Raw genomic sequence first — 45,848 nt, 5'->3', positions numbered from 1 at the left:
GAGCGCCGCTGCCAGTCCCGCACGCTGACGTCGTTGGCGCCGGTGTAGCCCGCGATGGACCGCCCCGCCAAATCCCGGTCTGCGCTGGTGAGTTCGGCCCCGACGACCACGGCGAGCTCCGCCTCCCAGTCCACGTCGAGGCCCTTGGGGAGGACCAGGTCGTCCTCAGGGCCGGTCAGCGTGTCGGCGTACTTCGCGAAGAGCGTGGGGTGGAGCGGCAGCTCGCGGCCCATCTCGGCGATGTGGTCGGCGTAGTTGAGGCCACAGCAGACCACCTTCCGGGGGGACGGCAGCGGCAACACCGGTACGGCGCCTGGCAGTTCGGCCCCGGCGAGGCCCGCGACACCGTCAAGCGCGGTGGCGGCCAGCAGCGCGGACAGGTCGTCGGCCGGCAGCGCCCGCCAGCGATCGCCGTCGAGGACGGCGGCCGTCGTACGGCCGTCGTGGGCCACGGTGGCGAGCTTCATCGGAGTTCTCCCTGGGATTTCGGAGCAGCGATATAGCGAGATTTTCACGATCGTCGAAAACAGTCAATAGATGAGTTACGCTGCCTGCACCCACCCAGTCCCAGGAGGTACGCGCAATGACTCCGATCCCGGTGAACCCGCCCTCGCTCCCCGTACCGAGCGGCTACTCGCACGGCACCCTGAGCGACAACACGCTCTACCTGGGCGGGCAGACGGCGCTCGACGCGGACATGCGGATCGTCCCCGGCGGCATCGTCGCGCAGTTCCGGCAGGCGTTCGGCAACGTCCTCACCACGCTGCGCGCCGCCGGCGGGATCCCCGAGGACCTGGTGAGCATCACGCTCTTCCTCACCGACATCCCCGACTACCAGGCACACGGCAAGGAGATCGGGAAGGTCTGGCGCGAACTCGCGGGCCCGGTCTTCCCGGCGATGGCCGGCATCGGCACGGCAGCCCTATGGCAGCCGGAGGCGATGATCGAGATCCTCGGCGTCGCCGTGATCCCGGATGAGCGGCTCATCCGCCCGGAGAGCTGAGACGACCGGCGTCAGGGACCGGCCCCGACGCCCGTGGGTCGGCCCATCGCAGGGGCGGACATGATGAACGTCGCCTATGGCATCGCCGAGCGGCCGCGCCGGGCCGCGTCCCGCACAGAGTACGGCCCGGCGGCCCGTCTCGGGCATGGCACCGGGTGGGACTGGAGTCGCCGACCGCCCCTGTCCCACCCGCACCCGGTCTCCGGCGCGCACGCCGACTGCCGGGGGTCAGGGCCGCCCGGCCTCGACGATCTTCTCGGCGAGCAGGGTCGGGTTGCTGAGCATTACCTCGTGGCTGCCCGGCATCTGGACCAGCCGGTACATCCCGAGGCGGCTGGACATGCGAGGGTGCCAGCCCCACTCCCCGGGCGGAAGGGCGATGTCCTCGGTGCCGTTGAGGTAGGACCTCGGCGTCTGAAGTGCGTAGAACCGGGTCAGGTCGAGCTTGTCCACGAACGGCTGGAACGGCTCCGACGACAGCCGCTCGTACGTGCTCTTGGCGGTGTCGAGGTCGACGTCCTGGATGAACGCCTCCCGCCAGATCGGGAACGGCAGCGTCACGGTGTTGTCGTCGGAGTCCGCCGCCAGTTGCTCGAACAGGGTGCGGTAGTGCGGGGGAACCTCGTCGAGCAGGCTGTTGCCGGGCTGGGGCACGAACGCGTTCCAGAAGATCAGCCTGCTGATCAGCTCGGGGATCTCCTCCGCGACGCGGGCGATCACGGTGCCGCCGAAGGAGTGGCCGAGGAGGACGACGTCGCTGAGGTTCTCGCCCGTGATGAAGTCGACGATCGAGGCCACGCAGTCGTCGTGGTCCACTGCCTTGCCGACGCCCTTTCCGTGCCCCGCGATCGTGGGGCCGTAGGCGGTGTGCCCCAGCTCCTCGAGCCTGTCGATCACCAGCTTCCACAGTGGGCCGTCGTGCCAAGATCCGTGAACCAGGACGAAGGTGGTCATGGCAGCTCCTCTCCTCGTGCGCGAACTCGTCGGACCTGCGGTCCCTCAGAGCGGTCGCGCTGTAGCGTTGCGCCACTGTGGATCGGCTGAGCCTGACGCTCCAGCCCGAATCCGCGGACACTGGCCTTGGGGCGCAGGTGAGGCGAGATGCGGATGACCCCGCGAGCGCAGACACTCCTCGATACACGAGACCTCGATGAGGCGTCGACGTGCGTCGGCGCCAGCTACTGCCCGCACGAGCTCACCGTGACCGGCCACCTGGTGCAGTTCCACGCCGTACAGACGGAGGCTCTGCTTGGCGAGGTCGCCGTCCATCAGCTGTCCTATGGCTCCGCGGTCCAGGTCGAACCGGTCCCGCTCGGGAACTGGGTCCTGGTCTCCGCACCACTGCGCGGCGCCCTGACGATCAGGTCGGGGCGCGCGGAACGGACGCTGGCCGTGGGTGATTCTGTGGCCATCGACTCGTACCGCCCGTTCTCCCTGAGTTGGGAGTCCGGCTGCCGGCTGCAGACGATCAGGCTGCCCCGTCACCTTGTACAAGAGGCCGGAGAGTCTGCCGGAGTGGCCGCCGGCGGCGCCGTCAGACTCGGACTGGGCGGACCAATAACTCCGACAGCTGCCCGAAGCTGGCAGGCCGTCGCCGCGCTGGTCCGGCAGGAGGCGACCGAAGGGGGCGAGTTCACCCGCTCCCCGCTTCTGACGGCACAGCTCACCCGGATGCTGGCCACCGCGCTCGTGGGCACCTATCCGGTGGTCGACGCCGACGAAGGAGGCCGACCCGGCAACGTGCTGCCGCGAGGACTGCGCAGGGCACTGGAACTGGTGGAACGGGAACCCGAGACCGACCTCTCGGTGGCCGTGCTGGCCGCGGCTGCCTCCCTGAGCCCTCGCGCTCTCCAGGAGGGGTTCCGGAAGCATCTGGACTTGACCCCGACGGAGTTCGTTCGCAGCGTCCGGATGGCCCGCGCCCACGAGGCGCTTGCCCAGGCCGACCCGCACAGCGGCAAGAACGTGGCGCAGATCGCCTACCAATGGGGTTTCGGCAACCTGGGCCGTTTCGCCCGCGACTACCAGCGCCGCTACGGGCAGTTGCCGTCCACGACTCTGCGGACCTGAGCCGACCTCGCCGCTACCGTCTTGGCCGCCCCCTGAGCGCGCGCAGAAAATCTAGTTCTGGGTTCTGAGACTTGACCTCGCAGGCCAGTACGTCGCTTACCCGCACTTTGTTCTTCTGCGCGCCCCAACGACCTCGTGCACGGTTGGCTGTGGCTCGGTGCCCAGGTAGCTCGTCGAACTGTGCATGACGGGCTGGGGTGCGTGAGTTGATCGTGGCGGAGTACCGGGTTGCCGGGCTGTCGCCGGATGCGATCGTTGAACTCATCGCCGAAGGGGGGCCGTTGTGGCACGAGCACCTCGAAGTCCGACAGGCTCTGCAGCACCACCGTCGCGGCCAGGACCTGCGGCGGCAGACTCGGACGCCCGTTGGATGAGGGATACATGTCGGCGACATCGACGGCAGGAGCTGCGCCTCCCCGCGCTCGGCCAGGAACGCGAACACGCTCCCGGCTGGGATCAACTCCCGGCAGGTGACCCACAGATCCGGTCCGGCCATCTTCCCGGCCCGTTCCCCCTGCATGCCTACAGTTTTTCAGTGATCTTCTAGGTCGGCCCAACAGATCGTCCCACCGGGGAAGTCCAGCCGACCGTGGCAGACCGAGAGCGCCTCGACGATCAGGTTCCCGCGTCCGTGTTCATGGTCCAACCATTCGTCGGGCCTATGAGCGGGCGCAGGGCCGTGGTCGGTCACCTCAATACGGATGCCTGGCCGGTCGTCGATCTCCGTCAGGGACAGCTTCAGCGTTGCCGGGGCAAGAGCGTGAATGATCGCGTTGGTGGCCAGTTCGGAGATGACGAGCAGGGCATCCTCGGCAGTCCCCGGCGCTGTTCTCCACTCTCCCAGTACGGCGGCGGCACGGCGGCGGACCATGCCGATGGCCTCACGCATTTGCGGGAAGTGGAACGTGCGGCTGTCTGAGACTTCTTCTGGGCAGGCCCAACGCGGCTGGCGTCCGCCCAGCTCCTCGGCCAGACAGGGCTTCCAACCCACACGCCAGGGCTGCCGCTCCAGCCCCTCTATCCGCCCTGCGCGGAACCTATCCGCATTGCGACGGCCTATGCCGTTTCGTCCCACGGAGAGCACCCCTCGCCCTCGGGACGGCTGGGGCGCCTGCCGTGGCCTCGGCATTGCGTGATGCCGCTCTTGTGATCACGCAATGGACGGTGAGTTCAACAGCGCGTGGAGAACCGGTGGTTGCGCGGAGACGTCCTGTGCCGCCGGTGAAGTTCATCCCATACGCCGGAGGTGGGCGTCTTTCGACTGCTGGAAGGGGGTCAGTGGGGTGTCGCGACCTAGGAACATCACGATCACGGTGGCCGCGGTCGTGCTGACCGCGTCGACGCCGTTCTTCTGGCTGCTGGACACCCCTGACACTGGCGAGATGGCCCAAACGTCACCCCCCCCGGACGGTGACCCCCGCGTCGGTCCTGGGACTGCGGACGCGCCACCAGAGCCAGCGGTAGCCGCCACAGACCCTGGTGATGCCATCGCCCGCGACGGCTTCACAGCGGTAACCGGCTACGCCGGCCCCGGTCCAAGGACCTCCGGGCCGGTACAGGTGAGCCATACAGGCGCTGCTACCGCCGGAGAGGGCGAGCCGGCCAATACCGGGTACCTGGCGATCGGCAGCTTCACCCCGGCACCCGCGCCCCTCTGGCGGCTGCGGTGAGCAGGCGACCGAGCCGGGACCCGGTTCTCCAAGACACCGTCAGCTCGCGGCGTGCTGATGCGTCGGGTAGGTCAGGTAACCGGCGTCGCCGCCCGCGTAGAGGGTGGACTCGTCGATCGGGGCGATCGGCGCTCCGGTGCGCAGACGCTCGACGAGGTCGGGGTTGGCGAGGAACGCTCGGCCGAAACTGATCAGATCGGCCCCGAGGCCGAGCCAGTGGTCCGCGGCGACGCGGTCGGTCTGCTTCGGCCCCATCGGCATGACCGGGTTGACGATGAACGCACCGGGCCATGCGCGACGCAGCGCGATCAGAGTCGGGTCGCCCGCCGTGGCCTGGAAGTGCACGTAGGCGAGCTCGAGCCGAGCGAGCTCGGTCAGCAGCGCTGTGTACAGCTCGAGCACCTCGGTCTCCTGCACGCCCCAGAATGTGCCACCTGGCGAAAGACGGATGCCGGTGCGGGCCGCGCCGACCGCGTCGACGGTTGCGGCGGCGGCTTCGACGGCGAAGCGGATCCGGCCGGCAACGGAGCCGCCATAGCCGTCGGTGCGCACGTTGGCGTTCGAGGAGAGGAACTGCGAGATCAGATAGCCGCTGGCGCCGTGCAGCTCCACCCCGTCGAAGCCCGCCTCGACCGCGCGCCGCGCGGCCTGCGCGTAGGACTCGGCGTGCTCGGGCACCTCGTGGGTCTCCAGTGCGCGCGGCGTCGGCGCCGGCTGCGGACCGGTCGGGGTGAACACCTCGCCGACGGCCGGCACAGCCGAGGGGCCGACCGGCGGCAGGCCGGTGGTGTCCGGGTGTGAGACGCGTCCGCCGTGCATCAGCTGCGCGAAGATGCGGCCGCCGTTGGTGTGCACGGCTTCGGTCACCTGCCGCCACGAAGCGGTCTGCCCGTCCGTGTGCAGCCCGGGGGTGCCCGGGTTGGACTGGCCGATCAGGCTCGGCTGCACCCCCTCGGTCACCAGTAGCCCGGCCGTGGCGCGCTGGGCGTAGTAGGTGGCCATGGACGGCGTGGCCTGGCCGTCCGCGGTGGCGCGCACCCGCGTCATGGGTGCCATCACCATGCGGTTGGGCAGGGTCAGCTCGCCGAGGCGGTAGCTGCTGAGCAGCGTCGTCATGAGGGCCTCCTTCGTGATCGGTTCCCGTGTCCGGGCGCGGGAGTTACGCTAAAACCTCACATCAATGTCAGAGGCAAGTCGTGTGGCGCAGGTCACGCGGGCGGGTCAGTGGCACGGTGAGGAGTGGCGGACATGCGCATCGGAGAGCTCGCGCGGCGCAGCGGCGTCAGTGCCCGGTCACTGCGCTACTACGAGGAGCAGGGCCTGATCGCGAGCGAGCGCAGCCCACGCGGGCAACGCCACTACCAGGAGGAGGACGTCGAGCGGGTCCTGTTCCTGCAGCGTCTCTTCACCGCGGGACTCTCCAGCCGCGCCATCCTGGAGCTGCTGCCCTGCGTGGATGCGCCGAGCTTCGACAACTCCCAGGCCGCGCTTGAGCGAATGGCACAGGAACGCGAGAAGCTCTCGTCCCGCATCGCCGACCTCGTCAACACCCGCGACGCGCTGGACACGGCGATGGCCCGGGCCGCACGGGGCCCAGCAGGTGCAGGTTCAGCGACGGACCCGCGTATCCGTCGCCTGGTCCTGTCGTATCTTGCCGAGTCCGGAGCCACGGGCCTGCCCGCGTCGGGCGATGCGGGGAGTGATGCCGCGCTCTCGCGGCAGGCGCCGGTGCCTGTCGAGGTCGTAGCCTCGGCCGGCGAACAGGCGCCTGGGTAGCCCCGCGGCGTCTACGCAATGGTCGAGGCTCGCGAGCGATGACGAGCACGAGATCCTCGCGGATCTCGCGCGTTGAACCCTGTGGCCTGGCCTGCGTGACACTCTCGATCGGGTGTCAGACCTTGTCGGTCGAGACCTCCTACGGGTTCTCGGTGGTTGTGCTGACGGTGTCGAATCGCATCGTTGTGGGCCTGTCCTCGGTGTAGCGCTCCCACTTGGGCAGCTGGGCGTGGTTGGGGTCTCCGGTGCGGATGAAGGAGATCCAGGCCTGGTGCATCGCCGTGCACAGGCCGTCGCGGGCCGGTGATTCGATGCCTTCGACCAGGGGTGCGTGCGACCAGTTGTCGAAGTTGTCGAACACGAACGGCAGTTCCAGGCCGTGCGGGGCGGCGAGACGGCCGTCGTATGCGGGGGTCGGGTAGTCGAAGCGGTAGACCCACACCGGCCGCCCGCGGGCGGCCCGCGTCTCGGCCACCTCGATGGCCGGCGCGACGATCCTTTCGTCGGAAAGCAGGTCCATGAGGACCTGTAGGGGTGTGGCGCCCGGGCGTCGGGCCTCGTAGGCGGCGTAGACCTCGGCGGCCTTGTCGCCGAAGGACTCGGCCGCGCGGGCCAGGACCTGCTCCCGGGTCGTGTCGGCGTACATCGGGAAGACAGCCAGGAGGTTGGCTTCCTCCCTGGTCCACCCGATCAGGATGTCGATGTCGAGTGCGGCGCCGTCAAGGACCAGGTCCACCGCATCGCGAGCCATGGTCACGCCGTCGAGCACCGGTTTGATCGGCACCGGCAAGTGGCCCCACTTGTTGGCGCGTTCGAACACCTCGGGCCACGCCTCGATCAGGCGTGTCCAGGGGACCTGGCGCAGTTCGTCGAGGTCCTTGACGCCGACGACGTCCAGATACGTGGCGGTGATCTGCTGGGATTCGGCGCGGTCCGGGAGATGGAAACCGAAGGGCGTGCTTTGGAGGATGGCGCGGTGGAAGAGGGTGTTGGCCTGCGGGTGCCCGGCGAGCGCGACCGCGGAGTAGGCACCACCGGATTGTCCGCCGATGGTGATGTTGGCGGGGTCTCCGCCGAAGGCGGCGATGTTGTCCCGGACCCATTGCAGGGCCGCGACGTGGTCGGTGAGCCAGTAGTTGCCGGGTTCCGTGTCCGAACCGCCGTGCTCGGACCCGAAATAGAGGAAACCCAGTGCCCCGAGGCGGTAGTTGATCGTTACCACGACCAGGTCGCCGTCGCGTGCGAAGGTGTCGCCGGAGTAGAAGGGCACGGTGGCGGATCCCGAGACGAACCCGCCGCCGTGGATCCAGATCAGGACCGGCCGCGCGGCGCTGTCGGCAGCCGGCGTCCAGATGTTGAGGGTGAGACAGTCCTCGTCGAAGGGCGGGAAACCATGACCGCCGAGTACGGGGTCTCCGCCTTCCACGTAGGGCTGAGGTGCGCTCGGCCCGGCAACTGTGGCGTCCAGGACGTCCGCCCATCCCGGGTGCGGCTGAGCGGGGCGCCAGCGAAGGTCGCCGACCGGGGCAGCGGCGAAGGGCACGCCCTTGAAGACAGCGAGCCCGTCCTGGTGCGCGCCTCGCACCAGGCCGCCTGTCGTGGCGACCTGAATGCCTGCTGTCGACTCATTCATGATGCTTCCCTTCTCGATGTTCTTCGTGCCGATGCGCCGGCTGTCGGAGGAACGGGCGTTCCGTCCGGTGGTCGTCCCCAGGGGTGGTGTCGAGGTGTGCGGTCGCCCCGGCCGCCTGTCGCCAGGGTCAGCCGGTGGACTTCGGGCTGTGTACGAAGCGGCCGCCGACGAGGGTGTGGGTGGGGTTCAGATCGCGCAGGCATCGAGGCCGTTCGGATCGGGCGACAGGGCGGCAATGCGGTCCCCACGCACCGCCAGCGACCGCTGGGGAGGCTGGTTCGATACCAGCGTGTGCACCGCCGCAGCCCGGATCAGCAGATCGGCACCGTGATCAGTCATTGCCACCTCCCGCTCTCAACGCGGCCATCCCTCAGCCTTCGTGGCTTCGCGAGAGCACCGTCTTACGGGCCTTCGGCCGACTTGCACATGTAGAGCAGGGCAAGACGCAGGAAACATGTCACAGATGCGCTCTGTGATGCAGATCATGGGACACGCCCCTGGATGCGACCGACCGCCGGATCGCGGGCTTCCTTCACCTGGGCGAGAGCGGTCAGGCCGTATGGCTCCCGCTTGGTTGGAGCACAGCCATCGGGCCATCGGCCGACCTGGCGCTACGGGTCAGCACAGTGTGCTGCTCAGGTCGGGTGTCAGGGTCGACCGGTCAGGCACCCGTTTTCGACGGTGCCGCCCGGCGGATGAGGCCGGTGCGTTTGGCGGTCGCGAGCAGCGGGGTGATCTCGACGGCGACGATCTGGCTCAGGGCGCCGATGGTGGTGGTGAGGAAGGTGTAGAGGGCGTCGAGGTCGGTTGCGGCAAGGGTGATCAGCAGGTTGGCGGGTCCGGTCGTGGCCGCGGTGAACCGGACTTGGGGGTGGGTGCTGAGGGTCTGGGCGGTCTCCTGCAGTGCACCGGGCTGCACGGAGATCCACAGCAAGGCTTCGGCATGGATACCGAGCAGGGCGAGGTCCACCTCGGTGGCCAGGCGCACGACGAGGCCGCGTACAAGTGCGTCGAGACGTCGGCGGGCGGTGAGGGCGGTTGTGCCGGCGCGGTGGGCGAGGTCGGTGTAGGTGGCGCGGCCGTCCTCGGTGAGGGCTGTGATCAGTGCGGTGTCTACGGCGAGTGGTGCGGGTGGGGCGATGAGCGGGGCGGGGGCCAGGCGGGCGGATTCCTCGGGGGTGAGCAGGCCGGCGGTCCAGCGGAACGCGTTGGGGAAGACGCGCAGCAGGGTTTGGGCGGTCCAGGAGTTCACGGCGTCGGTGGCGGGCAGGTCGCGCAGCAGAAGCGTGTTGCGGGCCTCGGGTCCGTCGAGGAAGAAGACGGCGGAGATCTCATCGCCTCCGCCGAGGATGTCGACCCAGGTGGTGTCGCTGCGGTGGGCGAGAGCTTCGGCCACGTGCCGGATCTTGTTGGGACGGCAGTGGATGCGCAGTGAGATGGGGATGACACCGGGGATGTGGGTGGGGTTGCGGACCACGGTGGCGCGCAGAGTGCCGTCGGCGAACAGGGGAGCGACCCGGCGTACGACAGTGCGCTCCGACAGTTCCAGGCAGTGGGCGATCTCGCGCCAGGAGGCACGGGGCGACGCGAGCAGGACAGCCACGATACGGCGGTCCGTTTCGTCGAGTTCATGTCGCATGATCTGCATCATATGGCTCACCTGTGTCGACTTTCCTATATCTGACCTCCATGTATGTGGGTGGATCTGGCAGGAGCCCGTATGACAGTCCTGTCGCCAGGGCTGTGGGCATGCCGGGCGGCCTCATCCGTTCGATGACACAGGAGAAGTGATGAGCTGGTTCTCCTCGCCGCGGGCCAACGGTCACGCTGAACCTTGGGGCGTCCGCATCAACGGCGGACGCCGAACATCACGGACGGTAACCGCACTTCCGGGCCGGAACGCCGAAGCGGGGCGCAGCAAATGCTGCGCCCCGCTTCTCGTAGGCGTCCAAGTAGCGTGCCCACTACCCGGCCGGGACGACCCGGGCGCTTCGGTTGAGGAGTGCGTCGATGGCACCGCGCCCCTTTCCGCCGGCCTCGGGAATGAAGCCACCGGGCGAGCGTGACCACGGACTCGCCCGTTTCCAGAATGACCGAAGCGTAGGTGTGCCGCAGCACATGGAAGCCGTCCTTGCGAGTCGCCTTCCAGCGTTCCGCCGCATTCCGCGCCGGGATGACACCGGCCGCGGCCAGAGCGGGCTTCCACACCTCGACATTGAAGATGTTCGCCCGGATGGCGTTGCCGTAGGGCAGCTCCACCTCCACGGCAGGGTACTCAAGGAAGTACTCGGCCAGCGCCGAGGCAATCGAGGGAGACATGTCGACGACGCGCGTCTTGCCGCCCTTCGGGAGTGTGAAGTACAAGCGCCCATGTAGGAGCTGTGCCTGTCGGCGGATACACAGCGCCCCTCGGGCGAAGTCGACATCCTCCGGTGGCAGCCCGAAGACCTCCCCCGTAGCGGGCCGTGCGTGCCCGCTTGCCGGTGACAGGATCCTTCTTGAGTTCGCGGTAGTTGTGCTCAATGTCCCGGTGTACTGCGACTGCTCGGTCACCGGTTCGAACGGCCACCGGCAGGTCACCTTCCTTCTCCCGCCCTTCGTCGCCGACGATCACCGCCGTGTTCGACGGGGCAGCGCGGCGACCGTCTCGTGGACGGTCTGCCTGGCGAACGGTGGGCGGCGTCTGCAAGGTCTATGCGATTGCGACGTGGGTGCCGAAGGCCCGGGCGTGGTAGGTGAGCGGGTCACCGCCGGCCGTTTCGGCCGACATGACGTTGCCCAGGACGATGACGTGGTCTCCCCCGTCGACGAAATCGGCGACCTCGCAGGCGAGCCAGCCGGGTGCCCCGAGCAGACGCGGGATGTCTCGGTCCGCTTCCCAGAGCACGCCGGCGAACTTCTCGGCACCTCCCTTGCGTGCAAAGGCCAGCGCCGACGCCGTTTGCGCGTGCCCCAGCACGTTGACGCCGAATCGCAGCGACGACCTGAGCAACCCGAGCAGTTGCGAACGACGGTCGAGAGCGACCATGACCATGGGGGGCTGCATCGACAACGACGTGAAGGCACTGACCGTGGTGCCGTGCGGCCGTCCGCCGTCCATCGCAGTGACCACGGTCACTGGTGTGGGCACACCGGCCATCACCTCACGGAAAGCAGCCATCAGCAGCTCATTCTCTTGTTCGATCATCACGCCTCCCTGGGCAGCACGGCGGTGCAACGCATGCTTGATGTACAACGTGTGCCGCTACTGGCACACGGTTCTTCCACGCTGTTTCGTTCGCAGCCCACGCCGGGCTGGAACCCCTGACACGTCGGCACGGTGGAGACGGAACGCCTGGGATGAGGCGCCCGGATTTCGGCTACGACGGTGCCGATCGCTGTTCGACCCGACCTACTCGTTCGCTGTGCGCGCCGTGGCGGGGGTTGTGTCACCGATGTTGCCCGCCGCCGTGGATCGGCCCGGACCGTAGGCCGTCCCTTGTCGTGGCACCTCGACCACTTCAAAAGAGCACCGCTCGGTTCGACCGGTGGCAACCCGAAGGCGGTGTCGTGACACGCCGTCACCGGGACGTCGAGGACCCGAGAGGTCTTGCCCTTCCATCGATGCATTGCTGTGCCTGATCTTCGTTGTCCGGACCCGTTGCCTCAGCCGTCGTGGATGTGCGGTGCGCCGCAATGCGAGCGGCTGCCTGACCGGCCCCCTGCCGACAACTCCGACGGCAAAGCGTGGACCCGGGTACGAAACCCAACCGGCTGAATACCCGCTGAGTCAGCGCTTCGTCGGGGCAGCTCAGCCGGCATTCAGCGCCAGGATCAGCTTTCCTGTGTTCGCCCCGGTGAACAGAGCTCGAAGCAGGCTCGGAAAGTCCCGGACACTGCCTTCCACCACGTGCTCGGCCGACGTCAGCCTGCCCTCCGCGAGCCACTGCGCGAGCTGCTTGGTCCCCTCGGCATAGCGGTGCTCGTAGTCGAACACGACCATGCCGGTCATCGACGCCCGGTTCACCAGCAGCGACATGTAGTTCGCCGGGCCCTTCATGCGCCGGTCGTTGTACTGGGAGACGGCGCCGGAGATGACGACCCGTGCTCCGTGAGCGAGCCGGGTCAGAACGGCGTCGAGGATCGGGCCACCCACATTGTCGAAGTACACGTCGACGCCGCCAGGGGCGTGCTCTCGCAGGGCTTTCCGCACGTCGTCGTTCTTGTAGTCGATGGCCGCGTCGAAGCCGATTGTCTCGACCAAGGTCCGGCACTTGTCAGGGCCGCCTGCGATGCCGATGGCCCGACAGCCCGCGATCTTGGCGATCTGGCCCACCATGCTGCCCACGGCGCCCGCCGCGCCGGAAACCACGACGGTGTCGCCTTTCTTCATCCTGGCGACGTCGAAGAGACCGAAGTAGGCGGTGAGACCGGTGATGCCGAGTGCACCGAGGTACGTCGTCCTCGGTGCGATCGACGTGTCGATCCTGTGGGCGCCCGAGCCGTCGGACAGGGCGTATTCCTGGACGCCGAAGTTGCCATAGAGCTCGTCGCCGACGCTGTGTTCAGGGTGCCGGGACGCAACGACCGTCCCGGTCCCGCCGGCCCTCATGACGGAGCCGAGATCCACGGGCGGCACGTAGGACGCCCCCGCGTTCATCCAGCTCCGCATCGCCGGGTCGATGGAGATGAGATCGACCTTGACGACGAACCGACCGTCGCCCGGCGTGGGGATCTCGCTGGTGGTGACGGTGAAGTCGGAGTCCTTGACCTCGCCTTCCGGGCGAGCTGCGAGCACTACCTGCTGGTTGACGTCGTCCATCGTGTCCTTCCGTTCTGTGTCGTCTGTCTTGGTGCGTCGAGCAAGGTCGCTGTGTCAAAGGCGCTCGGGGGCGCTCGGGCTCAAGTGCCGTCAGCCTCCCGGTCAGCGCCTCGGCGTCACCCTCCCGGTGCCGTTCGGTTGAGCCGGCTGTGGGCGAACCGGCCGAACTCTGCCAATGCTTCGGCCGCGTCCGGCGAGAACCGGAACAACGGGAAGGCGTGCACCTCGTCGTCATACAGTCGAAGCGTGGCGTTCCCGCCGGTGGCCACCACGCGCTCCACGAGCCGAGTCGCGTCGTCCACGAGCGCCTCGTTCGCCGCGGCATGCACCAGCAGCGGAGGCGTTCCGCGGAACTCACCGAATGCCGGTGAAGCGTACGGGTCTTGCGGGTCACGCCCCTGCAGGTAACAGGCGGACATGTCGGTGAGGAGATCGCGGCTGACCGCCGCATCGGTGCCCTCGCGCTCGTCGATGCTCGGCGAACCAAGGGACAGGTCAGCCAAGGGCGACATCGCGTGGACCCCGGCCGCAGGAGCAAGCCCTTCGTCGCGAGCCCGAAGGGCGGCGCACGCGGCAAGAGCACCGCCGGCGGAGTCACCAGCCAAGATGATCTTGGTTTCATGCCCGGTTCGCTCAACCAGCCAGCGGAGAGCGCACATGACGTCATCGAGGGCGGACGGGTAAGGATTCTCGGGCGCCAGGCGGTAATCGACCGCCAGTGCCTGACCGTTGACCGCATCGGCCAGCCGGGCCGCGAGATCGATCCCGGCTGCCGCCGCCCCTCCGATGTACCCGCCGCCGTGGAGGTAGAGAACGACTACCGGGTTTGCGGGGTGCCGGTCCTGCGGCCGCACCCACAGGGCCGGCACCCCGCCCGCGTCGACATGCTCGGTGCGCACGCCGGGGGCCGGGCTGCAGACCGTTGTCAGCATCCGCTCGTACGCTCGGCGCAATCCCTTCCAGCCGGCGGCGTGGTCAACGGGCGTGAAAGCGCCGACCTCGGCATCGCCCGCCGCTCCGTACAGGTCTGCCACTTCGGGTGGCTGCATCGGGCTCTCCCTCCGCCTTGACGACGACCGGACGGCACGACAGTATAGGAATCGAACTAGTAAAGCAATTGAACTACCTGAAGGGAGGGCCCCTTGACCAGCACACTTCCCGCGACCGAACCGAAGCAGGAAAGCCTCAAGCAGGCCGCGGATCGCATCCGCCTCCAGGCGCAGGCATCGGCCGCCGACAACGAGCGGAACCGCCGACTGACGCCGGAACTGGTTGATGCGCTCCGGGATTCCGGACTGATGCGCTGCGGAGCGACCAAGGCTCTCGGTGCCGCGCAGGCTTCGCCCGCCGTCTCACTCGAATGCGCCGAGACCATCGCGCGCGGCGACGCCGCCACCGGCTGGTGCGTCTCGATCGCCCTCACCAGCAGCCTGCTCGCGGCGTACCTGCCGGCACAGGGCGCGGCCGAGACCCTGGGTCACCCGGGCTCGATCGCGGCGGGAGTGTGGGCACCGCGGGCGAAGGCCCGCCCCGTCGACGGAGGCGTGATCGTCTCCGGCCGCTGGTCCTTCTGCAGCGGAATCACGCACGCGAACTACTTCTTCGGCGGCTGCGTCCTGGACGACGGTCGCGGCGACAAGGACGGCGCCCCGACGCTGCGCGCGGTCGGGATCCCCACCGCGGAGCTGCGGATCGTCGACACGTGGCACACGTCCGGTCTGCGCGGGACGGGCAGCCATGACGCCGTGGCCGAGGACGTGTTCGTTCCCGCTCACCGAGTGCTGTCGCTCGCGGACGGTCCGCTGACCGACGCCCCGCTGTACCGGTTCCCGATCTACGGATACTTCGCTCTGTCCATCGCCGCCGCCACGCTGGGCAATGCGCGCGGGTCGATCGACGACCTGCTGGATCTCGCGGGCCACAAGGTCGCCACCGGCTCACGCAGGACGCTGGCCGAGAAGTCGACGACGCAGGCCGCCGTGGCGCAGGCGGAGGCCGCCTTGCGCGCTGCACGGGCCTTCTTCTACTCCGTCATCGACGACGCCTGGCAGGCAGCGAGCACCGGCGAGACGGTCGGGCTCGCTCATCGCACCGGGTTGCGTCTGGCAGCGGCCCACGCCGCTCGCACATCGGCGAAGGTCGTTCACGCCATGTACGACCTCGGCGGCGGATCGGCGATCTACGACGACTCGCCGTTGCAGCGCCGGTTCCGGGACGCAACCACGGCCACCGCTCACCTGCAGGTGAGCCCGGCCATGTGGGAGACGACGGGCCGCATCCTGCTCGACCTCCCCACGAACGTGGCCCAGCTGTGAATCAGCGATCACTCGGCGTGGTGCTCCCGTACTGGCTGGGCAGGCCCGATCTGGAAGCTCTCGGGATCGCCCGCCAGGCGAGTGCCTGCGGGTTCGAGCGGTTGTGGCTCGGCGAGATGGCCACATTCGACGCGTTCGCTCTGGCCACCGCCGTCGCCGACACCACCTCGATCCCTCGGCTCACCGTCGGCCCGCTCGCCGTCGGCGTCCGCTCCCCCGTCGCCATCGCCATGGGCGCCGCCAGCGTCGCGACCTTGACGAACAGACGTGTGGATGTGGCATTGGGGGCGTCCAGCCCGCACATCGTCTCCGCCTGGCACGACCGCAGCTGGAAGGGCAACGCGCAGCGGACCAGGGAATCGGTCACCGTGCTGCGTGACCTCTTCAACGGTAACCGGGCCGCGTTCTCCGGCCAGCACATTCGAACCAAGGGCTTCAAACTCCGCCAGCCACAACCAGGCTGCACGATCAGCGTCGCGGCGTTCGGGCCGCGCATGATGCAGGTCGCCGCGGAGAGCGCGGACGAGGTGGTTCTGAACCTGGTGGCGCCGGCAGCCATCGCCCAGGCTCGCGCGTCGATCGACGCCTTCGCCCAAGCCTGCGGGCGGCCCGCACCACGGCTCGCGGTGTGGGTCACCTGTGCCGTCGAACCGGGCCCGGCCGCTTACCACCAGCTCGCCTCGCAGCTGGCCGTCTACCTCCGTCCGCCGGGCTACGGCGAGATGTTCACCGAGCTGGGCTTCGGCGACCTCGTCCGTAAGGCGCGTGCCTCCGACAGCCGCCATGCGCTCGTGGAAGACATCCCCCCCGAGCTCCCGGCAGCCGTGGGTGCGATCGGGTCCGGACCTGAGGTGCTGCGGCGTATCAAGGCCTACTTCGACGCCGGCGCCGACCACATCGGGCTCGTCCCCTCGACAGCCGAAGACGCCGAGGGCGCCGCGACCCTGGCTTTCATCACGGATCACGCCCGCTCCCTCCTCTCGGTGGACGATCGAGGCGAAATGGCTTGGTGACGATGACGCGATACCATCGCTCGGTGACGGACAACGCTGAGGCCGGGGCCACGGAACGGCGCACCGACGACTCGGTCACGCGGACTCTCAACCTGGTCGGCGAGCGATGGACGATGCTGATCCTCCGCCAAGCCTTCTTCGGTGTGCGCCGTTACGGACAGTTCGCCCAGAGCCTCGGCATCCCACGCCCCACACTGTCGAACCGGCTCGGCAAACTGGTCGACGGCGGACTGCTGACCCGGGAGCGGTACGCAGGCGGGCCGATCCGCAACGACTACGAATACCGCCTGACCCAGGCCGGCCTCGATCTCTTCCCGGCGATCATGATTCTGATGCAATGGGGCGACACCTACCTCACGGACGGCACGGCGGACACCGAGCGCACATCGCTCACCTGGACACACGAGGTGTGCGGATCGCACACACACCCAGCGCTGGCCTGCGACCAATGCGGAGAGCCAGTCACCGCACGAAACGTCCACCTCGGCAGCTGATCCTCAGGCCGGCATGGGTGCGTCCCCATGAACGCAACCACCGGTTCATGGGGACCGAGGCGACCGCCGCCACTACCGAGCACGTCGGAATGCCGTTCGAGGGCTTCAAGGCCGCCGTTTGCTGCCGCCGCGTCGCAGCCCCGGTCGCCCAACAGCCGGCCGTTCCCGACGGCGTCGTGGTCGCCATGTCCGTCGCCGTCGGCGCGGGCGCCCCTTCGTCTCCGGCCGCGTGCCGTACGTCGTCGGCGGGCCGAAGGCCTGAACCGGCACGGGAAAGGAACAGACAATGAAGGTCTTCCAGAGCATCGAGGAACCGGAGAGCGACGTCAGGCCCGTCTGTGTGGTCGAGACCGTCAGGATGTCGACACCGTGATGAACGCGACCACTGGTGGCAGCGACCTGCCCGGCCTGGACCTGGCGCGGCTCGACAAGTGGTTTTCCTCGTCGGTGCCCGGAGCCGGCGGGGACCTCAGCGCCCGGCACGTCTCCGGCGGCAGGTCCAACCTCACCTACGAGGTGAGCGACGGCGCGGCGACCTGGATAGTCCGGCGATCGCCGCTGGGACACGTGCTCGCGACGGCCCACGACATGGCGCGGGAGTACCGCGTGATGTCTGCACTACGGGCCACCGACGTTCCGGTGCCGACGACGTATGAACTGTGCCAGGACGAGGACGTGCTGGGCGCACCGTTCTACGTGATGGAGCGGGTCGCCGGCACGCCCTACAGGCACGCGGCCGAACTCGAACACCTCGGCCCGCGCACAGCGACCGCGACCTGTCCCACTTCGGGTTCTACCTCGGGCTCGCGTCGTTCAAGTTGGCCGCGATCCTCGAGGGCGTGCACTACCGCCAACTGCACGGCCAGACCGTGGGCCCGGGCTTCGAGCACGTCGGCGAGGCCGTCCACCCCCTGCTCGACGCCGGGCTCACCGCCTTAGGGAGCGCCGCTGATGGCCTGTCACTAAAGATGCGCAGACCCAGAAACTGCACGTCGGCCTCCTGGTCCATTTCTACAGCCACATCTACCTGGCCGAGCAGGGCTTCCACAGACAGCTCGGACGGCCCAAGGCCAAGTGGGCTTGAGAGTCGGCACTCCGGCGTGCCCGGCGGCTTGCTTCGGCCCGCAGCCGGGGGCCGCGGAACCTCCTTCCTCTCCTGCCGGGCTGATTTCGTCGGCACCGTCAGAGACGGCATCGCCGACACCGATGTCATCCGGTGTGGTGCACCGGCCGCAAGTCAAGCGGATCGCCCGTGGCAAGGAAGGCGTCGACGTCACTCACTGCCGATCCCGTGTTCGCGGCCTGGACAGAGTCGCTCATCGAGAAGAAACGCCGGGACCACGGCGACCGGTTGATGCTGCCGCAGGACGTTTCCTGCCCGCTGATCGTCGACATGCCGCGCCGGCTCATCGAAGCCGTCGATTCCTCCCACGACCGATCATCCATCGAAAGCGAAACCATGATGTCCTTCAACCTCGCCACCATGCTGCGTGAGTCCACCGCGGCCGGCCCGGACAAGCCCCTGATGCACTTCGGCGACCAGTCCTTCAGTTACGCCCAGGTTGACGAGATCTCGGGGCAGGTCGCCGCCGGACTGCTCGGACTTGGCCTGGAGCCGGGTGACAAGGTGGCGGTGCAGCTGCCGAACCTTCCGCAGTTCCTGTTCAGCTACTTCGGGATCCTCAAGGCGGGCCTGGTCATGGTGCCACTGAACCCGCTGCTCACAACCCACGAGGTCGCCTACCACCTGGCGGACAGTGACGCCAAGCTGTTGATCACCTTCGAGCAGTTCGCCGAGTCGGCCTTCCGCGGTGCCCAAGAGACCGGCGCGGTGCCGACGTACATCGTCAACCTCCCGGGCAGTCATGTACCGCGCCCCACGGGCACGCGGCGATTCGACGAGCTCTGCGCGGCCGGCGACTCGCGGGAGATCCACCCGACGAGCGCCGACGACACCGCGGTGCTGCTGTACACAAGCGGCACCACCGGCAAGCCGAAGGGCGCGGAGTTGACACACTTTCAGCTCTACATGAACTGCACGGTGTCCGGGGAACTGTTCGGATTCTCCCCCGACGACGTCGTCGTGGGGGTATTGCCGCTGTTCCACGTCTTCGGGCTCTCCTGCGTCCTGAACATCACTGTGCGCTTTCGTTGCAGCATGGCGCTGATCCCGCGCTTCGGCGCCGAGGCAGCAGCGGACGCGATCGAGAGGCACCGCTGCACGGTCTTCTCCGGAGTTCCGACGATGTTCGTCGCCCTGCTGCAGCTGGACACCACCGGCCGGGACCTGTCGAGCCTGCGGGCCGTCAACTCGGGCGGCGCGTCGTTGCCCGGTGAGGTGATCCGGGCGTTCGAGGAGAAGTTCCCGGGAACGGCCATCCTCGAGGGCTACGGCCTGTCGGAGACGGCGAGCACCGCTACGTTCAACATCGATGCACGACAACGCAAGGTGCTCTCGATTGGCAAGCCGATCTGGGGGGTGGAGATTCGAGTCGTGGACGAGGACGACAAGGAGCTCCCACCGGGCGAGGAGCACGTCGGAGAGATCGTAATCCGCGGGCACAACGTCATGAAGGGCTACTACAAGAAGCCCAAGGCCACGGCGGAGGTGCTCCGCAACGGCTGGCTCCACACCGGAGACCTGGCCTACCGGGATGAGGACGGCTACCTGTTCATCATCGACCGCTTGAAGGATCTGATCATCCGAGGGGGATACAACGTGTACCCCCGCGAGGTCGAGGAGGTGCTCTACGCCCATCCAGCCGTGGCCGAGACGGCGGTCGTCGGTCGGCCGGACGAGCGGCTCGGCGAGGAAGTGGTTGCGTACGTCACGCTCAAGCCCGACGCGGCCGCAGAGTCAGACGAACTGATCGCCCACTGCAAGGAGTGGCTCGCCGCCTACAAGTACCCCCGCGAGGTCTGGATCCTCGCAGAGCTGCCCAAGGGGCCGACGGGGAAGATCCTCAAACGAGAACTGCGCAGCTGAGCCTTGCCTGGAAGGCAAACCCCGACAGGGGACGGCAACGAACGACCAGACGATGCGCACCTGGGGATACAACGCACACGGTGAGCTCGGCGACGGCGGCACCGGACTGGGGACCTACCGGTGGGTGGTCGAGCGCACCTTCGACTGGCCGCACTGCTTCCGCCGTCTACGTATCCGCTGGGAACGAAGAGCCGACATCCACGAAGCGTTCCTCAAACTCGCCTGCTGCCTCATCACCCGCCGACAACTCGACTCATTGTGTTGGCCGTTGTTGGAGGTCGTCTCAACTGGCTTGATCATTAAGCTCGCTGTCGTGATTGCGTGGGTGGGACGTCTGGTTCCGGACGGGCTCAGTTCGTGGCCACGACGGGCTGTACCCGGCGGCAACTTCCGCCGGTCTTCGGTCCGTCCGGGCCGACCGCGCACCGCCGGCTCACCGAGTGGAGCCGGGCCAGGATGTGGGGCAAGCTCCACCGCCTGGTCCTGGACGAACTCGGCGCCCGCGGGGAGTCGGACTGGTCGCGGTCTCAATCGGGATCTCCGCCGCGAACACTCACGACAGCCAGGACCTCGAACCCCTCGTGTGCGGCATCCCGCCCATCCGCTCCCGCCGCGGACCGCGTCGACGACGCCCCGCCAAACTCCATGGCGACAAGGGATACGACCACGTGCGGCAGTGGCCGCGTTCCCGGAACATCACCCCGTACATCGCCCGCAAAGGCATCGAGCCCTCCCAGTGCCTGGGCCGCCACCGCTGGACCGTGGAGAGGACGGTGGCCTGGCTTGTCGGCTGCCGTCGTCTGCACCGGCGCTACGAGCGCAAGGCTGAACACTTCCTCGCCTTCGTCGGTATCGCCAGGTCGCCGGCATCATGCACGGCTCCACCGAACTGACCGGGGACCTCGACCTGCTCTGGGACGGCACCCCCGACGAGGCGCACGCCTTGCGCGACGCCCTGGCCCTGTGCGGCTGCACCGAACTGCCCGATCTCGACCGCTCGCAGGTGGGGTACCGGGTCACCGATGCCGGCGGAGACCTGTGCACTCCCGCCCTGCCCTGGGGTGCCATGGATGTCACCCCCTGCCTGACCTCGGCCGCCACTGATCGACACCGAGACCTTCGAACTCGCCCAGGCCGTACGAGCAGCCAAGGGCGCCGATCACACGACACGCGAGCGACGGCGGCACACCAGTCCCCGATACGTCCTGCGGACGTTACTGCACTGCGGACTGTGCGGCCGACGCATGCAGGCGCACTGCAGCCACGACGTCCTCTACTACCGCTGCCGCTTCCCCAGCGAGTACGGGCTGGCCGACAAGGTCTCCCACCCACGCAACGTCTACGTCGCCGAACGAGACCTGATCGCCCCGCTCGACACCTGGCTCACGCGTGCCTTCGCCCCGCACCGGCTGGAGGACACGGTCGCGCGGATGTACGCGGCCCAGCGGCCCGACCCTGCGGTCCCAACGGAGGAGGAGAAGGCAGCTCAAGTGGTCGCCGAGTGCGACACGAAGATCACCCGCTACGGAGAGGCTCTCGAAGCCGGCACAGACCCGGCACTCGTCGGCCGATGGATCACCGAAACCCAGGCCCTCCGCTCCCGAGCGATCGCCAAGAGCCGAGAAGCCACCCATGAGGACCGGCTCACCAAGGAGGACATCCGCTCGATGATCACATCGCTAGGCAGCATCCGCGACGTACTCGCCGACGCCGAAGCCCAGGACAAGGCCGACGTCTACCAGAGCCTCGGCCTCAAGCTGACCTACGACCCCTCGTTCCAGACGATGCCGGCGAACGGGTTCTGGTGGTCATGGGCGAAGCCGATCGCGTACCCGATCTCGTGCAGCGCGGTGGCCTTGCCGTACGGCGTGGTCAGGTCCCAGCCGAACGTCATGGTCGGCTCGGTCGTGGCGATGCCCAGATTGTCCCGGCCGACGTACGACGCAGACCCCTCACTCTCCCGGAAGAGGACGCGGACCTCGGAGTCGCCAGGATCGGCCACCTCCTGGAACTCCAGTCCGACCCCCAGCGCCTTCCGGGCCTGGAAGGCGCGCCGGACCTCGTCCAGCTGCTCCGGACCTCCGATGTCACCGCCCTGGTCGAGGAAGGCGTAGTGCAGGACCGTGCCGTTGATCCACTTGGCGCGGACCAGGAGTATGGCCCTCGACCGGTTCGGGTTGAGGTCCGGGCGCAACACGGGCTGGGTCTGCGGTGGTTGGGCGCAGTAGCGGGGCACGGTTGTCCCGCTCTCGGTCGGCGCGTGCATGGTGCCTCCTTCAGACGCGTGTCTTCCACCGCGAAGACGAGCGCGTACCCAGCCGTCGGCCGGTGATCGGGCGAAGAAGGAGGTCGGCGGCGTGATACTCATCGCCACCACGGTGTTACACGGCTCTTGGTGGAATGCCCGATCCGATAATTCCAGCATCTTTCCGGGCGAGTCATTCCGCAAGTGTTGAATAGCTAAACACCGTAGGAAACAGGCCCGTTGAACCATGAAACACCGTCTTCTCGTGCCCGCCGCACTGTCCCCGTACTGTCCGGGCCCGTCACCCGCGGCATCCGCGCGTCCTTCTCCCGTCCAGCTCGCCGTCGTCACGAGCGACCGGGTCGTGCTGCGCTCCCGTCGCGGCACGGACATGACGCCGGCGTTCCCTGATATCCGGGCGGCAGCGGTCGACCAGTTGCCGGTGGGCACCGCCCTGGACGGCGTTATGTGACCTGTGGGGTGTCTCAGCCCCAAGGTGTCTCAGGCGGCGCAGCTCCCGTAGACGAGACGTGACGGGCGTCGCGGCCACGTGCCGCAGCGGCCGCTCAGAGGTGGCCGTCCAGGAACTTCCGTACCTCGGCGATGGTCATGGGCCCCGTGCCGTGCGCCACCGGCTCTCCCTCCTTCAGCAGGACGTAGGACGGGGCTCCGGTGATCCCGTATCGCTCGGTTGCGGCCGGACAACGCGTGATGTCGGCGCGGACGGCCGTCAGGCGGCCCGTGTAGTCGTCGGCGATGCCATCCACGACGAGGTCCATCACCCGGCAGGGCTCGATCGCCTTGGGCCATGTCCCGGTGAAGTATGCGAGGACCGGAACTCGGCTCATCCCGAGGATGAAATCGAACTCCGCGTCCTCACGGGGTCGGTGAACCCGCTTCGTCATGGATACTCCTGACCTCACGTTCCGTCATTCCATCCCCATCATCCCTCGCGCGGTGTGCCAGACCGGCCCGGTCGGTCGTCCGGTTGACCTGTCGGAAGGGAGGCACGGGGCCGTCGCAGAACCACGGTGGTCCCCGGCGGGAGCGGCCCGGCCCCCGCCCCTGGTGACCCGGCCTGGCCGCCCCGCCGGTCACCCAGCTGCAGCCCGACGGGCTTCCCGAGGCCTTGTCCGGTCTTCACATCAACCCTCGGTCTCAGCCGGCTGATACCGATCTTCCCGGGCCGCATGAGCCAGCTGACGGCACCGAGAACGAGGCACGGTTCCTGGACCGCTCGCGGACGCGGTCGTGGACGGTCGAAGTACGCGTCAGCTGACCCGAAGACCGACCGCCAGCGTCAGTTCAAGGACCCGGTGTGGCGATGCGAGATCCGGAAACAGCTCCCGCAGCTGCGACATCCGGTACCGGACCGTCTGGGGATGGACGAACAACGCCGCCGCCACCTCGTCCCGCCTGCCCTGGTGCAGCAGCCACGCCCGCAACGTCTCCTCCAGCCGCCGTGTGGTGGCGACAGGCAAGGTCCGCAACGGTGCGAGGGCTCGGGCACGCAGGTCTGCGAACGCGGCCGCGTCGGCGCTCAGCACCAGCTCGGGCAGGTGGTCCTCGGTGTCGCGAATATCAGAGGAGAGGGAGCGCGCGCGTGCGGCTCGTGCGTACGAGGCGGACGCACGAGCCCATGGCCGGGCCGGGCCGACCACGGCGGTGCGGTCGGTGAGCTGCCGCAAGAGATGTGATCGGTCGGCATCGGGGACGAGCAGCACACCGGTGGCGTCCGGCAGATCGTCGAGGACGAGGGTGCTCGGGTCGAGCGTGCGGTAGGCAGGCCGGGCCTGGGCGGCGGGCAGCAGGACCGCGGTCAGCGAAACCGGAGGCTGCCACCCGGCCCGTTGAACGGAGGCCAGCAGCACATCCGGGCTCGCGCCGGCGAGGAGGTCGCGGGCCAGGTGTTCCAGGTGGCGCTCCTGGGCCCTGCCCCGGGCGGCCAGTTCGTCGGCGTGGCCCGCGGCGCTCGCGGCGGAGAGCTCGTCGATGTAGGCGAAGGTCAGCTCGGCGAACTTGGCGACCTCGGCGGCGGGCAGACCTGCGGGTACGGCACCCGCCGCCAGGCATCGCCAGGCCACGCGGGCGCCGACGCGGTAGGCGCTGAGCAGGGCGTCCATCGAACGGCCGTCCCGGACCTCGCCGCGGCCCAGCTCGTAGGCTGCGTCACCGGCGTCGCCGCCTGTGGCGTTCCCGCTCGCGAGGTCCAGGTAGTGCCCCAGGGCGGTGCGGACGGCTCGGCGGATGGTGCCGCCCATACGGCCCGAAAGGGCGTTGGCGTAGGGAGGGACCTCGTCGATGATCGCCTGGACGACCTCGTCGGCGGTGGTCTTCAGCGCGGCCCGAAGTGCGGTGACCGTCGTCTCATCCAGGGCCAGTTCGCTGGCCCTCTGGATTGCATGGCTCACGTTTTTGTTCCCTGCGAACAATTCAGCCGGTCAGATTTACGTCCTGCGGTCAGGACTTTACGCCCTGCGGCGCAGCAAGCTGGAGCCATGACGAGTGCAGCGCTCCGCAGTAGGGCGTGGAAACTGCTGGAGATGGTCACGACGCCGCTGCTGCCGTCGGACTACCTCGACCTGGTCAGCCCGCTGCGTGCGGGCGCTGACCTGCGTGGGCGCATCGAGGCCGTGCACCCCGAGACGGGTGACGCCGCGACCATCGTGATCAGGCCGGGACGGGGGTGGCGCGGCCACACAGCCGGTCAGTACGTGCGGCTCGGGGTCGACGTCGACGGGGTGCGCCTGTGGCGTGCCTACTCCATCACCTCGCCGACAAACCGTCAGGACGGCCGCGTCACGATCACCGTGAAGGCGATCCCGGACGGCAAGGTCAGCAACCACCTGGTCCGCAGGGCGAAACCGGGCACGCTGATCCAGCTCGACCAGCCGACCGGTGACTTCGTGCTGCCGCGGGCCAAGCCCGCCAAGGTGCTCTACCTGACGGCCGGCAGCGGCATCACGCCCGTGATGGGCATGCTGCGCGACTCCGAGTTCGACGACGTCGTCATGGTCCACTGCGCGCCGCAGCCGCAAGACGTGATCTTCCGCAACGAACTGCACGACCTGGTCGCGGCCAAGAAGCTGCGGCTCACCGAGGTGCACACCGACACGGACGGCATGCTCGACATCGCCCGTCTCGACGAACTCGTGCCCGACTGGGCCGAGCGCGAGACCTGGGCCTGCGGGCCCGCGGGCCTGCTCGACGCCGCCGAAGAGCACTGGACCGAGCACGGCGTACAAGAGCGCCTGCACACCGAACGCTTCCGCCCCGGCATCGTCGTCGCCGGCGACGGCGGCGAGGTCACGTTCAGCGCCACCGGCAAGACCGTCGACGCGGACGGCGCCACGCCGTTGCTGGACATCGGCGAGGAGGCCGGCGTGCTCATGCCCTCCGGGTGCCGCATGGGCATCTGCTTCGGCTGCATCACGCCGCTCAAGGCGGGCGCCGTCCGCGACCTGCGCACCGGCGAGATCACCGCGGCCGAGCCGGGCGTCCTCATCCAGACCTGCGTGTCCGCCGCAGCGGGCCCCTGCGACATCGAACGGTAGGAGCACCTTGACCGCCATCGACCCCACCGCCCACCTGACCGCGGAGCAGATCGAGGAGCTCGGCCGCGAGCTGGACGCGATCCGCGACGAGGTGATCGCCGGCCGCGGCGAGAAGGACGCCGTCTACATCCGTAAGGTCATCTCGGCGCAGCGCAAGCTCGAGCTGGTCAGCAGGGGCGTGCTGCTGTTCTCGTTCTTCCCGCCCGCGTGGCTGCTCGGCACCGCCGGTCTGTCCGTGGCGAAGATCATGGACAACATGGAGATCGGGCACAACATCCTGCACGGCCAGTGGGACTGGATGCGCGACCCGAAGATCCACTCCACCAGCTGGGAATGGGATCACGTCTCGCCGGCCGAGCAGTGGAAGCACTCGCACAACGAGCTGCACCACACGTACACCAACGTGATCGGCAAGGACAACGACCTCGGCTACGGCATCATGCGCGTCGACGAGGACCAGAAGTGGCACCCGTTCCACCTCGGCCAGCCGCTGTGGAACTTCATCAACGCCTGCTTCTTCGAGTACGGCATCGCCGCCTACGACCTGGAGCTCGGCAAGAACCTGCACAAGCGCCGCCGCAAGAACCCGGAGTTCCGCGCGCGGGCCAGGGCCGTGGGCCGCAAGATCCGCAAGCAGGTGCTCAAGGACTACGTGATCCACCCGCTGCTGTCGGGCCCGTCGTTCCTCACCACGCTCGCCGCCACGTTCACCGCGAACCTGGTCCGCAACATCTGGTCCCACTCGGTGATCATGTGCGGGCATTTCCCCGAGGGCGTGCAGGTCTTCGAGCGCCGGTCGATCAAGGGCGAGACGCGCGGCCAGTGGTACCTGCGCCAGATGATGGGCTCGGCGAACATCAGCGGCAGCAGGGCCATGCACTTCATGACCGGCAACCTGTCGCACCAGATCGAGCACCACCTGTTCCCGGACCTGCCGAGCAACCGGTACGCCGAGGTCGCGGTGAAGGTGCGCGCGCTGTTCGAAAAGTACGAGCTGGAGTACGTCACCGGGCCGCTGCCCAAGCAGGTGTTCTCCGCGTGGCGCAAGGTCTTCCGGCTCTCGCTGCCGAACAAGAAGCCCAAGGTCAAGACGCCGGAGCGCGAGCAGGAGCTCGTCGCGGCCTGATTCCCGGTATTGGTTCAGATCTTTCGGCCGTACCGGCGGCACCACCGGGTTCGGTGAGATCCGTTGCGGACGGTGGGCGGCCGCGACATCAGACCGTACGCCACGGGCTCCGGGCAGCCCGGTGTCCGGCTGCGCTGCCTGGACGTGCGCCAGGAGCTCAGCACACAGCCCCCGGCGAGGTGTTGCAGAGCGCTGACCTGCCGTGGTCGGGCCGGTAGTCGGGTGCGTACGCGCACTCGGACTGCCGACGGGCGGGCTGGGTGGAAGGCATGGGCTGTGACGTGGACACTGCCGGAACCGATGCCCGCCGCCCTGTGTCCGACCCTGCGGTGCCGCCGGGGTGGGCGGGTGAGCCGAAGCAGGACGGAGGGCGGGCCCTGGTCTGCATCGACGTGGGCCGGGTAGTGCTGCACTCACGGCGGGGCACGAGCCTGGCGGCTTCGTTCCCGGAGATCGAATGCGGGAGCAGCCGGCTGCCGGACGCGACGGCACCGGACGGCGTTATGCGACCTGCACGGGTGTCTCAGGCGACTTGTCCCCGATCGGCCCCTTCAGTGGCGAGCCGCCCCGTCACCGGCGGAACCTCCGCGCAGATCAAGGTGTTGATCGTCGACAAGGCACCGAGGTACGGACGTCCAGAAGGCGTCCCGATCGGGATGCTTGCACCAGGGCATGACGCTGCTCACGAGCCGTGGTGCGTGGTGAGCAGTCGGGTCTGGGCGGCCGTTCGCTCCCTCTGTCGCCAGGTTCCGGGCGGTTCTCCGTGGTGGCGACGGAAGGCTGCGGCGAAGGCGAAGGGGGAGCCGTAGCCGACGGCGTCGGCGATCTGGGGCAGGGTGAGATCGTCGGCGCGCAGGTGGTCGCGGGCGATGGTCATGCGCCATTCGGTCAGATACTGCATGGGGGCCTGACCTAGAGCCTCCCGGAACACCCGCGCGAAGGCGGCCCGGGACAGGCCGCTGACCGCGGCGAGTTCGGGGACCGTCCACGGGTGGGCCGCGTTCTCATGCATGGCTTGCAGCGCGGCTCCCAGCCGCGGGTCCGCGGCCGCCCGGTACCAGCGCGGTGCGGTCGCACTGCGACGAAAGTCGCTGCGGATGGCCAGGACGAGCAGCAGATCCAGGAGGCGGTCCAGGACGATCTGCTGGGCGAGCTCGTTGCGGACCAGTTCGCGGGACAGCAAGGTGATCACGTCCCGCAGCGGATCGTCATCGGCCGCCGAGAGGGTCATGACCTGGGGCAGCGCGTCCAGCAGCCCGCTGCCGACATCGCCGGAGAACTGGTAGGCGCCGCACAGGAAAACGGTGGCCTGCGGGTTGTCCCCGGGGCGCGACTGGGCGTGGCGTGCCCGGAACTCCTCCGGCTCCAGGCAGGCGGCGCCCGGCTCATGCCCGATGTAGTGGTCCGGTCCGCCGCGTACCAAGGTGACGCTTCCTGGTATGAGCTCCACGGTGCTGTCGGGGGTGTTCAGCCAGAGGTAGCCGCGGCCGCGGACGACCGTGTGTACCGACAGCTGTATCGAACCGCCCAGCCGCAGACCCCACGGCGGCTGGGCGACCGTCCGCGCGAACACCGCGCCGGTGGCGCGTGCCCGCACCAGGTGGTCAGCTAGCAGGTCCATGGGATCAGCTTGACCAGCACGAGCATCCAGGGTCAAGGCGTGAGAGCTTTACGTAAAGTTCTGAGCAAATCACGCATGGATTGTCTCGCTCTGGGCTTCGAGCATGGAGTCATGAACAAACGAAGCACCCATCGCACTCATCCTCGGCGGCACCGGCCGGACCGGCTCGCTGCTGGCCGACGCGCTCGCCCAGCGAGGGATCATCCCCCGTACCGCGGCACGAAGCGGAGCGGACGTCCGGTTCGACTGGGACGCCCCGGCCACCCACCAGGCCGCCCTGGACGGCGTTGACCGCCTCTATCTGGTGACACCCACCGCGCGTATCAGCTACGCCGGCCAGGTCAGGGCCTTCCTGGACCTCGCCGAGGCGGCCGGCGTGCGCCACGTCACCTACCTGAGCGTCTACAACGCCGACCAGGCGCCGACGGAGGTCGACATCGCGGCCGTCGAGGCCGACCTGGCGTCCCGGCACGGCATCACGCACTCGGTCCTGCGCACGTCGTGGGTGATGCAGAACTTCGCCGACGACCACCTCCCGGTGATCGACGGAGTGATCATGGTCCCTAGCGCCGGCGGCAGGGAAGCCTTCGTCGACGCGGCCGACATCGCGGCGGTCGCGGTCCAGACGCTGCTGGACCCCGCAACCCACGCCGGCGCCACCTACTCGCTCACCGGCCCGCAGGCCCTCACCTTCCAGGAGGTCGCGGACATCATCGCCGCCGTGAGCGACCGCCCCGTCGCCTACCACGACATCGACCAGGAAACGTGGATCAAAAGCGCGCTCGCAGCAGGAGTCCCCGCCGACTACGCGGTGATGATGCGCTGGCTCACCGGCAGCGTCATCGCCGGCAACGGTGCTGCGCCCACCGGCGACATCGAGAAGGTCACCGGCCGGCCGGCCACCACCTTCCGCGCGTTCGCCGAGCGCACCGCCCACGCCTGGACCCCGGAGGCGAAGTGACCAAGACCGTTGACGACAAGGCTCCCTTCGGGGCGGACAGCCCGTTCTTCCGCATCATCAAGGAGGGGCTGGACGGCCTGGTCGACGGGGAGGACTACTACGACCTCCTCGCCGAGGACGTGGTCTTCGAGTACGTGATCACCGTGCCGGGCTACCCCCGGCGGGTCGAGGGACGCCAGGGGATCATCGACCTGTACAGCGACTACGGGGACTACATCAAGCTGCGCGGCGCGGACAACCTCCGCGTTCACCGGGACCCCGAGACCTCGACGGTCGTCCTGGAGTACGAGGTCCACGGCACGTCGGCGGTGACGGGACGGCCCTACGACAACCGCTTCGTCTCCGTCGTGACCGTCAAGGACCGCAAGGTGACGCACTGGCGCGACTACCTGGATCCCATCGCCGTATTCGACGCGCAGGGATGGCCGGCGGACCGGCGCTCGTAACAGCCGGCGCACCCGCCGAGGCCACCGTCACCCAGAGGCGATCGGCTTCCTCACCAAGGCGCTCAACGCCTGAGCCCTGGCGCCGCGCCCGCGTCTGCTGCAGGCAGACGCGGGCGTGGCGACCGCCTTCAAGACGTCACGGGGAGAGAGGCTACGTTGCCGCCGGGCTGGTGGAGAGCTTCGCGCAGGGCGGCATTCTCCGCTTCGAGTTCGGCGTTACGCAGGGTCAATGCCTGGATGTGGTTGGCGTAGGCGGCGATGGTGGCGCGCGCCTCTCGCTGCTCTGCCGCGTGTTGAGAGCACAGCGTGCGCTCCGCCTTCTTGGGCGAGCGATGTCCGCGGTCAGAACGTCGGTCTGCGGGCGGGGTACGTCGGGTGTCTTGAGGAGCCCGGTGAGGATCTTCGACAGGGGTGAGCGGTGGTAGGTGGCGCGCGAGAAGCCGCTTCTTTGCACAGCGTGGAGATGGTCAGGGCGCCGCTGGTGTGTTCGGGGGTTCCGGTCACGATTCGCTCGAAGGCGTGGATGACGGCCTGGTCCGTACCCGGTCGTATGGGAACGTCGGCGTGTTCCAGGGCGTGCCGCAGCTGCAGCGCGGCGGAGTCATCCATGCGTCGGGGGAAGGGAGCTTCCGCGACGCCACCCGATGCGGTTCCTCCCCGGAGAACGTGTTCCGAACCAGGCTGTTCATCTGGCACAGCATTGGCTTTCTCGATCTCCGCGCGGACCGCTTCGAAATTTCAGCATGTCAAGGCCGTTACGTGACCGCGGGACGTTTCGATCTTCACTTCTTGGGGTGAACCGTCCCTGGTCTTCGCGCACGTTGACACCCCTGCGGGTATGTCCTCAGTGCGGGGCAACTCGGCGACCGGCAGGAGGCGTCGAACATGGCAGCGCATAATGCCGTACCCCGACAGGCGCCTGGCCCGTCGGCGGGCCACGGAGTCCTGACCCGGCCACATCACGAGCCTGGCAATTGCTGGGCGCCCAGGCACTGGCGTCCGGGCACGGGCGGATCGTCGCCGAGTACTTCGATGTCGGCCGCAGCCGGACCGTCCCCTGGGCCCGGAGGCCGCAAGCAGCCGCGCTGCTCGCCGCGATGGCCGACCCGGACCGGGACTTCGACGCGGTCATCGTCGGCTCCAGCGAACGCGCCTTCTACGGCAACCAGTTCGCAGCCATGGCCCCGCTGTTTGAGCATCATGGGGTTGAGGTGTGGGTGCCGGAACTGGGCGGCGCCATCGACCCGCAGATCGCCGGCCAGGAAGAACTCGTGATCGTCCTCGGTATCCTCTCCAAACGGGAGATCACCCGCGCCCGTATCCGGGTCCGCAGCGCGATGACCGTGCAGACCCGCGACCAAGGCCGCCACCTCGGCGGCCGACCCCCCTACGGATACCGGCTCGTCGACGCAGGCCCGCACCCCAACCGCACCCTCGCCCGCCGCGGCGTCCGCATCCAACGCCTCGACATCGACCCTGAGTACGGACCCATCGTGTCCTGGATCTTCACCCAACGCCTCGCCGGCCACAGCGTCGCCCGCATCACCCGCGCCCTCAACGATGCCGGCATAGTCAGCCCGTCCGCCGCCGACCCAGACCGCAACCCGCACCCGACCAGCCGACGGTGGATCCTCACCACGGTACGCACCATCCTGGCCAACCCCCGCTACACCGGCCACCAGGTCAGGAACCGGCAGCGCACCGACCACGACCTCATCGACCCCGCCAACACCAGCCTCGGCCACCGCGACGTAATGCGCTGGAACGCCCCCACCGACTGGATCATCTCAACGACACCAGCACACACGGCACTGGTCAGCGAGGCCGACTTCGTCACCGTCCAGCACACTCGCGCCGCCCGGCACACAGCACCGGGGCGGACGTACACCCTGGCGGGGCTACTGCGCTGCGGAATCTGCGGGCGCCGCATGGAATCCCACTGGACCCACCGCCCCGCCTACCGGTGCCGCCACGGCCACTCCAGCGCCGCCCCGCCCCTCCCCCACCGGACGTCCAACGCCTACGTCCGCGAGGACCACGTCCTGCCCCACCTGCCCGCACTGGTCATCCGCCTCACCGGGCACAAGGCCAACCTCAACGCATCGGCAGCTCCACCGGCACCGGTCGCCGCGGTCGAGTATCTCCGCGCCGAATCGATCTCCATGATCTTCGACCCGACCGCCGGGACCCTGACCGCGGACACCCCACGAGGAGAAAGGATCGCCATCGGCTGACCGGCATCACAGCAGCACACGCAAGCGTATGAAGGAGGAAGTCGCAAGCCTGCCGAAACGACAGAACACCCGCGCCCGGCCAGAAGCCGGAGGCGGGTATCGGTCTGCCCTGCCCGTGAAACGGGGCTCAGGGGGCAACGGTGTGTCCGAGGGGGGACTTGAACCCCCACGCCCGATAAAGGGCACTAGCACCTCAAGCTAGCGCGTCTGCCATTCCGCCACCCGGACTAGGTGTCTGCCGCCTGACCGGGGGTGTTCCCCGCGGCGACATGGACAACAATACCAAGCTTTCGGAGTGCCTTTCACCTGCGTTTCCGTCGGTATACCCGCAGGTCGGCGGCGCCTCACCGTGCGTATCCGACGTGCTACCGACCGGGCAGCAGCGCACGCAGGGCCCGGACCAGCGTCGCGGCCGTCCGATCGTCCAGTGGCGCCAGAAACCGCCGCTCGGCCGCCAGCCGCGCCTCCTCGGCCCGGCCCATCCGCTCGCGCCCGGCATCGGTCAGCTCGACGATGTTGCGCCGTCGGTCCTGCGGGCTGCGTCGGCGCTCGACCAGCCCGCGCTGCTCCAGCCCGTCGAGGAGGGCCACCATCGTCGTCCGGTCCACCCCCAGCCGCCCCGCCGCCTCGATCTGCGACAGCTGCTCGGGCCCGGCGAGCACCACCAGTACCGCCAGTTCGTGCCCGTCCATACCGAACGGCGCGAGCGCCTCGGCCGACGTCCGCGCCAGCTCGGCCTGGACGTGCTTGAGCAGGTAGCCCAGCCGGGTTTCAAGAGGATCACTGACCACGCCGTAGACGATATCGAAAACTGATCGTCATGAAGACTGACGATCTAATACGCTGACGGTCATGACGACGACCGTGCGCTTCGGCATCAAGACGACACCCATGCACGTCCCCTACGACGACATCCGCCGCGTCTGGCAGGAGGCCGACGCAATACCGGAGATCGCGGACGCCTGGCTCTGGGACCATCTGCTGCCCGTGGCCGGGCCGAAGAGCGGCGCCGTCCACGAGGGCTGGACGCTGCTCGCCGCGCTGGCCGCGCAGACCGGGCGGCTGCGGCTCGGTCTGCTGGTGACGAGCAACCGGATCCGGCCGCCCGCCCTGCTCGGCAAGATGGCCTCCACCGTGGACGTGATCTCCGGTGGGCGGCTGGTCCTGGGGCTGGGCGTCGGCGGCACGCATCAGCCGCCCGGGGCGGGCGGGATCGCCGGTGAGAATCCGGCGGTCGCGGAGTACGAGGCGTACGGCCTCACGCTCGTGCCGCCGGCCGAGGGCATCGCCCGGCTCGACGAGACCGTACGGATCCTCAGGCTGATGTGGACGCGGGACGTCTTCGACTTCGAGGGTGCGCACTACCGGCTCAGGGGAACGCGCAACGAGCCCAAACCGGTGCAGCGCCCGGGGCCCCCGCTGCTGATCGGCGGCTGGGGCACCCGGCTGCTGCGGCTGGCCGCCGAGCACGCGGATGTCTGGAACGTGCCCGGGCCGCCGCACAACACCGTGGAGTTCGTCGCCGAGCGAGCCAGGGTGCTGGACGCGCACTGCGCCGAACTGGGCCGGGATCCGGCGGAGATCGTCCGCTCGGTCCAGGTCCTGGTGTCGTACGACGACCCGGCGGTGACCCGTGCCACGGTCACCGCCCTGGTGCGTGCCGGGATGAACCACATCGTGCTGAGCCTGCCGCGCCCCTATCCGCAGGGGGTGGCCCACCGGCTCGCCGAGGAGGTCATCGCCCCGGTGCTCGCCGTCACGGCATGAGCTGGTACTCCGGGAAGTTGCCCGGCAGCCGTTCCCCCGCCGGTCCCTGCGTCACCGCCCGCACCAGCAGCTCCCCGCCGACGAAGGCCCCCCGCCAGGACGCGCCGAAGCCACCGAAGAGCTCGTCGCGGTCGCCGCGGGAGCGTGGCTTTCCGTGGCCGACCTTGAAGGCGCGGATCTGCGGGGCCAGCCGCGCGAAGGTGGGCTCGTCGTCGGTGGAGAGCGTGGCGACCAGCGCGCCGTTGGAGGCGTTCATGGCGGCCAGCAGTTCGGCCTCGGTGTCGACCAGGACGATCGTGTCGACCGGGCCGAAGGGTTCCGCGTGGTGGAGGGGGGAGGACGGGGGCGGGTTGAGGAGGGTGACCGGGTGGACGTACGACGCGGTGTCCTGGCCCGGCAGGAAGCGGGCGTCGGCCGGGCTGCCGCGGTGCAGCGGGACGGCGCCGCGGTCGACGGCCTCGGCCACCTGGTCGGTCAGGTCCTTGGCCTTGGCCGCGTTGATCACCGGCCCGAAGTCCAGTTCGGGGAGCGGGTCGGCGGGGTCGGAGACCGCCAGCGGGTGGCCGATCCGCAGACCCCGGACCGCTGGGAGGTAGGCGGCGAGGAACTCGTCGAACAGCTCTCGCTGGACGACGAAGCGCGGGTAGGCGGTGCAGCGCTGTTTGCCGTAGTCGAAGAGCTTGGGGACGACGGCGGTGAACGCGGTCCAGTCGGTGAGGTTCCAGATGCCCCAGGTGTTGAGTCCCTCCTGTTCGAGTACGTGCCGTTTGCCTAGGTCGGTGACGGCCGTGGCCACCGCCGCCCCGGTGTCCCGGCCGCCGACGAAGGAGACGCAGCCGATCTCCGGCGCCCGCACCAGCGCCTCGGACAGCTCGCCCCCGCTGCCGCTGAGCAGCGTCACCGGCAGGCCCTCCCGGGCGGCCAGCGCGCAGGCCAGGGTGAGACAGGCGACCCCGCCGTCGGTCGGGGTCTTCGCCACCACCGCGTTGCCCGCCAGAGCCTGGACCAGTACCGCGTGAACGAGCACGCTCATCGGGTAGTTCCAGCTGGCGATGTTGGACACCGGCCCGTCCAGCGGGGCCCGCCCGGCGAGCATCGGCTCGATGCCGTCGACGTACCAGCGCACCCCGTCGATCGCCCGGTCGACGTCCGCCTGGGCGAGCCGCCAGGGCTTGCCGATCTCGCGGACGAGGAGGAGGGCGAGGAGTTCGCGGTGTTCGGTCAGGGCGTCCAGGGTGGCGGCCACCCTGGCCCGGCGCTCCGCCAGGGGGACGTGCCGCCAGGCGCGGTGCTGGTCGAGGCAGGCGCGGACGGCCCGGCGGGCGGTGTCCCGGTCCAGGCGTGGGGCGCCGGCTATGGGGCTGCCGTCGACGGGGCTGGTCGCGGGGAGCGGGCGGCCGTCGGGCCGCCAGGCGGCGGCCCAGAGGTTGAGGACGCGGTCGTCGCGGAAGGCCTCGGGGGCGACGGCGAGACAGCGCCGCCAGGCGTCGTCCCAGGCGGTGCCGGGTTTCTCGGCAAGAGCCATGGTTCAGCTCCCTTCCGGCTGTCGCGCGTCGAGCAGTTCCAGGACCAGCCGGGCGGTCTCGGTCGGCGTGCTCCCCACCCGCACCCCGACCGCCTCCAGCGCCTCCTGTTTGGCCCGCGCGGTGCCGGCCGAACCGGAGACGATGGCGCCCGCGTGCCCCATGGTGCGGCCCTCGGGTGCGGTGAACCCGGCGATGTAGCCGACGACCGGCTTGGTGACGTGCTCCCGGATGTAGGCGGCGGCCCGTTCCTCCGCGTCGCCGCCGATCTCCCCGATGAGGACGACGAGTTCGGTGTCCGGGTCGTCCTGGAAGGCGCCCAGGCAGTCGATGTGGCTCGTCCCGACGACCGGGTCGCCGCCGATGCCCACGCAGGTGGAGAAGCCGATGTCCCGCAACTCGTACATGAGTTGGTAGGTCAGCGTGCCCGACTTGGAGACGAGACCGATCCGGCCGGGCTTGGTGATGTCGGCGGGGATGATGCCCGCGTTGGACTGGCCGGGGGTGATCAGCCCCGGGCAGTTGGGACCGATGATCCGGGTGCCCCTGGCCCGGGCGTACGAGGTGAAGGCCACCGAGTCGTGGACCGGTATGCCCTCGGTGATCACCACCGCCAGCCCGATACCGGCGTCGGCCGCCTCCAGCACCGCTGCCTTGGCGAAGGCCGGCGGCACGAAGACGACGCTGACGTCGGCGCCGGTCGCCGCCGTGCCCTCGGTGACCGTGCCGAAGACCGGGACGGCACGGTCGTCGAAGTCGACGGTCTGCCCGGCCTTGCGCGGGTTGACCCCGCCTACGACGTCCGTGCCGGCCGCGAGCATCCGGCGGGTGTGCTTCATGCCCTCGCCGCCGGTCATGCCCTGGACGAGGACCTTGCTCTCCTTGGTGAGATAGATCGCCATGACAGAACTCCTCAGGCGGTGTGGGCGAGTTCGGCGGCGCGGCGGGCGGCGCCGTCCATGGTGGTGGCCTGTTCGACCAGCGGGTGCGCGCGGCCGTCGAGGATCGCCCGGCCGCGTGCCGCGTTGTTGCCGTCGAGACGGACCACCAGCGGCCTGGTCAGCCGGACGGTCTCCAGGGCCCGGACGATGCCGTCGGCGACCGCGTCGCACGCCGTGATCCCGCCGAAGACGTTGACGAAGACGGACTTCACGGCCGGGTCGGAGAGGATCACCGAGAGTCCGTCGGCCATGATCTGGGCGGACGCCCCACCGCCGATGTCCAGGAAGTTGGCGGGCCGCGCGCCGCAGCCGGCCACCACGTCCAGGGTGGACATCACCAGGCCCGCGCCGTTGCCGATGATGCCGACCTCGCCGTCGAGCCTGACGTAGTTGAGCCCCTTCGCGGCGGCCGCCGCCTCCAGCGGGTCGGGGTGCCCGGCTTCGTCGGATCCCCAACGGGCTTGCCGGAAGCGGGCGTTGTCGTCAAGGGTGACCTTGCCGTCGAGCGCCAGGATCCGGCCCTCTTCGGTGCGCACGAGCGGGTTCACCTCGACGAGCAGCGCGTCCTCGCGGACCAGCACCTGCCAGAGCCGTACGAGGACGTCGACGGTCTGCGGCGGCAGTCCGGCGGCCGCGGCGATCTCCTGGGCCTTGGCGGAGGTGACGCCGACCGCGGGGTCGACACGGACCCGTGCCACCGCCTCCGGCCGGGTCGCGGCCACCTCCTCGATCTCCATGCCGCCCTCGGCGGAGGCGATCGCCAGGAAGCCGCCGGCCGCCCGGTCGAGGACGTAGGAGACGTAGAACTCGCTCTCGATGTCGACGGGTTGGGCCAGCATCACCTTGCCGACCGGGTGCCCCTTGATGTCCATGCCGAGAATCTGACGCGCCGTGAGTTCCGCCGCGGCCGGGTCCGCGGCGAGCTTCACGCCGCCCGCCTTGCCCCGGCCACCGGTCTTGACCTGCGCCTTCACGACGACCCTGCCGCCGAGCCGGCGGGCGATCTCCCGGGCCTCCTTGGGCGAGTCGGTGACCTCGGCCCTCGGTACCACGATGCCGTGTTCCTCGAAGAGTTCCCTTGCCTGGTGTTCGTACAGGTCCATTTCGGCTCCTGTCTTAAAAGTGCCGCACGCCCCCTGGACACCACCCACCGGATGCGGGATAACAAGGTTCATACAGTATTCGTCGACTGTATGCAATATACGAAGACGGCATCCCACCCCCTACGAAGGGACAGGACTTCGCCATGCCCGACGACACCCAGGACGTGATCTCCGGTGGTCATCTCGTTGCCAAGGCGCTGAAGGCCGAGGGGGTCGACCGCATCTACACCCTGTGCGGCGGCCACATCATCGACATCTACGACGGCTGCGTCGACGAGGGCATAGAAGTCGTCGACGTCCGCCACGAGCAGGTGGCCGCCCACGCCGCCGACGGTTACGCGCGCATCACCGGCAGGCCCGGCTGCGCGGTCGTCACGGCCGGTCCGGGTACGACCGACGCCGTCACCGGGGTCGCCAACGCCTTCCGCGCGGAGTCCCCGATGCTGCTGATCGGCGGCCAGGGGGCACTCACCCAGCACAAGATGGGGTCCCTGCAGGACCTGCCGCACGTCGACATGATGGCGCCGATCACCAAGTTCGCGGCGACCGTACCGGACACCGCCCGCGCCGCCGACATGGTCTCCATGGCGTTCCGCGAGTGCTACCACGGCGCGCCCGGCCCCTCCTTCCTGGAGATACCCCGCGACGTCCTCGACGCCAGGGTCCCGGCCGCGAAGGCCCGCATCCCCAAGGCCGGCGCCTACCGGGCCTCCACCCGCTCGGCCGGCGACCCCGAGGCGATCGAGAAGCTCGCCGACCTCCTCGTGCACGCCGAGAAACCGGCCATCCTGCTCGGCAGCCAGGTCTGGACGACCCGCGGCACCGCAGACGCCATAGAGCTGGTACGGACCCTCAACATCCCGGCGTACATGAACGGGGCCGGGCGCGGCACCCTGCCGCCCGGCGACCCGCACCACTTCCAGCTCTCCCGCCGGTACGCCTTCTCCAACGCCGACGTCATCGTGATAGTCGGGACCCCCTTCGACTTCCGTATGGGCTACGGCAAGCGCCTCTCCCCCACCGCGACCGTCGTCCAGATCGACCTCGACTACCGCACGGTAGGAAAGAACCGGGACATCGACCTCGGGATCGTCGGCGACGCGGGCCTGGTCCTGAAGTCGGTGACCGAGGCCGTCTCCGGCCGCGTCAACGGTGGTGCTTCCAGGCGCAAGGAGTGGCTCGACGAGCTGCGCGCCGCCGAACAGACGGCGATCGAGAAGCGGTTGCCGCAGCTGAGGTCAAACGCCTCCCCCATCCACCCGTACCGCCTGGTCAGCGAGATCAACGACTTCCTCACCGAGGACTCGATCTACATCGGCGACGGCGGCGACATCGTCACCTTCTCGGGGCAAGTGGTACAGCCCAAGTCCCCTGGCCACTGGATGGACCCGGGCCCGCTCGGCACCCTCGGCGTCGGCGTCCCCTTCGTGCTCGCCGCCAAGCAGGCCCGCCCCGACAAGGAGGTGGTCGCCCTCTTCGGCGACGGCGCCTTCTCTCTCACCGGCTGGGACTTCGAGACCCTGGTCCGCTACGACCTCCCCTTCGTCGGGATCGTCGGCAACAACTCCTCGATGAACCAGATCCGTTACGGCCAGGCCGCCAAGTACGGCAAGGAGCGCGAGCGGGTCGGCAACACCCTCGGGGACGTCCACTACGACAAGTTCGCCCAGATGCTGGGCGGTTACGGCGAGGAGGTCCGCGACCCCGCCGACATCGGCCCCGCCCTGCGCCGGGCCCGGGAGTCCGGCAAGCCGTCGCTGATCAACGTCTGGGTCGACCCGGACGCGTACGCCCCCGGAACCATGAACCAGACCATGTACAAGTGAGGTGGAACGCCCATGACCACCAAGGCACTTGAGGGCATACGCGTCCTCGACATGACCCACGTCCAGTCGGGACCCTCCGCCACCCAGCTGCTCGCCTGGCTCGGCGCGGACGTGGTCAAGCTGGAGGCGCCGAGCGGTGACATCACGCGCAAGCAGCTGCGCGACCTCCCGGACGTCGACTCCCTCTACTTCACGATGCTCAACTGCAACAAGCGGAGCATCACCCTCAACACCAAGACCGAGCGCGGCAAGGAGCTCCTGACCGAGCTGATCCGCCGCTCGGACGTGATGGTGGAGAACTTCGGGCCTGGCGCGGTCGACCGGATGGGGTTCACCTGGGACCGCATCAAGGAGATCAACCCCCGGATCGTGTACGCCTCCATCAAGGGGTTCGGCGAAGGCCCGTACACCGACTTCAAGGCGTACGAGGTCGTCGCCCAGGCGATGGGCGGGTCGATGGCCACCACCGGCTTCGAGGACGGGCCGCCGCTGGCCACCGGCGCGCAGATCGGCGACTCGGGCACCGGAGTGCACGCAGTAGCCGGAATACTGGCGGCACTCTTCCAGCGGGAGCACACCGGCCGCGGCCAGCGCGTCAACGTCGCCATGCAGCACGCCGTACTGAACCTCTGCCGGGTGAAACTGCGCGACCAGCAGCGGCTCACGCACGGCCGGCTCGCCGAGTACCCGAACGACGACTTCGGCGACGAGGTGCCCCGCTCCGGCAACGCCTCCGGCGGCGGCCAGCCCGGCTGGGCGGTCAAGTGCGCGCCGGGCGGCCCGAACGACTACGTGTACGTCATCGTGCAGCCCGTCGGCTGGCAGCCGATCACCGGGTTGATCGGCCGGCCGGAGCTCGCGGACGACCCCGAGTGGGCGACCCCGGAGTCCCGCCTGCCCAAGCTGAACAAGATGTTCCAGCTGATCGAGGAGTGGTCCTCGACGCTCCCCAAGTGGGAGGTGCTGGAGCGGCTCAACGCCCACAACATCCCGTGCGGGCCGATCCTGTCCACCAGGGAGATCATCGAGGACGAGTCGCTGGTCGCCAACGAGATGGTGGTCACCGTCCCGCACCCCGAGCGCGGCGAGTTCGTCACCGTCGGCAGCCCGCTCAAGCTCTCCGACTCCCCTGTCGACGTCACCAGTTCGCCGCTGCTGGGCGAACACAACGAAGCGGTCTACATCGGCGAACTCGGCCTCGGCGAGGAAGAGTTGCGCCTGCTCAAGTCGAACGGGGTGATCTGACGTGATGGCAGAGGACCGGGAGCTGCGGGTCCGTGAACTCCTCGACGCCGTGCGGGCGGACGGTCGTACCGCCCTCACCGCGCCGGAGGGCAAGGTGATCGCCGACGCGTACGGGATCGCCGTACCGGGCGAGGAACTGGCCGCCGACGTCGACGAGGCGGTGGCGTACGCGGCCCGCTTCGGCGGGCCGGTGGTGATGAAGATCGTCTCGCCGGACATCCTGCACAAGACCGACGCGGGCGGGGTCGTCGTCGGGGTGGAGGGCGCGGCGGACGTGCGCGCGGCCTTCCACCGGATCGTCGAGAACGCGAGGGCCTACGACGCCGAGGCGAAGATCGAGGGCGTCCAGGTCCAGGAGCTGCTGCCGAAGGGCACGGAGGTCATCGTCGGCGCGGTCACCGACCCCACCTTCGGGAAGGTCGTCGCCTTCGGGCTGGGCGGGGTGCTGGTCGAGGTGCTGAAGGACGTGACCTTCCGGCTCGCGCCGGTCACCGCGGACGAGGCGCTGTCGATGCTGGACTCCGTCAAGGCGGCCGAGGTGCTGCACGGGGTGCGCGGTCAGGCCGGCGTGGACCGGTGGGCGGTCGCCGAGCAGATCCGCCGGGTCTCCCAACTGGTCGCGGACTTCCCGGAGATCGCCGAGGTGGACCTCAACCCGGTGATCGCCACCCCGGAGGGCGCGGTCGCCGCCGACATCCGGATCATCCTCGCCGAGCAGCAGCCGGCGCCGCGCCGGAAGTACACGCGCGACGAAATCCTGACCTCCATGCGCCGGCTGATGCAGCCCCGCTCCGTCGCCGTGATCGGCGCCTCCAACGAGCAGGGCAAGATCGGCAACTCGGTGATGCGCAACCTCGTGGACGGCGGCTTCGCCGGGGAGATCCATCCGGTGAACCCCAAGGCCGATGACATTCTGGGCCGCAAGGCGTACAAGAGTGTCACGGACGTTCCCGGTGAGGTGGACGTGGCAGTCTTCGCCATTCCCGCCAAGTTCGTGGCAGCGGCGCTGGAGGAGGTGGGCCGGAAGCGGATCCCCAACGCCGTCCTGATCCCCTCCGGCTTCGCGGAGACCGGCGAGCACGAGCTCCAGGAAGAGATCGTCGCCATCGGCGAGCGCTACGGCATCCGGCTGCTCGGCCCGAACATCTACGGCTACTACTCCACCTGGCAGGACCTGTGCGCCACGTTCTGCACGCCGTACGACGTGAAGGGCGGGGTGGCGCTGACGTCCCAGTCGGGCGGGATCGGCATGGCGATCCTGGGCTTCGCGCGCACCACGAAGACGGGTGTGTCGGCGATCGTCGGCCTCGGCAACAAGTCGGACCTGGACGAGGACGACCTGCTGACCTGGTTCGGCGAGGACCCGCACACCGAGTGCATCGCCATGCACCTGGAGGACCTCAAGGACGGCCGCGCCTTCGTCGAGGCGGCGCGAAACACCGTACCGAAGAAGCCTGTTGTGGTCCTCAAGGCGGGGCGTACGGCGGCCGGGGCCAAGGCGGCCGGTTCGCACACGGGCGCGCTCGCGGGCGACGACGCGGTGTACGACGACATCCTGCGGCAGGCGGGCGTCATCCGGGCGCCGGGCCTGAACGACATGCTGGAGTACGCGCGCGGCCTGCCGGTGCTGCCGGCCCCGCAGGGCGACAACGTCGTGATCATCACCGGCGCGGGCGGCAGCGGTGTCCTCCTGTCCGACGCGATCACCGACAACGGCCTGTCCCTGATGGAGATACCGCCGGACCTGGACGAGGCGTTCCGCCGCTTCATCCCGCCCTTCGGCGCCGCCGGCAACCCGGTGGACATCACGGGCGGCGAGCCGCCGTCGACGTACGAGGCGACGATCCGGCTGGGCCTGGAGGACCCGCGGATCCACGCGCTCGTCCTCGGCTACTGGCACACCATCGTCACCCCGCCGATGGTGTTCGCGGAGCTGACCGCGCGGGTGGTCGCGGAGTTCCGGGAGCGGGGCATCGAGAAGCCGGTCGTCGCCTCGCTCGCGGGGGACGTCGAGGTCGAGGAGGCCTGCCAGTACCTGTACGAGCGGGGGGTCGTGGCGTACCCGTACACGACCGAACGGCCGGTGGCCGTGCTCGGCGCCAAGTACCGCTGGGCGCGGGCGGCCGGGCTGTTGGGGAGCGGACGGTTGGGGGGCGGGTCATGACGTAGCCGAGGAAGGGGCCGGCCGGCGGAGCGCGTCCCCGGCCGGCCCCGGGACCCGTGCGCGCACGAAAGGCATTGGACAGGGGGCGCTGGCCAGAGCTTTCGACGCAAGGGGTGCTGAGCGAACATGTCATCCATCGATCTATCGGCGTCCGTCCCCTTCAGGGAGGTGACGGACCGCAACGGCCGCAGGTACCGGATCGGCGAACGCGATGTCGATCTCATGGGCCGGACACGGAAATGGATGGTCATCCTGCCCTGGGTGGGCATGATGGGCATCAGCTCCGCCGAGTACGCGTTCACGTCGGCGGAGGACACGCTGCACGAGGCGCATCTGTGGAGCAGCGGGCACATCTTCTGGCTGATGGGCGTCTGGGTGTTCTTCCAGGCGGCCGTGGCCTTCCCGGCCGGGCAGCTGCGGGAGAGCGGCCGGCTCCCCGCGCGTACGGCCATGCTGATCGGCGCGGCCGGCACGCTGCTGGGCTATCTGGCGCTGGCGTTCGCGCCGAACGTGGTCGTCGCCTATCTCGGCTTCGGCATGTGCAGCGGTATCGGCGCCGGTCTCGTCTACGCGACCTGCGTGAACATGGTCGGCAAGTGGTATCCGGAGCGCAAGGGCGGCAAGACGGGCTTCGTGAACGGCGGTTTCGCCTACGGGTCGGTGCCGTTCGTGTTCCTGTTCACCTCGGTCCTCGACCTGGGCAACTACAAGGTCCTGCTGTCCTCGGTCGGCATCGGACTGTGTCTGGTGGTGGCGTCGGCCGGCTGGTTCTTCAGGGACCCGCCGAAGAACTGGTGGCCGCCGCACGTGGACCCGCTGAAGGCCACTCAGGATCCCAAGATACGAAGGGCGTTGGAGAAGAACCCTCCTGCGGTCAAGCAGTACACCCCGAGGGAGGCGGCCCGTACGCCGGTCCTGTGGATGATGTGGTTCTGCCTGCTCTGCACGGCCGGCATCAACATCTTCGGCATCGCCTTCCAGGTGCCGTTCGGCAAGGACATGGGGTTCGCGGGCGGGATCGTGGCCACCGCGATGTCGTTGAAGGCGATCGTCAACGGCACCGGACGCGGCGTCATCGGCTGGATCTCCGACCGCTACGGCCGCCGTCACACGCTCATCATCGTCTGCATCGTGCTCGGCACGGCACAGTTCGGCGTACTGGTCTCCGGCCAGATGCACAGCATGCCGTTCTTCCTCTTCTGCTCCATGGTCTCCGGGTTCGGCGGCGGGGCGATCTTCCCGCTCTTCGCGGCCATGACGGCGGACTACTTCGGTGAGAACAACAACGCCACCAACTACGGGATGGTCTACAGCTCCAAGCTGATATCCGGCCTGGTGGGCTCCGGCCTGGGCGCGGTCGTCGTCGGTGAGTGGGACTACCACGGCGCGTTCGTGCTCGCGGGCTCCGTCGGCCTGGCCTCCGCAGTACTGGCCCTCTTCCTCAAGGCACCGGGCAGGCCCAGCGCCCGGCGCATCGTCCCCAACCCGCAGCCGCTCGGCGAGGAGATGGCGTGACATGACGGCAGACCCTGTAGCCACGAACAGCACCGACGCCGGACGACGTTCGTACCGCGAGGTCACGGACGCGCGCGGCCGGGTGTACCGGATCGGCGAGACCGACCGGGACATCCTCGGCCACTCCCGCAACATCATGGTGTACCTGCCGTGGATAGCCATGATGGCCATCAGCGTCTTCGAGTACGCGTACGGCTCCGCGGAGGACACCCTGTCCCACGCGCACGGCTGGACGCAGTCCAACACGTTCTGGATCCTGAGCGTCTGGGTGTTCTTCCAGGCCGGCATCGCCTTCCCGGCGGGCTGGCTGCGCGAGAAGGGCATCCTCACCGCGCGCCGAGCGATGTACACCGGTTCCGGGATGTGCCTGATCGGCTTCCTGGCCCTGTCGCACATCAGCGAGATATGGCTGGCGATCCTGGGCTTCGGCGTGATCGGCGGCCTCGGCTCCGGCCTGGTCTACGCGACCTGCATCAACATGGTCGGCAAGTGGTTCCCCGAACGCCGGGGCGCCCGCACGGGTTTCGTGAACGGCGGCTTCGCGTACGGCTCGCTCCCCTTCATCTTCATCTTCAACTACGCCTTCGACACGGCCAATTACCACCGCGTCCTGGACCTGATCGGCGCCTACGTGATGGTCGTCGTCCTGGTCACCGCGTTCTTCTTCAAGGACCCGCCGAAGAACTGGTGGCCGGCCGACGTCGATCCGCTCACGCACGCGAGCGACACCAGGACCGGCGCGGCCCTCGCCAAGAACCCGCCCGCGGTACGCCAGTTCACGCCGAAGGAGGCGATCCGCACCGGCATGCTCCCCCTGATGTGGATCTCCATCGTCATGACAGCGGGCGTCTCGATCTTCGGCATCTCGTTCCAGGTGGACTTCGCGAAGGACGTCGGCTTCGGCCCCCTGGTCGCGGCCTCCTCGATGGGCGTGATGGCGGTCATCAACGGCATCGGCCGCGGCGTGGTCGGCTGGCTCTCCGACCGCCTGGGCCGCAAGCCGACCCTCGTCTTCGTCATCGTCGTCCTCGGCCTCGCCCAGTTCGGCGTCATCTGGGCCGGTGACGTCAAGAGCGAGTGGCTGTTCCTGTTCTTCGCCTTCCTGTCCGGCTTCGGCGGCGGCGCCTTCTACCCGCTGTTCGCCGCCCTCACCCCGGACTACTTCGGCGAGAACTACAACGCCACCAACTACGGCCTGGTCTACAGCGGCAAACTCGTCAGCGGCCTCTTCGGCGGCGGCCTCGGCTCCATGGTGGTCGGCGCCTGGGGCTACAACGGCGCCTACGCCCTGGCCGGCGGCATCTCGATGCTGGCGGCGGGGGTGGCCCTGCTGCTGCGGCAGCCGGGCCGGGGGACGACGGCGAAGGTGGGGGCGGTACAACCGCAGACGGCAACCTGACGACTCGCCGCCTGTTCCAGTACCACCGCCCCAGTGCGGTTGGTGCTCCTCTCGCATCAAATCGACGGGTTGAGTCCCGGATCGGCGTCCGGGACTCAACCGCTTCCCGGCTCGACCGCTCGCGGCGACGCGAAGAGCAGGATCAACAACCTGATGCATTCGGCGCCTCGGCCTTCACTGACTTCCCAAGCCGCTGTGTGGCCCGGTACGAAGGCCCGGGGCAGATTCTGAATGTCAAGCGGCGATGGCAAAGCGGAAGTGGAAGTGGACCGAAGAAGAGGCGGCACTTCGCAAAGAGGACCGGGCACGCCCATTTCCGGGGGTACCGCTTCTTCCTGGGCCAGGAGGCGAGGGTCAACCCTGCCCCCGAGGCGCAGCGGCGGCACGAGGTTGGGAACCCACACCGGCTGGCCAGCG

At 68.9% G+C, this 45,848-nt stretch carries 40 protein-coding genes, 1 tRNA gene and 5 pseudogenes; 23 read left to right on the top strand and 23 right to left on the bottom strand.

The features are described from left to right. The coding region (locus KVT45_RS47830) for a fumarylacetoacetate hydrolase family protein (RefSeq protein WP_217558273.1) at positions 1 to 467 on the bottom strand (467 nt) is incomplete at its 3' end. 116 nt (positions 468 to 583) lie between these two features. On the opposite strand from KVT45_RS47830, the gene KVT45_RS47825 reads away from it, so the two are divergent. Beyond that, positions 584 to 1,003: a RidA family protein gene (locus tag KVT45_RS47825; RefSeq protein WP_217558259.1), complete on the top strand. Its 420-nt coding sequence runs from the start codon at positions 584 to 586 to the stop codon at positions 1,001 to 1,003. A gap of 228 nt (positions 1,004 to 1,231) precedes the next feature. On the opposite strand, the gene KVT45_RS47820 is transcribed toward KVT45_RS47825, so the two are convergent. Beyond that, on the bottom strand, positions 1,232 to 1,957 hold the full coding sequence (locus tag KVT45_RS47820) for an alpha/beta fold hydrolase (protein ID WP_217558251.1): 726 nt from the start codon (positions 1,955 to 1,957) through the stop codon (positions 1,232 to 1,234). Between the two features lie 153 nt (positions 1,958 to 2,110). On the opposite strand from KVT45_RS47820, the gene KVT45_RS47815 reads away from it, so the two are divergent. Next, a complete protein-coding gene (locus tag KVT45_RS47815; protein WP_217558246.1) occupies positions 2,111 to 3,073 on the top strand; it encodes an AraC family transcriptional regulator in 963 nt (320 codons plus the stop codon). Positions 3,074 to 3,605: 532 nt separating this feature from the next. On the opposite strand, the gene KVT45_RS47810 is transcribed toward KVT45_RS47815, so the two are convergent. The 3 genes from KVT45_RS47810 to KVT45_RS47800 all read right to left on the bottom strand — a co-directional run bounded on the left by KVT45_RS47810 (position 3,606) and on the right by KVT45_RS47800 (position 5,859). Then, entirely contained in the window at positions 3,606 to 3,962 is a 357-nt protein-coding gene (locus KVT45_RS47810) for an ATP-binding protein (RefSeq protein WP_217558238.1), read from the bottom strand. A gap of 339 nt (positions 3,963 to 4,301) precedes the next feature. Continuing rightward, positions 4,302 to 4,439, bottom strand: coding sequence for a hypothetical protein (locus KVT45_RS47805; protein ID WP_217558230.1), 138 nt, complete (start codon positions 4,437 to 4,439; stop codon positions 4,302 to 4,304). Positions 4,440 to 4,782: 343 nt separating this feature from the next. Beyond that, on the bottom strand, positions 4,783 to 5,859 hold the full coding sequence (locus KVT45_RS47800; protein WP_217558228.1) for an alkene reductase: 1,077 nt from the start codon (positions 5,857 to 5,859) through the stop codon (positions 4,783 to 4,785). A gap of 132 nt (positions 5,860 to 5,991) precedes the next feature. Here KVT45_RS47800 and KVT45_RS47795 point away from each other — a divergent pair. Continuing rightward, positions 5,992 to 6,333: pseudogene (locus tag KVT45_RS47795) on the top strand (MerR family transcriptional regulator); the annotation flags it as partial. A gap of 60 nt (positions 6,334 to 6,393) precedes the next feature. On the opposite strand, the pseudogene KVT45_RS57090 reads toward KVT45_RS47795, so the two are convergent. The 8 genes and pseudogenes from KVT45_RS57090 to KVT45_RS47760 all read right to left on the bottom strand — a co-directional run. Further along, positions 6,394 to 6,516: pseudogene (locus KVT45_RS57090) on the bottom strand (IS5/IS1182 family transposase); the annotation flags it as partial. A gap of 142 nt (positions 6,517 to 6,658) precedes the next feature. Further along, positions 6,659 to 8,152 (bottom strand): carboxylesterase/lipase family protein, encoded by a 1,494-nt coding sequence (locus KVT45_RS47790; RefSeq protein ID WP_217558220.1) that lies wholly within the window; start codon positions 8,150 to 8,152, stop codon positions 6,659 to 6,661. A 186-nt stretch (positions 8,153 to 8,338) separates the two neighbouring features. Continuing rightward, positions 8,339 to 8,491 (bottom strand): hypothetical protein, encoded by a 153-nt coding sequence (locus KVT45_RS47785; protein ID WP_217558337.1) that lies wholly within the window; start codon positions 8,489 to 8,491, stop codon positions 8,339 to 8,341. Positions 8,492 to 8,813: 322 nt separating this feature from the next. After that, entirely contained in the window at positions 8,814 to 9,791 is a 978-nt protein-coding gene (locus KVT45_RS47780) for an Lrp/AsnC family transcriptional regulator (RefSeq protein WP_308311092.1), read from the bottom strand. A gap of 209 nt (positions 9,792 to 10,000) precedes the next feature. Next, positions 10,001 to 10,516: a hypothetical protein gene (locus KVT45_RS47775; protein ID WP_217558209.1), complete on the bottom strand. Its 516-nt coding sequence runs from the start codon at positions 10,514 to 10,516 to the stop codon at positions 10,001 to 10,003. A 328-nt stretch (positions 10,517 to 10,844) separates the two neighbouring features. Continuing rightward, entirely contained in the window at positions 10,845 to 11,339 is a 495-nt protein-coding gene (locus KVT45_RS47770) for a flavin reductase family protein (protein ID WP_217558201.1), read from the bottom strand. A gap of 603 nt (positions 11,340 to 11,942) precedes the next feature. Continuing rightward, positions 11,943 to 12,953 (bottom strand): NADP-dependent oxidoreductase, encoded by a 1,011-nt coding sequence (locus tag KVT45_RS47765; RefSeq protein WP_217558193.1) that lies wholly within the window; start codon positions 12,951 to 12,953, stop codon positions 11,943 to 11,945. A gap of 116 nt (positions 12,954 to 13,069) precedes the next feature. After that, on the bottom strand, positions 13,070 to 14,002 hold the full coding sequence (locus tag KVT45_RS47760) for an alpha/beta hydrolase fold domain-containing protein (protein WP_217558186.1): 933 nt from the start codon (positions 14,000 to 14,002) through the stop codon (positions 13,070 to 13,072). Between the two features lie 93 nt (positions 14,003 to 14,095). On the opposite strand from KVT45_RS47760, the gene KVT45_RS47755 reads away from it, so the two are divergent. The 4 genes and pseudogenes from KVT45_RS47755 to KVT45_RS47740 all read left to right on the top strand — a co-directional run. Continuing rightward, on the top strand, positions 14,096 to 15,268 hold the full coding sequence (locus KVT45_RS47755) for an acyl-CoA dehydrogenase family protein (protein ID WP_217558178.1): 1,173 nt from the start codon (positions 14,096 to 14,098) through the stop codon (positions 15,266 to 15,268). Continuing rightward, the gene (locus tag KVT45_RS47750; RefSeq protein WP_217558171.1) at positions 15,265 to 16,281 is read left to right on the top strand and encodes an LLM class F420-dependent oxidoreductase; all 1,017 of its coding nucleotides are present in this window, start codon (positions 15,265 to 15,267) and stop codon (positions 16,279 to 16,281) included. The genes KVT45_RS47755 and KVT45_RS47750 overlap by 4 nt, the downstream gene beginning before the upstream one ends. A 23-nt stretch (positions 16,282 to 16,304) precedes the next feature. After that, positions 16,305 to 16,775 carry a helix-turn-helix domain-containing protein gene (locus KVT45_RS47745; protein ID WP_308311091.1) on the top strand — a complete coding sequence of 157 codons (471 nt, stop codon included), beginning with the start codon at positions 16,305 to 16,307 and terminating at the stop codon, positions 16,773 to 16,775. Between the two features lie 372 nt (positions 16,776 to 17,147). After that, positions 17,148 to 17,713 (top strand): annotated as a pseudogene (locus KVT45_RS47740) (phosphotransferase family protein); the annotation flags it as partial. A gap of 271 nt (positions 17,714 to 17,984) precedes the next feature. On the opposite strand, the gene KVT45_RS47735 reads toward KVT45_RS47740, so the two are convergent. Then, complete coding sequence (locus KVT45_RS47735) at positions 17,985 to 18,248, bottom strand: hypothetical protein (protein ID WP_217558161.1); 264 nt, start codon at positions 18,246 to 18,248, stop codon at positions 17,985 to 17,987. Between KVT45_RS47735 and KVT45_RS47730 the strand changes: the two genes are divergently transcribed. The 3 genes and pseudogenes from KVT45_RS47730 to KVT45_RS47720 all read left to right on the top strand — a co-directional run. Further along, positions 18,235 to 19,761, top strand: coding sequence for a long-chain fatty acid--CoA ligase (locus tag KVT45_RS47730; protein ID WP_308311090.1), 1,527 nt, complete (start codon positions 18,235 to 18,237; stop codon positions 19,759 to 19,761). The genes KVT45_RS47735 and KVT45_RS47730 overlap by 14 nt on opposite strands. Positions 19,762 to 19,852: 91 nt before the next feature. Next, positions 19,853 to 19,996, top strand: a pseudogene (locus tag KVT45_RS47725) (transposase); the annotation flags it as partial. Positions 19,997 to 20,115: 119 nt separating this feature from the next. Beyond that, positions 20,116 to 20,654, top strand: a pseudogene (locus tag KVT45_RS47720) (transposase); the annotation flags it as partial. Positions 20,655 to 21,523: 869 nt separating this feature from the next. On the opposite strand, the gene KVT45_RS47715 reads toward KVT45_RS47720, so the two are convergent. Further along, positions 21,524 to 22,027, bottom strand: a complete 504-nt coding sequence (locus KVT45_RS47715; protein WP_217558145.1) for a hypothetical protein — start codon at positions 22,025 to 22,027, stop codon at positions 21,524 to 21,526. A 244-nt stretch (positions 22,028 to 22,271) separates the two neighbouring features. Between KVT45_RS47715 and KVT45_RS47710 the strand changes: the two genes are divergently transcribed. Continuing rightward, complete coding sequence (locus tag KVT45_RS47710) at positions 22,272 to 22,478, top strand: hypothetical protein (RefSeq protein WP_217558138.1); 207 nt, start codon at positions 22,272 to 22,274, stop codon at positions 22,476 to 22,478. Positions 22,479 to 22,572: 94 nt separating this feature from the next. On the opposite strand, the gene KVT45_RS47705 is transcribed toward KVT45_RS47710, so the two are convergent. Both KVT45_RS47705 and KVT45_RS47700 read right to left on the bottom strand, forming a co-directional pair. After that, positions 22,573 to 22,911 carry a co-chaperone YbbN gene (locus KVT45_RS47705; protein ID WP_217558122.1) on the bottom strand — a complete coding sequence of 113 codons (339 nt, stop codon included), beginning with the start codon at positions 22,909 to 22,911 and terminating at the stop codon, positions 22,573 to 22,575. Between the two features lie 366 nt (positions 22,912 to 23,277). Beyond that, positions 23,278 to 24,417 carry a helix-turn-helix domain-containing protein gene (locus KVT45_RS47700; RefSeq protein WP_217558114.1) on the bottom strand — a complete coding sequence of 380 codons (1,140 nt, stop codon included), beginning with the start codon at positions 24,415 to 24,417 and terminating at the stop codon, positions 23,278 to 23,280. Positions 24,418 to 24,549: 132 nt separating this feature from the next. Between KVT45_RS47700 and KVT45_RS47695 the strand changes: the two genes are divergently transcribed. Together KVT45_RS47695 and KVT45_RS47690 are read left to right on the top strand one after the other, a co-directional pair. Continuing rightward, complete coding sequence (locus KVT45_RS47695; RefSeq protein ID WP_217558303.1) at positions 24,550 to 25,560, top strand: ferredoxin reductase; 1,011 nt, start codon at positions 24,550 to 24,552, stop codon at positions 25,558 to 25,560. A 7-nt stretch (positions 25,561 to 25,567) separates the two neighbouring features. Beyond that, entirely contained in the window at positions 25,568 to 26,686 is a 1,119-nt protein-coding gene (locus tag KVT45_RS47690; RefSeq protein ID WP_217558106.1) for an acyl-CoA desaturase, read from the top strand. 682 nt (positions 26,687 to 27,368) lie between these two features. On the opposite strand, the gene KVT45_RS47685 is transcribed toward KVT45_RS47690, so the two are convergent. Next, positions 27,369 to 28,307 (bottom strand): AraC family transcriptional regulator, encoded by a 939-nt coding sequence (locus KVT45_RS47685; RefSeq protein ID WP_217558096.1) that lies wholly within the window; start codon positions 28,305 to 28,307, stop codon positions 27,369 to 27,371. 130 nt (positions 28,308 to 28,437) lie between these two features. Here KVT45_RS47685 and KVT45_RS47680 point away from each other — a divergent pair, with 130 nt between their 5' ends. From KVT45_RS47680 to KVT45_RS47665, 4 genes are all read left to right on the top strand, one after another. Next, a complete protein-coding gene (locus KVT45_RS47680; protein ID WP_217558294.1) occupies positions 28,438 to 29,268 on the top strand; it encodes an NmrA family NAD(P)-binding protein in 831 nt (276 codons plus the stop codon). After that, a complete protein-coding gene (locus KVT45_RS47675) occupies positions 29,265 to 29,714 on the top strand; it encodes a nuclear transport factor 2 family protein (RefSeq protein WP_217558088.1) in 450 nt (149 codons plus the stop codon). The genes KVT45_RS47680 and KVT45_RS47675 overlap by 4 nt, the downstream gene beginning before the upstream one ends. Positions 29,715 to 30,233: 519 nt before the next feature. Continuing rightward, entirely contained in the window at positions 30,234 to 30,512 is a 279-nt protein-coding gene (locus tag KVT45_RS47670) for a hypothetical protein (RefSeq protein ID WP_217558071.1), read from the top strand. A 176-nt stretch (positions 30,513 to 30,688) separates the two neighbouring features. Beyond that, the gene (locus tag KVT45_RS47665) at positions 30,689 to 31,948 is read left to right on the top strand and encodes a recombinase family protein (RefSeq protein WP_217558063.1); all 1,260 of its coding nucleotides are present in this window, start codon (positions 30,689 to 30,691) and stop codon (positions 31,946 to 31,948) included. Positions 31,949 to 32,091: 143 nt separating this feature from the next. On the opposite strand, the gene KVT45_RS47660 is transcribed toward KVT45_RS47665, so the two are convergent. Then, a tRNA-Leu gene (locus tag KVT45_RS47660) sits at positions 32,092 to 32,176 on the bottom strand. Between the two features lie 137 nt (positions 32,177 to 32,313). Continuing rightward, a complete protein-coding gene (locus KVT45_RS47655) occupies positions 32,314 to 32,739 on the bottom strand; it encodes a MarR family transcriptional regulator (RefSeq protein WP_308311089.1) in 426 nt (141 codons plus the stop codon). 61 nt (positions 32,740 to 32,800) lie between these two features. On the opposite strand from KVT45_RS47655, the gene KVT45_RS47650 reads away from it, so the two are divergent. Beyond that, complete coding sequence (locus tag KVT45_RS47650) at positions 32,801 to 33,715, top strand: LLM class flavin-dependent oxidoreductase (RefSeq protein ID WP_217558057.1); 915 nt, start codon at positions 32,801 to 32,803, stop codon at positions 33,713 to 33,715. Here KVT45_RS47650 and KVT45_RS47645 read toward each other — a convergent pair. From KVT45_RS47645 to sucC, 3 genes are read right to left on the bottom strand one after another with little or no spacing between them, the layout of a single operon-like run. Beyond that, a complete protein-coding gene (locus KVT45_RS47645; protein ID WP_217558047.1) occupies positions 33,705 to 35,240 on the bottom strand; it encodes an aldehyde dehydrogenase family protein in 1,536 nt (511 codons plus the stop codon). The genes KVT45_RS47650 and KVT45_RS47645 overlap by 11 nt on opposite strands. Before the next feature lie 3 nt (positions 35,241 to 35,243). Next, a complete protein-coding gene (gene sucD / locus KVT45_RS47640; protein WP_217558039.1) occupies positions 35,244 to 36,140 on the bottom strand; it encodes a succinate--CoA ligase subunit alpha in 897 nt (298 codons plus the stop codon). A gap of 11 nt (positions 36,141 to 36,151) precedes the next feature. Then, positions 36,152 to 37,282, bottom strand: a complete 1,131-nt coding sequence (gene sucC / locus KVT45_RS47635; protein WP_217558024.1) for an ADP-forming succinate--CoA ligase subunit beta — start codon at positions 37,280 to 37,282, stop codon at positions 36,152 to 36,154. A gap of 143 nt (positions 37,283 to 37,425) precedes the next feature. Between sucC and KVT45_RS47630 the strand changes: the two genes are divergently transcribed. The 5 genes from KVT45_RS47630 (at position 37,426) to KVT45_RS47610 (ending at position 45,431) form a co-directional block, all read left to right on the top strand. Continuing rightward, entirely contained in the window at positions 37,426 to 39,108 is a 1,683-nt protein-coding gene (locus KVT45_RS47630; RefSeq protein WP_217558014.1) for a thiamine pyrophosphate-binding protein, read from the top strand. A 12-nt stretch (positions 39,109 to 39,120) separates the two neighbouring features. Then, on the top strand, positions 39,121 to 40,353 hold the full coding sequence (frc, locus tag KVT45_RS47625; protein WP_217558006.1) for a formyl-CoA transferase: 1,233 nt from the start codon (positions 39,121 to 39,123) through the stop codon (positions 40,351 to 40,353). Between the two features lie 4 nt (positions 40,354 to 40,357). Beyond that, the gene (locus tag KVT45_RS47620; RefSeq protein ID WP_217557996.1) at positions 40,358 to 42,517 is read left to right on the top strand and encodes an acetate--CoA ligase family protein; all 2,160 of its coding nucleotides are present in this window, start codon (positions 40,358 to 40,360) and stop codon (positions 42,515 to 42,517) included. A 126-nt stretch (positions 42,518 to 42,643) separates the two neighbouring features. Continuing rightward, the gene (locus KVT45_RS47615; protein WP_217557986.1) at positions 42,644 to 44,032 is read left to right on the top strand and encodes an OFA family MFS transporter; all 1,389 of its coding nucleotides are present in this window, start codon (positions 42,644 to 42,646) and stop codon (positions 44,030 to 44,032) included. Between the two features lies 1 nt (position 44,033). Beyond that, positions 44,034 to 45,431, top strand: coding sequence for an OFA family MFS transporter (locus tag KVT45_RS47610; protein ID WP_217557978.1), 1,398 nt, complete (start codon positions 44,034 to 44,036; stop codon positions 45,429 to 45,431). Positions 45,432 to 45,848 lie beyond the last annotated feature (417 nt).

The organism is Streptomyces sp. GbtcB6 (assembly GCF_019091475.1).
GTDB lineage: Bacteria > Actinomycetota > Actinomycetes > Streptomycetales > Streptomycetaceae > Streptomyces > Streptomyces hyaluromycini.
Note: the sequence above shows the minus strand (reverse complement) of the source record. Positions and strands in the feature narration are given on the sequence as shown.

Coding starts and splice junctions, on each gene's coding strand:
- KVT45_RS47825 (WP_217558259.1), top strand. CDS start 584: ATGACTCCGATCCCGGTGAACCCGCCCTCGCTCCCCGTACCGAGCGGC.
- KVT45_RS47820 (WP_217558251.1), bottom strand. CDS start 1,957: ATGACCACCTTCGTCCTGGTTCACGGATCTTGGCACGACGGCCCACTG.
- KVT45_RS47815 (WP_217558246.1), top strand. CDS start 2,111: ATGACCCCGCGAGCGCAGACACTCCTCGATACACGAGACCTCGATGAG.
- KVT45_RS47810 (WP_217558238.1), bottom strand. CDS start 3,962: ATGCGTGAGGCCATCGGCATGGTCCGCCGCCGTGCCGCCGCCGTACTG.
- KVT45_RS47800 (WP_217558228.1), bottom strand. CDS start 5,859: ATGACGACGCTGCTCAGCAGCTACCGCCTCGGCGAGCTGACCCTGCCC.
- KVT45_RS47790 (WP_217558220.1), bottom strand. CDS start 8,152: ATGAATGAGTCGACAGCAGGCATTCAGGTCGCCACGACAGGCGGCCTG.
- KVT45_RS47785 (WP_217558337.1), bottom strand. CDS start 8,491: ATGACTGATCACGGTGCCGATCTGCTGATCCGGGCTGCGGCGGTGCAC.
- KVT45_RS47780 (WP_308311092.1), bottom strand. CDS start 9,791: ATGCGACATGAACTCGACGAAACGGACCGCCGTATCGTGGCTGTCCTG.
- KVT45_RS47770 (WP_217558201.1), bottom strand. CDS start 11,339: ATGATCGAACAAGAGAATGAGCTGCTGATGGCTGCTTTCCGTGAGGTG.
- KVT45_RS47765 (WP_217558193.1), bottom strand. CDS start 12,953: ATGGACGACGTCAACCAGCAGGTAGTGCTCGCAGCTCGCCCGGAAGGC.
- KVT45_RS47760 (WP_217558186.1), bottom strand. CDS start 14,002: ATGCAGCCACCCGAAGTGGCAGACCTGTACGGAGCGGCGGGCGATGCC.
- KVT45_RS47730 (WP_308311090.1), top strand. CDS start 18,235: ATGATGTCCTTCAACCTCGCCACCATGCTGCGTGAGTCCACCGCGGCC.
- KVT45_RS47715 (WP_217558145.1), bottom strand. CDS start 22,027: ATGCACGCGCCGACCGAGAGCGGGACAACCGTGCCCCGCTACTGCGCC.
- KVT45_RS47705 (WP_217558122.1), bottom strand. CDS start 22,911: ATGACGAAGCGGGTTCACCGACCCCGTGAGGACGCGGAGTTCGATTTC.
- KVT45_RS47695 (WP_217558303.1), top strand. CDS start 24,550: ATGGTCACGACGCCGCTGCTGCCGTCGGACTACCTCGACCTGGTCAGC.
- KVT45_RS47685 (WP_217558096.1), bottom strand. CDS start 28,307: ATGGACCTGCTAGCTGACCACCTGGTGCGGGCACGCGCCACCGGCGCG.
- KVT45_RS47650 (WP_217558057.1), top strand. CDS start 32,801: ATGACGACGACCGTGCGCTTCGGCATCAAGACGACACCCATGCACGTC.
- KVT45_RS47645 (WP_217558047.1), bottom strand. CDS start 35,240: ATGGCTCTTGCCGAGAAACCCGGCACCGCCTGGGACGACGCCTGGCGG.
- sucD (WP_217558039.1), bottom strand. CDS start 36,140: ATGGCGATCTATCTCACCAAGGAGAGCAAGGTCCTCGTCCAGGGCATG.
- sucC (WP_217558024.1), bottom strand. CDS start 37,282: ATGGACCTGTACGAACACCAGGCAAGGGAACTCTTCGAGGAACACGGC.
- KVT45_RS47630 (WP_217558014.1), top strand. CDS start 37,426: ATGCCCGACGACACCCAGGACGTGATCTCCGGTGGTCATCTCGTTGCC.
- frc (WP_217558006.1), top strand. CDS start 39,121: ATGACCACCAAGGCACTTGAGGGCATACGCGTCCTCGACATGACCCAC.
- KVT45_RS47620 (WP_217557996.1), top strand. CDS start 40,358: ATGGCAGAGGACCGGGAGCTGCGGGTCCGTGAACTCCTCGACGCCGTG.
- KVT45_RS47615 (WP_217557986.1), top strand. CDS start 42,644: ATGTCATCCATCGATCTATCGGCGTCCGTCCCCTTCAGGGAGGTGACG.
- KVT45_RS47610 (WP_217557978.1), top strand. CDS start 44,034: ATGACGGCAGACCCTGTAGCCACGAACAGCACCGACGCCGGACGACGT.